The organism is Terrabacter sp. RAF57 (genome assembly GCF_052113925.1).
Lineage (GTDB): Bacteria > Actinomycetota > Actinomycetes > Actinomycetales > Dermatophilaceae > Terrabacter.
The window spans coordinates 337463-379885 of record NZ_JBFRDT010000001.1; the positions used below are offsets into that span (position 1 = coordinate 337463).

46 protein-coding genes are annotated in these 42423 nt (G+C 72.0%); 27 read left to right on the forward strand and 19 right to left on the reverse strand.

All coding sequences use genetic code 11. The features are described from left to right. Nucleotides 1-17 precede the first annotated feature (17 nt). Complete coding sequence (locus AB4Y83_RS01610; protein ID WP_442295840.1) at nt 18-452, reverse strand: NINE protein; 435 nt, start codon at nt 450-452, stop codon at nt 18-20. Nucleotides 453-626: 174 nt separating this feature from the next. On the opposite strand from AB4Y83_RS01610, the gene AB4Y83_RS01615 reads away from it, so the two are divergent. The 3 genes from AB4Y83_RS01615 to AB4Y83_RS01625 are packed head-to-tail and all read left to right on the forward strand — an operon-like array spanning nt 627 to nt 3434. Then, entirely contained in the window at nt 627-1874 is a 1248-nt protein-coding gene (locus AB4Y83_RS01615) for a sensor histidine kinase (protein WP_442295841.1), read from the forward strand. After that, a complete protein-coding gene (locus AB4Y83_RS01620) occupies nt 1862-2503 on the forward strand; it encodes a response regulator transcription factor (protein ID WP_442295842.1) in 642 nt (213 codons plus the stop codon). Before AB4Y83_RS01615 ends, AB4Y83_RS01620 begins: the two co-directional genes overlap by 13 nt. 10 nt (nt 2504-2513) lie before the next feature. Next, on the forward strand, nt 2514-3434 hold the full coding sequence (locus AB4Y83_RS01625; RefSeq protein ID WP_442295843.1) for a DUF4097 family beta strand repeat-containing protein: 921 nt from the start codon (nt 2514-2516) through the stop codon (nt 3432-3434). A gap of 82 nt (nt 3435-3516) precedes the next feature. On the opposite strand, the gene AB4Y83_RS01630 is transcribed toward AB4Y83_RS01625, so the two are convergent. Beyond that, on the reverse strand, nt 3517-3882 hold the full coding sequence (locus tag AB4Y83_RS01630) for an Rv0909 family putative TA system antitoxin (protein ID WP_442276688.1): 366 nt from the start codon (nt 3880-3882) through the stop codon (nt 3517-3519). A 217-nt stretch (nt 3883-4099) separates the two neighbouring features. Beyond that, a complete protein-coding gene (locus AB4Y83_RS01635) occupies nt 4100-4324 on the reverse strand; it encodes a hypothetical protein (protein WP_442295844.1) in 225 nt (74 codons plus the stop codon). Between the two features lie 168 nt (nt 4325-4492). Here AB4Y83_RS01635 and AB4Y83_RS01640 point away from each other — a divergent pair, with 168 nt between their 5' ends. Next, entirely contained in the window at nt 4493-4948 is a 456-nt protein-coding gene (locus tag AB4Y83_RS01640) for a lamin tail domain-containing protein (protein WP_442295845.1), read from the forward strand. A gap of 211 nt (nt 4949-5159) precedes the next feature. Continuing rightward, nucleotides 5160-5912, forward strand: coding sequence for an SDR family NAD(P)-dependent oxidoreductase (locus AB4Y83_RS01645; protein WP_442295846.1), 753 nt, complete (start codon nt 5160-5162; stop codon nt 5910-5912). Here the strand turns inward: AB4Y83_RS01645 and AB4Y83_RS01650 are convergent. The 3 genes from AB4Y83_RS01650 to AB4Y83_RS01660 form a co-directional block, all read right to left on the reverse strand. Beyond that, nucleotides 5909-6940, reverse strand: a complete 1032-nt coding sequence (locus AB4Y83_RS01650) for an NAD-dependent epimerase/dehydratase family protein (protein WP_442295847.1) — start codon at nt 6938-6940, stop codon at nt 5909-5911. The genes AB4Y83_RS01645 and AB4Y83_RS01650 overlap by 4 nt on opposite strands. Further along, on the reverse strand, nt 6937-7491 hold the full coding sequence (locus tag AB4Y83_RS01655; RefSeq protein WP_442276691.1) for an SRPBCC domain-containing protein: 555 nt from the start codon (nt 7489-7491) through the stop codon (nt 6937-6939). Before AB4Y83_RS01655 ends, AB4Y83_RS01650 begins: the two co-directional genes overlap by 4 nt. Nucleotides 7492-7620: 129 nt before the next feature. Beyond that, complete coding sequence (locus tag AB4Y83_RS01660) at nt 7621-8841, reverse strand: GNAT family N-acetyltransferase (RefSeq protein WP_442295848.1); 1221 nt, start codon at nt 8839-8841, stop codon at nt 7621-7623. A 453-nt stretch (nt 8842-9294) separates the two neighbouring features. Here AB4Y83_RS01660 and AB4Y83_RS01665 point away from each other — a divergent pair, with 453 nt between their 5' ends. From AB4Y83_RS01665 to AB4Y83_RS01675, 3 genes are read left to right on the forward strand one after another with little or no spacing between them, the layout of a single operon-like run. After that, complete coding sequence (locus AB4Y83_RS01665) at nt 9295-10869, forward strand: hypothetical protein (protein WP_442295849.1); 1575 nt, start codon at nt 9295-9297, stop codon at nt 10867-10869. 29 nt (nt 10870-10898) lie between these two features. Next, a complete protein-coding gene (locus AB4Y83_RS01670; RefSeq protein WP_442295850.1) occupies nt 10899-11699 on the forward strand; it encodes an inositol monophosphatase family protein in 801 nt (266 codons plus the stop codon). Nucleotides 11700-11706: 7 nt separating this feature from the next. Then, a complete protein-coding gene (locus AB4Y83_RS01675) occupies nt 11707-12963 on the forward strand; it encodes a benzoate/H(+) symporter BenE family transporter (RefSeq protein WP_442295851.1) in 1257 nt (418 codons plus the stop codon). A 149-nt stretch (nt 12964-13112) separates the two neighbouring features. Here AB4Y83_RS01675 and AB4Y83_RS01680 read toward each other — a convergent pair whose 3' ends face one another. Next, on the reverse strand, nt 13113-13745 hold the full coding sequence (locus AB4Y83_RS01680; RefSeq protein WP_442276696.1) for a hemerythrin domain-containing protein: 633 nt from the start codon (nt 13743-13745) through the stop codon (nt 13113-13115). A gap of 197 nt (nt 13746-13942) precedes the next feature. Between AB4Y83_RS01680 and AB4Y83_RS01685 the strand changes: the two genes are divergently transcribed. The 3 genes from AB4Y83_RS01685 (at nt 13943) to AB4Y83_RS01695 (ending at nt 17802) form a co-directional block, all read left to right on the forward strand. Next, on the forward strand, nt 13943-15364 hold the full coding sequence (locus AB4Y83_RS01685; RefSeq protein WP_442295852.1) for an esterase/lipase family protein: 1422 nt from the start codon (nt 13943-13945) through the stop codon (nt 15362-15364). 132 nt (nt 15365-15496) lie between these two features. Further along, nucleotides 15497-16954 (forward strand): DUF222 domain-containing protein, encoded by a 1458-nt coding sequence (locus AB4Y83_RS01690; protein WP_442295853.1) that lies wholly within the window; start codon nt 15497-15499, stop codon nt 16952-16954. A gap of 434 nt (nt 16955-17388) precedes the next feature. Beyond that, entirely contained in the window at nt 17389-17802 is a 414-nt protein-coding gene (locus AB4Y83_RS01695; RefSeq protein WP_442295854.1) for a VOC family protein, read from the forward strand. A 16-nt stretch (nt 17803-17818) separates the two neighbouring features. Here the strand turns inward: AB4Y83_RS01695 and AB4Y83_RS01700 are convergent, their stop codons facing one another. From AB4Y83_RS01700 to AB4Y83_RS01720, 5 genes are all read right to left on the reverse strand, one after another. Next, nucleotides 17819-19360, reverse strand: coding sequence for an MFS transporter (locus tag AB4Y83_RS01700; protein WP_442295855.1), 1542 nt, complete (start codon nt 19358-19360; stop codon nt 17819-17821). A gap of 88 nt (nt 19361-19448) precedes the next feature. Then, a complete protein-coding gene (locus AB4Y83_RS01705; RefSeq protein WP_442295856.1) occupies nt 19449-20273 on the reverse strand; it encodes an arylamine N-acetyltransferase family protein in 825 nt (274 codons plus the stop codon). A gap of 33 nt (nt 20274-20306) precedes the next feature. Then, complete coding sequence (locus AB4Y83_RS01710; protein ID WP_442295857.1) at nt 20307-21329, reverse strand: Y-family DNA polymerase; 1023 nt, start codon at nt 21327-21329, stop codon at nt 20307-20309. A 39-nt stretch (nt 21330-21368) separates the two neighbouring features. Then, nucleotides 21369-22370, reverse strand: coding sequence for a patatin-like phospholipase family protein (locus AB4Y83_RS01715; RefSeq protein WP_442295876.1), 1002 nt, complete (start codon nt 22368-22370; stop codon nt 21369-21371). A 54-nt stretch (nt 22371-22424) separates the two neighbouring features. After that, nucleotides 22425-23345 carry a sigma-70 family RNA polymerase sigma factor gene (locus AB4Y83_RS01720; RefSeq protein WP_442276991.1) on the reverse strand — a complete coding sequence of 307 codons (921 nt, stop codon included), beginning with the start codon at nt 23343-23345 and terminating at the stop codon, nt 22425-22427. 108 nt (nt 23346-23453) lie between these two features. Here AB4Y83_RS01720 and AB4Y83_RS01725 point away from each other — a divergent pair, with 108 nt between their 5' ends. From AB4Y83_RS01725 to AB4Y83_RS01760, 8 genes are all read left to right on the forward strand, one after another. Next, a complete protein-coding gene (locus AB4Y83_RS01725) occupies nt 23454-23792 on the forward strand; it encodes a VOC family protein (RefSeq protein ID WP_442295858.1) in 339 nt (112 codons plus the stop codon). Nucleotides 23793-23826: 34 nt separating this feature from the next. Next, nucleotides 23827-24156, forward strand: coding sequence for a hypothetical protein (locus AB4Y83_RS01730; protein ID WP_442276993.1), 330 nt, complete (start codon nt 23827-23829; stop codon nt 24154-24156). Between the two features lie 314 nt (nt 24157-24470). Beyond that, nucleotides 24471-25502, forward strand: coding sequence for a LacI family DNA-binding transcriptional regulator (locus AB4Y83_RS01735; RefSeq protein WP_442276994.1), 1032 nt, complete (start codon nt 24471-24473; stop codon nt 25500-25502). 102 nt (nt 25503-25604) lie between these two features. Beyond that, on the forward strand, nt 25605-26891 hold the full coding sequence (locus tag AB4Y83_RS01740; RefSeq protein ID WP_442295859.1) for a sugar ABC transporter substrate-binding protein: 1287 nt from the start codon (nt 25605-25607) through the stop codon (nt 26889-26891). Nucleotides 26892-26895: 4 nt separating this feature from the next. Continuing rightward, entirely contained in the window at nt 26896-27906 is a 1011-nt protein-coding gene (locus tag AB4Y83_RS01745; protein ID WP_442295860.1) for a carbohydrate ABC transporter permease, read from the forward strand. A 1-nt stretch (nt 27907) separates the two neighbouring features. Further along, the gene (locus AB4Y83_RS01750; protein ID WP_442295861.1) at nt 27908-28840 is read left to right on the forward strand and encodes a carbohydrate ABC transporter permease; all 933 of its coding nucleotides are present in this window, start codon (nt 27908-27910) and stop codon (nt 28838-28840) included. 32 nt (nt 28841-28872) lie between these two features. Next, the gene (locus AB4Y83_RS01755; RefSeq protein ID WP_442295862.1) at nt 28873-30498 is read left to right on the forward strand and encodes a glucoamylase family protein; all 1626 of its coding nucleotides are present in this window, start codon (nt 28873-28875) and stop codon (nt 30496-30498) included. Between the two features lie 39 nt (nt 30499-30537). Beyond that, nucleotides 30538-32364, forward strand: a complete 1827-nt coding sequence (locus AB4Y83_RS01760; RefSeq protein WP_442295863.1) for a glycoside hydrolase family 3 protein — start codon at nt 30538-30540, stop codon at nt 32362-32364. Nucleotides 32365-32380: 16 nt separating this feature from the next. On the opposite strand, the gene AB4Y83_RS01765 is transcribed toward AB4Y83_RS01760, so the two are convergent. Beyond that, a complete protein-coding gene (locus AB4Y83_RS01765; protein WP_020141871.1) occupies nt 32381-32629 on the reverse strand; it encodes a DUF2630 family protein in 249 nt (82 codons plus the stop codon). Between the two features lie 44 nt (nt 32630-32673). Between AB4Y83_RS01765 and AB4Y83_RS01770 the strand changes: the two genes are divergently transcribed. The 4 genes from AB4Y83_RS01770 (at nt 32674) to AB4Y83_RS01785 (ending at nt 35012) form a co-directional block, all read left to right on the forward strand. After that, nucleotides 32674-33366, forward strand: a complete 693-nt coding sequence (locus AB4Y83_RS01770) for an alpha/beta fold hydrolase (protein ID WP_442295864.1) — start codon at nt 32674-32676, stop codon at nt 33364-33366. A gap of 10 nt (nt 33367-33376) precedes the next feature. Further along, complete coding sequence (locus AB4Y83_RS01775; RefSeq protein ID WP_200958960.1) at nt 33377-33544, forward strand: hypothetical protein; 168 nt, start codon at nt 33377-33379, stop codon at nt 33542-33544. A 49-nt stretch (nt 33545-33593) separates the two neighbouring features. Next, the gene (locus AB4Y83_RS01780) at nt 33594-34175 is read left to right on the forward strand and encodes a DinB family protein (protein ID WP_442295865.1); all 582 of its coding nucleotides are present in this window, start codon (nt 33594-33596) and stop codon (nt 34173-34175) included. 156 nt (nt 34176-34331) lie between these two features. Beyond that, nucleotides 34332-35012, forward strand: coding sequence for a hypothetical protein (locus tag AB4Y83_RS01785; RefSeq protein WP_442295866.1), 681 nt, complete (start codon nt 34332-34334; stop codon nt 35010-35012). A gap of 10 nt (nt 35013-35022) precedes the next feature. On the opposite strand, the gene AB4Y83_RS01790 is transcribed toward AB4Y83_RS01785, so the two are convergent. The 3 genes from AB4Y83_RS01790 to AB4Y83_RS01800 form a co-directional block, all read right to left on the reverse strand. Then, nucleotides 35023-36039, reverse strand: a complete 1017-nt coding sequence (locus AB4Y83_RS01790) for a LacI family DNA-binding transcriptional regulator (protein ID WP_442295867.1) — start codon at nt 36037-36039, stop codon at nt 35023-35025. A gap of 565 nt (nt 36040-36604) precedes the next feature. Then, entirely contained in the window at nt 36605-37297 is a 693-nt protein-coding gene (locus AB4Y83_RS01795) for a zf-HC2 domain-containing protein (protein ID WP_442277004.1), read from the reverse strand. After that, nucleotides 37294-37782: a sigma-70 family RNA polymerase sigma factor gene (locus AB4Y83_RS01800; RefSeq protein WP_442277005.1), complete on the reverse strand. Its 489-nt coding sequence runs from the start codon at nt 37780-37782 to the stop codon at nt 37294-37296. The genes AB4Y83_RS01795 and AB4Y83_RS01800 overlap by 4 nt, the downstream gene beginning before the upstream one ends. A gap of 147 nt (nt 37783-37929) precedes the next feature. Between AB4Y83_RS01800 and AB4Y83_RS01805 the strand changes: the two genes are divergently transcribed. Together AB4Y83_RS01805 and AB4Y83_RS01810 are read left to right on the forward strand one after the other, a co-directional pair. Beyond that, a complete protein-coding gene (locus AB4Y83_RS01805; protein WP_442277006.1) occupies nt 37930-38451 on the forward strand; it encodes a COG4315 family predicted lipoprotein in 522 nt (173 codons plus the stop codon). Between the two features lie 38 nt (nt 38452-38489). Continuing rightward, on the forward strand, nt 38490-39332 hold the full coding sequence (locus AB4Y83_RS01810) for a uracil-DNA glycosylase (RefSeq protein ID WP_442277007.1): 843 nt from the start codon (nt 38490-38492) through the stop codon (nt 39330-39332). A 363-nt stretch (nt 39333-39695) separates the two neighbouring features. Here AB4Y83_RS01810 and AB4Y83_RS01815 read toward each other — a convergent pair whose 3' ends face one another. Continuing rightward, nucleotides 39696-39830 (reverse strand): hypothetical protein, encoded by a 135-nt coding sequence (locus tag AB4Y83_RS01815; RefSeq protein ID WP_442295868.1) that lies wholly within the window; start codon nt 39828-39830, stop codon nt 39696-39698. A 16-nt stretch (nt 39831-39846) separates the two neighbouring features. Here AB4Y83_RS01815 and AB4Y83_RS01820 point away from each other — a divergent pair, with 16 nt between their 5' ends. Next, complete coding sequence (locus tag AB4Y83_RS01820; protein WP_442295869.1) at nt 39847-40170, forward strand: hypothetical protein; 324 nt, start codon at nt 39847-39849, stop codon at nt 40168-40170. A gap of 19 nt (nt 40171-40189) precedes the next feature. On the opposite strand, the gene AB4Y83_RS01825 is transcribed toward AB4Y83_RS01820, so the two are convergent. Continuing rightward, nucleotides 40190-40582, reverse strand: coding sequence for a hypothetical protein (locus AB4Y83_RS01825; RefSeq protein WP_442295870.1), 393 nt, complete (start codon nt 40580-40582; stop codon nt 40190-40192). Nucleotides 40583-40876: 294 nt separating this feature from the next. On the opposite strand from AB4Y83_RS01825, the gene AB4Y83_RS01830 reads away from it, so the two are divergent. Further along, the gene (locus AB4Y83_RS01830) at nt 40877-41752 is read left to right on the forward strand and encodes a CPBP family intramembrane glutamic endopeptidase (protein ID WP_442295871.1); all 876 of its coding nucleotides are present in this window, start codon (nt 40877-40879) and stop codon (nt 41750-41752) included. A 45-nt stretch (nt 41753-41797) separates the two neighbouring features. Here the strand turns inward: AB4Y83_RS01830 and AB4Y83_RS01835 are convergent. Continuing rightward, nucleotides 41798-42423: HNH endonuclease (locus AB4Y83_RS01835; RefSeq protein ID WP_442295872.1), on the reverse strand; the 626-nt coding region annotated here is incomplete at its 5' end.

The following is a 42423-nucleotide window of genomic DNA, read 5'->3' on the forward strand; positions in this document are numbered from 1 at the left end:
GGTGAGATGCCGCGCGGTCACCAGTTGACGAGCAGCCGCTCCTGCTTGTCGCGGAAGGTCCCCACGAGGATGAGGATGAGGTCGATGAGCGCCCAGATGCCGAGCCCACCGAAGGTGACGAGCTGGAGGATGCCGGTGCCGACCTTGCCGACGTAGAAGCGGTGCACGCCGAGGACGCCGACGAAGAAGCAGAGCAGCGCCGCCGCGAGCCGCGACCGGTCGCTGACGGGCAGGCCCTCAGCGTCGAGCGCCACGGGCGCGAAGGCCGCCGCGAGGGACGGTGCGGCCTGGACGGGCTGAGCCGGGGCGGGCGGCAGCAGCGGGCCGAGCTGGTCGGTCCACGAGTCGCCGTCCCAGTAGCGCGACTGGGGCTTGCCCTCCGGGTCGGGATACCAGCCGGCCGGGATCTCGCGCGGTGGCGGGGGGATCGGCTGGTCGGGTTGCTGCGTCATGGTGGCCTCCGAGGGTGGGTGGACGTCGGGCGGACCCGGCCTCACTCCCAGCATGGTGGACACCGCTTCCCCGTGGCAGCCCCGACGACACCGGACCGCCCTGCACTTTTCTCCACCCCAGGTCGGTCACCAACGTCATGGTCCGTCGCGCCCGCCGACCCCTACCGTGGTCGCGTGACCACGATCCGTGCCCGCGTCGAGCGGCGCCTCGCACCCCGCCACACGGCATACGTCGTGCTCGGCGGGGTCGTCGGTGCCCTGGCGGCTCCGGTGGTGTGGACGCTCGCGGGCCTCGCGACGGGACTGCTCGTCGTCGTCGTCGGCGTCGCGTTCGTCGCGCTCCTCCTGCTCGTGTCGGAGGGGCTGAGCCGCTGGCACCGCGCGCGGGCCGCGGCGCTGCTCGGTGTCGTCGTCCACGCGCCGGCCGACCCCGTCGAACCGGGATGGCGCGGCTGGCTGGCCCGGCTGGGGCGTGCGTCGACGTGGCGGCAGCTGGCGTACCACGCGTTCGTCGGTCCCACGCTGCTCGCGGCCTCGGCCGCGGTCGTCGCGTCCTGCTGGGGCGGCGGCCTCGTCCTCGTGACGTCGCCGCTCTGGGCCCGGATCAGCCCGGAGGTGCTCGCTCTCTCCGGTGGCCTCCTCCAGGGGGTCGGCCGCATCTGGGTCTCGACCGCCGTCGGCTTCGGTCTCCTCGTCCTCGCCCCGCACGCGGCCCGCCGGCTCGGCGCGCTCGACCTCGCGATCCTCCGGCCGATGCTCGGCGAGACGCGGGGCGAGCAGCTCTCGCCGCGGGTCACCGCGCTCGAGCAGACGCGTGCCGGGGTCATCGACGCCGCCGACGCCGAGCGCCGCCGGATCGAGCGCGACCTCCACGACGGCGCCCAGCAGCGCCTCACCTCGCTCGCCCTCAACCTCGGGATGGCCCGTTCGGCGCTGGCGCCCGACGCGCCGCCCGAGACACGACGGGCCATCGAGGAGGCGCACGACGAGGCGAAGCAGGCGCTGGCCGAGCTGCGCGGCTTCGTCCGCGGCCTGCACCCCGCGGTGCTCGACGAGCGAGGGCTCGACGCGGCCCTGTCGGGGATCGTCGCCCGCGCGCCGGTGCCGACGAGCCTGCACGTGCTCCTGGCCCAGCGTCCGCCGCGCACCCTCGAGGCCGTCGCCTACTTCGTCGTGTCGGAGGCCCTGACCAACGTGGCGAAGCACTCCGGTGCCACGCGGGCCACGGTCCGGGTCACGTCGGACGCCCACCGTCTCGTCGTCGAGGTCGGCGACGACGGCCAGGGTGGCGCCGCCACCGGCGCGGGCTCCGGGCTCACGGGGCTGTCCCACCGGGTCGCGTCAGTCGACGGCATCCTCACCGTCACAAGTCCGGTCGGCGGTCCCACCGTGCTCAGGGCGGAGATGCCATGCGGGTCGTGATCGCCGAGGACTCGATCCTGCTGCGGGATGGGCTGATCCGGCTGCTCGCCGCCAACGGCATCGAGGTCGTCGAGGCCGTCGGTGACGCCGAGGCGGCCCTCGCCGCCGTCGAGCGGCACCGACCCGACCTCGCCCTGCTCGACGTGCGGATGCCGCCGAGCCACACCGACGAGGGGCTGCGCGCAGCGCTCGTCATCCGAGCGGAGTGGCCGGAGGTCGCGCTGCTCATCCTCAGTCAGTACGTCGAGGAGCGGTATGCCGCCGACCTCCTCGCCAGCACCACCTCCGCCGTCGGCTACCTCCTCAAGGACCGCGTCGCCGACGTCGACGAGTTCGTCGACTCGCTGCGCCGCGTCGCGGACGGCGGCACCGCGCTCGACCCCGAGGTCGTCGCCCAGCTGCTGCTACGACGCGACAAGAGTCCCCTGCAGCGACTCACCGACCGGGAGCGCGAGACGCTCTCGCTCATGGCCGAGGGCCGCTCCAACACCGGCATCGCCCGCGCCCTGCAGGTGAGCGAGAGCGCGATCGCCAAGCACGTCAACGCCATCTTCACCAAGCTCGACATGCCGACGACGGCGGGCGACCACCGCCGCGTCCTGGCCGTGCTCCAGTACCTCTCGGAATAGGGGATCCACCATGTCCATGCACGAACCGACGAACCCGCCGCCGAACCGGCCGACGAGCCAGCCGACGTCCGTCCCCGACGACCGTGTGCACGGCGACTCGCTGCGCGGCGCCGAGCCCTACGGCGACTCCTGGCTGCGCCCGACCCTGACGACCGAACCGTCCGTCGGTCCGCCCGCCGGGTCGCACGGCAGCGGTGACGCACCCGCCACCCCGACGGCACGCCCCTGGTGGCTCCTCGCCGGGCTCGGGGCGACCCTCGTCCTCGCGAGCGCCGCCGGTGCCACGACGTGGGGCGCGGCCACCGGCGGTCTCTGGCGCAGCGCAGACCAGCACCAGACCTACGAGCGGCCCGCCGGCGCCCTGACGATCAAGGGTGGGGCGGGCGACGTCGAGGTCCAGGGCGGCGGCAGGGTGGGCACGGTGCAGGTCAGCCGGCACGTGTCGTGGGGTCCGGGATCGAGCGAGCCGACGCCGCGAGAGGAGTGGACCGGGTCGACGCTCACGGTCGACGCGGAGTGCCACGGCTTCGTCGCCTGGTGCTCGGTGGACTACGTCGTCATCGTCCCTGACGCTGCCGACGTCACGGTCGACACCGGGTCCGGCGACATCACGCTGACCGGTTCCCTCGGCGACGTCACGCTCAAGGCGGGCTCCGGGGACATCGCGACGGCAAACCTGAGTGCCGACCAGGTCACGGCCGAGGCGGGCAGCGGCGACATCGACGTCGAGCTCGCGACCGCGGTCTCGCCGGTGTCGGTCAGGACAGGCTCGGGCGAGGTCTCGGTGCGCCTGCCGCAGCACACCGTCTATGCGGTGGACACCGAGACGGGGTCCGGCGACGCGGAGGTGAGCGTCCCGACCAACCCGGACAGCACGTCCACCCTGCGGATCCGGACCGGGTCCGGCGACATCGCCGTCGACTACCGCTGACCCCCCGGAGGGCACCCGCACACGACGAAGCCGTATGCCGCCGAGGGGGTTCGGCGGCATACGGCTCCTGGGAGGTGCCGGCTCAGGTGGGGTTGCCGGCGGGGGTGTCCTCGTCGAAGGCGCTGTGCTTGTCGTCGGGCACGGCAGAGGCGGCGGGGGTGGGAGGGGCCGCCTTGTCGTGGTGCTCGACGAGCTTGTCGATGCCCTTGTCGACCGAGGCGCGGACCTTGGTCACGGTGTCGGCGTGCTTGCCGCTGGTCTTCTCGTCGATCTTGGCCTCGGCCTTGTCGAGGGCCCCGTCGACCTTTCCCCGGTTGTCGTGCGCGTAGCTCGCGGCAACCGACATCGCGGCCTTGGCCATCTCGACGACTGCGTCGCCGAAGTCCTTGGCCTTCTCCTGCAGGTGGACCTCGTCCGCCTTGTTCTTCAGCTGCTCACCGAATGACACGGTGTCTCCTCATCTCGCACTGGTCCGACCCTCGTCGGCTCACTGCATCCACAGTCATACCCGGCGCCCGTTTCCCGCAACCGGGGTCGACCCCGAAATCGACCCCGATCGACCCTGACTGCCGGCGCGGCGAGGGCCATGTCCGAAGAGTCCGAAAAGTCCGCACGCTCCACGATGGGTGCGCGTCGAAGACCGCGTCCGCCTAGCCTTCCTGCGGCTACTCGTCGTCGTCGCCCTGCTGCGCAGACTTTCTCCGTTCGAGCAGCCAATGGATCTCGTGAGTCTCAGGGTTCCGCCATTCGCGAAGGCGGTACTCGAAACCCGGCAGCAGCACGACGGGGATAGGCCCGGGCGAGGCCGGGGCCACCGCCCCGACGACGATCTTCGCGTCGGTGGGGATGAATGGTGACTGCGCGGGAATGGGTGCGGTCACGATCTCCACCGGGTCTCCGTACGGGCGCGCCATGCAGCAAACAGTAGCACCAGGGCCACAAAGGCAGTCTTTAGGAGCCGGTTAGTGGCCGTATAGGTTGCTGATAGACTCTGCTTATCGGGTAGGGCATCGAAGCCGCCGGCTTGGGCACCCCGATACGGAACCTACGGAGAACACGTGCGCAAGAAGATGGGCATCGTCCTAGCGGTGGCGGGCGCCACCCTCGCGGTCGCCACCACGACAGCGGCACCGGTACAGGCGGCCACGCCCGCCATCCAGATCTCCCGGGTGTACTACAACTCGCCCGGTAGTGACACTCGCTCGAACACGAGCCTCAATGCCGAGAACGTCCGGCTCACCAACACGCGCAGCGTCAGCATCAACCTGAAGTACTGGACGCTCCGGGACAACACGGGCTACACCTACAAGTTCGCCAGCGACTTCAAGCTGGCGCCTGGCGCCAGCGTGTACATCCACACTGGCAAGGGCACCAACACGAGCGCCCACCGATACTGGGGCCGCGCGTCTTATGTCTGGAACAACACCGGTGACAAGGCCACCGTGCGGAACTCGGCCGGCACAGCGATCGACACGTGCTCCTGGGGCGGCACCGGCAGCGTCACCTACTGCTGAAACCCGGGTTCGGCAGGTGCTCCCTCCCCCACTGAGGCGAACGGGGTCAGCGCCTGTTCTCGAGGGCGAGCCCAGTGCCGGTATCTGTGTGGGTGTCTCGTCGGTCACGTCGGCGCATCTGTGACGTGGGGAACTGCGTCCCCCGCGCCACCGGCAGAGACTGGAGGGGCAGGCGGAGAGCCTGCCCCACCACTGAACTGGAGTGATCACCATGAAGCGACTCGACGGACGCGTGGCACTGGTGACGGGCGCGGCGAGCGGCATCGGCAAGGCCACGGCGCGGCGGCTCGCCGACGAGGGCGCAGCGGTCCTGCTGACCGACGTCAACGAGGCGCTCGGGGCCACGACGACCGAGGAGCTCACGGCGTCCGGTGCCCGGGTCGAGTTCCTCCGGCACGACGTCACGAGCGAGGCCGACTGGGAGGCCGCCGTCGCCCGGGCGGTCGAGGCGTTCGGGTCGCTCGACATCCTCGTCAACAACGCCGGGCTGGGTGACCTCGCCCCCATCGAGGAGACGAGCCTCGCCGACTGGGAGCGCACCATCGCCATCGACCAGACCGGGGTCTTCCTCGGCATGAAGACCGCCGCCGCGCACCTCAAGGCCTCGGGCCACGGAGCGGTCGTCAACATCAGCTCGATCTTCGGCACGAGCGGCGGCTTCGGCACCTCTCCCGCCTACCACGCGGCCAAGGGCGCTGTCCGGACGCTGACGAAGAACGTCGCCCTGCACTGGGCCACGGAGGGCGTGCGGGTCAACTCGATCCACCCCGGCTTCATCGACACCCCGATCCTCGACGGCGCGCGGGGCACCCCGTTCGAGCAGGCGATGATCGACCTGACCCCGATGGGTCGACTCGGTCGGCCCGACGAGATCGCGGCCGGCGTGGCCTACCTCGTCAGCGACGACGCGGCCTTCGTCACCGGCCTCGAGCTCTACATCGACGGGGGCTACATCGCCCGTTAGCGCCCGCGGGCGGTCGACCACGCCCAGTCGAGGACCGACCGGTGGCGGGACCACGTCGGGTCACCGGCCGACGGCGCCTGGGGGTCGCCGTCGACCGCGGCCCCGTCGGGGGCCCCGTCTCCGGCCCGCGTCGTCGCGAGCGACCGGGTCACCGCGTCGGAGACGCCGAGCCGTCCACCGGGCGGCTCGCCGAACACGTCGGCGGCGTCGCGCTCACCGACCATGTCGTGCCCGAGGCTCGGGATGAGCGACTCCACCGTCCCGTTCGGCACGTCGACGAGGGCGCCGGCCACGCGGGCGACCGCCTCGACGGGCGCGAGCCACACGGGGACCTGCACGCGCAGCAGTCGGGCGCGGGCGGCATACGTCCGCAGGAGCGAGACGTAGCTGAGCCGGTCTGGGCCGACGACGTCGAGGTGTCCCGTCACGTCGGGCCGCTCGAGCGCCTCGGCGAGGAACCACACGGCGTCCGCGACCGCCACGGGCTGGATGACCGAGCTGCCCATCCATGCCGGCACGGTCTGCACGACCCCGAGCCGGGTCGACATCTGGCGCATCACCTCGAAGCTCGTCGACCCGGCCCCGACGACCATCGACGCGCGCAGGGTCAGCACGGGACAGTCGGCCGTCGCGAGGATCTCCTCGACCTCGAGCCGCGAGAGCAGGTGGTCCGAGAGCTCGTCGTCKGGCAGGTCGGGCACGATGCCGGAGAAGTAGACGAGGCGGCTCGCGCCGACGACGCCAGCGGCATACGCGACGTTGTCGGCTGCCTGGCGGTCGCGCTGCATGAAGTCGTCCGCGTCGAGGCCGTGCACGAGGTAGCACACGGCGTCGACGCCCTCGAGCGCCTCGAGGACGCGGTCCTCGTCGTGCACGTCGACCCGCCGCCACTCGACGTCGCCAGACCAGGGGTATGCCGTCGCCGGACTCCGGTGGTGGGTGGCCACGACGTCGTGGCCGCGGCGGAGCAGCTCGGGGACGAGCCGGGACCCGACGTAGCCGCTCGCGCCGACGACGGCGACCCTCATCGCCGCTTGCGCTCGCGGCGGTCGCGCCGGAAGGAGCCGAACAGGTCGGTCGCCGAGCGGACGAGGTCGAGCGGGCTGTCGTCGTCCGCGTCGGCGTCGGGGACCGGCCCCGACACCGACATGCACGTGAGAAAGCGCTCGATGAGCGGGTCGGAGGCGCGCTGGACGAGGCCGGTGCCGAAGTCCATCGGGAAGCCGAGGAAGACGAGGTCGGTCACGAGGTGCGCGCGGGTGCGGGTGTCGTCGCCCAACACCTGGTGCAGCGTCAGTGTGATGTCGATGGTCGCCTTGCCGAGGCCGTGACGCTCCTGGCCGGTGGCCGTGAGGCGGGCTCGTCCGGCCTTCTCGTCGCGCTCGACCATCGAGCCGGTGCCGTCGAAGTACATCGAGAGCGGCCCGAGCTTGGCCGTGATCTCGCCGACGAAGTCGTCGCCGTCGACCTCGGTGACCTCGGCACCCGGGAAGCAGCGGCCGATCCGGCGCAGGTCCATGAAGTTCGTCCAGACCACGGTCCGCGGTGCGTCGAGCTCCTGCTCGTGCCCGAGTCTCATCGCGTGTCCTTCCGTCAGGCGCGCCGCCCGGTGGCTGGCCGGCGGCGCTTCGTCAACGGTGGCATACCCGAACGGCCGCCGACAGGGGCGCCCGTGTCCAGGGTGAGCACCTCGGTCCAGCGCGTGGCCTCAGTCGGTCGAGCCGGGCGGCAGCAGCTCCCAGTGCAGGCCGTCGCCCCAGCCGCCGTCCGCCACGCGGTCGACCGCGTGCTCGCGACCGAACTCCACGAAGCCGACGGACCGCAGCACGCCGTTGCTCGCCTCGTTGTCGGCGGCCGTCTCGGCGACGAGGCGCCGCACGCCGAGTCCGCCCTCGCTCGTCGGGGCCAGCGCGTGGTCGACGGCGAGCCGGGCCGCCTCCTTGGCGGCGCCACGGCCGCGGGCGCTCGGGAAGAACTGGTAGCCGAGCTCGGCCGTGTCGGTGATGGCCCCGCCGCGGCTGAAGACGGTGACGCTGCCCAGGGCGCGGTCGGTGCCGAGGTCGGCGACGCACCAGTCGACCGCCGTGCCCTCGGACATCCGCTCCTGCCGGGTGCGCAGCCACGCCGGGAAGGTCTCGGGTCGCAGGATCGACCGCGACGGCATCCAGTGCCCGGGGTCGTCGCGCGGCTCGATCGCGTCGACGTCCTCGGCCCGCCACGACCGCAGCCGGACACGCTCGCCGTCGATCGGCACCGCGGCGAACCACGGCGCCTGCGGCTCGAGCGGAACGCCAGGGGTGATGCTGGCGGTCCACGTGTCGAGCGCCTCCGTGCCCCCCTCGGGGTCGGGGTGGCTGCCCGGAATCGTGCCGTGGAAGGTGAAGCCCGTGGACCACGCGGTCCGCCGCGAGCCCCAGTTGCCGACGACGGCGCGCCAGTGGACACGGGTCACCGGTGCGCCCCAGACGGGCGTCGCGAAGGCGTGCGCGACGACGAGCCGGACGGCGCGTGACATGAGGCCGTGGCCGCGGGCGTCCGGGTGCAGCCCGAAGCCGAGCTCGCCGGCCGACGGCGCCGCGCCGGGGCGCAGGTCGATGGTCCCGGCGTAGCGGGGGGTGCCCGTCGCGTCCGTCCACTCGATGGCCCAGGACCGCGTGCCCCGGGGCTCGCCCCAGGCACTGAGGTTGTGCTCGACCCAGCCGAGTGCGTCCTCGCGCGCGTAGGGCCTCGGGACGGTCGTCCACCGCAGGCTCTCGGGGTCGCTGCTCTGCTCGACGATCGCGTCGGCGTCGTCGACCGAGTGGGCGCGCAGGGTCACGACGCCGTCGGTCAGCAGGGTCACGGGCGGGGTCACGGGCGAGGTCACGGGGGAGGTCACGGACGAGGTCTCGGGCGAGGTCGCGGCGGGCGGCTGGGAGGCGTCGGTCACGGCGTCAGCCTGCCAGCCGGCATACGCCCTCGTCACCCGCGATTCGAGCGCGCAAGAAAGAAGGACCGGGAGCCAGCGTGCTGGCTCCCGGTCCTTTGGCCCGCTTCCCCTCCACAGGCTGCGTACCGAGACTTACCGTACCCAATGGGCCGCCCGGACGAACACGCGTTGCGAGGAGCCCGTGACAACGCACCTCGGGGGAGGATGCGGGGGAGCCGACCGGCTCGCGACGCGAGAAAGGGTTGCCGTGGAGACAGGGGCCGAGCGGGGCGGGCGACGCCCGGCGCTCATGCGACGACAGGCCGGTGGTGGGGCGGGAGTCTCCCCCTGGCCTCGACTCCCGCCCCGGCCCACCGGTGCCAGACGTCACGATACGAAGGTCGAGGGCCGTGACGGGTCCTCGTTGCGCACGTGGGCGCCACGCGCAACAGGGCGCCACGTCTGGGCGTCGCCGTGTTGAACGAACAGGTGCAGTGGGTGCTGCGCAACGCCCGACTGCAGGCCGCCGACCCCGCCCTGCGCAGCGCTGCGGGTTTCGCCCAGGGGGCGGGTCGGGCCGAGCCGGTGCACCGGGCCCAGGTCGGGCGCTGGGAGAACGGCCGCGTCGAGGTGACCCGGTCGCTCGTGCGCCGCTACGAGACGGTGCTCGGCCTGCGCGACGGCCAGCTCCTCGCCGCCGTCGACCTCTTCTCGCGCTCGCACCAGCCCGTACGCCCGGCCGCCACGCTCCCTCCGCCGACCCCGCCCGACGTCGACGCCACCCTGGTCCTGCTCGAGCGGGCGCTCGCCGACGAGCGGATGAGCGGCGGCGACTGGGACCGGCTCTCGGACCACCTGGGTCGGATGCCGCACGCGATGGTGCGAGCCGGCGACTGGGAGGGGCTGATCCGGCGCCTCCTCCAGGAGGTCAGCCTCGGGCTCGACCTCGACTACGTGCAGCGGGCCGAGGCCATCGCGCGCCTGGCCGGGCACCCCCGCAGCGCCGGCGTCGTCGCCTCGCTGGCGGCGGAGGTCGTGGGCCGTCCCGACGCGCAGTTCTACGTCGACACCCTGAGCCTGCTGCGCTTCATGGAAGCCCCGCGGGGCTACGCCGTCCTCGTCGGCCAGCTGCGCGAGCCCACCAACTCCAGCTCGCTGCGCGCCTGTCTCAGCGTGCTGACGACGCTCGTGCGCGGCACCGGTCTCGACCCCGAGACCCGGCTCGAGGCGGTCCGGCTCGCGGTCGACCACCTGCGCGACCCCTCGCACCCCTATCTCGTGCACCGCGGCGCCGCCAACCTCGTGCGCACGCTGGGTCCCGACGGCCACCGCGTCGCGACGGGGCTCACGGCCGAGGACCGTCGGGCCGCCGCCTCGATCATCCGCAACGGTCGAGCCATCACCGCCCAGGCGATCCGTGAGGCGCACCTGCGCATCCGGGGCGAGCTCGAGGCAGCCGAGGGGCATGCGACCGCCCACGAGCCGATCCTCGGCGACCTGCTGCAGACGGCGCTCGGCGAGACGAACGAGGAGGACCGCTCCTACGCCCTCGGCATCCTCATGCTGTCGCCGCAGAGCCGGATCATCGGCCGGGTCCACGCCGCGGCCTTCGCCGACGCCCTCGGGCGCCACGACACCGTGGCGGCGCACGAGAGCATGACCGTGCTGACGTGGATGGCCCAGGCCGAGGACCTCGACCTCTTCGAGCGCGTCGCGCTGTCGCCGTCCTCGGCGCCCGACGTCGCCAAGGAGGCGGGCTACGTCGTCGGCAACACGATGGAGCCGCGGGGTCGGCGTCGCGACGAGCGCGAGGAGACCGTCGCCCGTCGGATCGCCGAGATCGTCGCCACCGGCCGGGACGAGCCCGAGGTCCAGCTGCTCCGCGGCCTCGTCTACGCCCTCGGCATGCGAGGGCGGCAGGACCTCGTCTCGGCCCTCGTGCACGCCCTGCCCGAGCCGGGGCCCGACCCGCTGGCGATGGCCGAGCAGGCTCGCGCCACCCTCGTCTGGTGGCTCGACGTTCCTGAGCACCTGAGACCGCTCCGCTGAGGCCGACCGTCGCTCGCTAGGTTGGGGGCGTGGAGACCGACGAGGTGCTGAGCCTGCTCAAGGACGTGGCCGAGGAGGTCATCAACCCGCGGTTCCGGGCGCTCGCCGCCGGCGAGATCCACGAGAAGCGACCCGGCGACCTCGTCACCGACGCCGACCGCGAGGCCGAGGTGCTCATCACGGCAGCCCTCGTCGGCGCCTACCCCGACGCCGTCGTGCTCGGGGAGGAGACGTTCGCGGGCGACCCCGCGCTCATGGAGCGGTATGCCGCCGCGGACCACGCGTTCACCGTCGACCCCGTCGACGGCACGAAGAACTTCGTCCACGGCTCCAAGGACCATGCCGTCATGGTCGCCGAGACGGTCGCCGGCGAGGCCGTCCGGGCGTGGATCTGGCAGCCGCAGCACGAGCTCGGCTTCGTCGCCGAGCGCGGGGCCGGCACGTGGCGCCACGACGACGAGGGGTCGCGTCGCCTGACGGTCCCCGAGCGGCCGGAGGGCGCCCTGCGCGGCCGCACCTCCCGCCGAGCGTGGATCGGCCAGTCGCTCGGCGGCCTCGAGCCGATGACCCTGACGTGGGTGTCGTGCGGCATCGACTACCCCAAGCTCGTCGAGGGCGCGGCCGACTACATCGTCTACGCCAAGGCCGCGCCGTGGGACCACGTGCCCGGCTCGCTCCTGCTCTCCGAGGCCGGCGGCCTGCTCGGCACGACCGCGGGCGTCGCGTACTCACCCCGCGACATCGCGCCCCCGGGGCTCGTTGCCGCCGGCAGCCCCACCGCATACGACCGCGTATGCCGTGCGCTCGCCGCGAGCGCCCACCTGTCCTGATCCGCCGGTGACGTCGCACACCCGCCCGTCCGGTCCGTCCGGTCCGTCCGGCCCGTCCGGGCCGTCCGGCTCGCCCGGCTCGACGGCGCACGCGGTGCTGGCCGGTGTCGTCTGCGGGCTCGTCGGCTTCACGAGCTCGTTCGCCGTCGTGCTGACGGGGCTGCGGGCCGTCGGCGCCGACCCGGAGCAGGCGGCCTCGGGCCTGCTCGTGCTCTGCGTGACGATGGGGCTCGGCTGCGTGCTCTTCTCGTGGCGCCTGCGGATGCCGGTCACCATGGCCTGGTCGACGCCGGGTGCGGCGCTGCTCGCCGCGGCGACGGTGCCGGCCGGTGGATTCGCCTCTGCCGTGGGCGCTTTCGTCGTCTGTGGACTGTTGCTCGCACTGTGCGGTCTCGTGCGACCGCTCGAGCGGCTCGTCGAGGCGATCCCCAAACCGCTCGCGAGCGCCATGCTCGCGGGGGTGCTGCTGACGCTCTGCGTCGCCCCGTTCCGGGCGGTCGTCGCGTCGCCGGCCGCGATCGCGCCGGTCATGGTGACGTGGCTCGTCCTCGTCGCGGTCGCGCGGCGGTGGGCGGTCATCGGCGCGCTCGGGGCGGCCCTCGTCGTCATGGCGGCGCAGGGGGTCTTCGGGCGGCTCGATCTCGGGGCGGCGGCGCCGTCCGTCGTCCTCGTCCTACCTACCTGGGACGCGACGACCCTTCTCGCCGTGGCGATCCCGCTCTTCATCGTCACGATGACGAGCCAGAACATCCCCGGCATGGCCGTGCTCGCGTCCTTCGGCTACCGGCCCGGCATCCGCGGTCCGCTGCTCTACACCGGTGGTGCGAGCGCGCTCGGCGCCGTCGGCGGCGCGCACGCGATCAACCTCGCCGCGATCTCCGCGGCGCTCGCCGCCGGTCCCGAGGCCCACCCGGACCGCAGCCGGCGCTGGGTCGCGGGTGTCGCGTGCGGCGTCACCTACCTCGCCTTCGGCCCGCTCGCCGGGATCGTCACGGCGGCAGCGCGTTCGGCGCCCGCCGGCCTCATCGAGACCATCGCCGGCCTCGCCCTGCTCGGCACCTTCGCGAGTGCTGCGGCGGCCGCGCTGACCGACGCCTCGACCCGCGAGGCCGGCGCTGTCACCCTCGTCGTGGCCGCGTCGGGCATCACGATCGCCGGAGTGGGCGCCGCCTTCTGGGGGCTGGTCGCCGGCGTGCTCGTCCTCGTCGCCCTCCGCCTCGCGCGGACCGGTCCCCGTCAGCGCCGGCACCCCACCACCCCGTGACGGACCACATTTCGCGCGCTCGTCCTCCGAGCGCGCGATGTGACCTTCGGGCGCGCGAGAGTTCACGCGCCCGAAGCCCGTTTCGCGCGCTCAACGCATGAGCGCGCGAAACCGGGAGCCTTGGTGGGGCAGATGCTCGGTTGCGGGGGTCAGCCCTCGACGGCCTCGGGCGAGGCCTTCGTGGACCGTGCCGTCCTCGCGGGGTCGGTCGTGGCCGCCTTCTTTGCGTCGCGGGCGGCCTTCTTCGCCGTGGCAGACGCCTTGGTGGTCTTCTTGGCCGCGACGTAGCGCTCGGGATCCTTGTCCTTCGGGGTGATCCCCTCGGCCCAGCGGACCGCCTCGTAGCGCAGGAACTGGACCGCGATCTCGTGGCGCAGCTCGAGGCTCGCGCGCTGGCGGAAGTCGGCGAGGTCCTGGCGCTCCTCCTCGCCCATGTGGTCGCTGTTGTGGACGTTGGCGTCGACGACCGCCGTCCACCACGCGTCGGACCCGGTGCGGCAGCGCCCGACCTTGCGCACGGACTTGCGGATGTCGTTGTGGTCCTTGACGGCGTCCTCGACCTCCTCGTCGACGGACTCGGCGTCGGCGCCGCCCGTGCCGATGCGCAGCAGCTCCGGGTAGAAGTAGAGCTCCTCGGCCTCGGCGTGCGTCTCGAGGAGGATCTCGAGCCGCTTCCAGACGGCGGCGAGGCCCTCGTGGTCGTCGCGCGGCCACTCCTCGAGCATGGCGAACATCCGTCGCTGCTCGTCGTGCTGGCGGAGGATGACGTCGGTGATGTCCACGGAAGGCCTCTCTGTCGTCCGGCGGGTTCCGGAACCACTGTGCCGCATCCATACCCGATGCCGTCGTGGGCTTGGCCGTTTCGCGTATCAGCGGGGCCCGCTGGTGCCACCGTTGGTTGGTCGGGAGTGTCCGACGCAGTTCATCGACGCAGTTCACCGGCGCAGTTCATCGACGCAGGGATGGGTGGTGGGTCCGCATGACGAGCAACGACCTGGTCGTGGTGCTTCCGGGGATCACCGGCAGCACGCTCGGGGTCCGGGGTGACGACGGCTCACCGGCGAGTGAGAACCTCATCTGGGCTCCGAGCGCCGGCGCCGTCTGGAAGCTGCTGACCGGCGGCCGGTCGATCCTCAAGAAGGTCCTGCCGGAGGGGATCGGTGACGACCACCCGGGCGACGGCGTCGAGCCCGTCGCGCTCATGCCCGACGTCCACGTCCTGCCGGGCATCTGGACGCCGATCCGCGGCTACGACGTGCTCGTCACCGCCCTCGAGAAGCAGGGCTACCAGCGGGGCACCGGCGGCAAGCCGGCGACGCTCATCACGTACGCGTACGACTGGCGCCTCTCCAACCGCTACAACGGCGCTCGCCTGAAGACCGTCGTCGAGCCGGCGCTCGAGCAGCTGCGGTCGCAGGGTGGGGCGTATGCCGACGCGAAGGTCGTCTTCGTCTGCCACTCCATGGGTGGCCTCGTCGCCCGCTGGTACATCGAGAAGTGCGGCGGCGCCGAGGTGACCCGCAAGCTCATCACCCTCGGCACCCCGTGGCGCGGTGCGACCGACGCGCTCACGCAGCTCGTCAACGGTGTCAAGAAGGGCATCGGTCCGTTGTCGATCGACCTCACGGACTTCTCGCGCAGCATGCCCTCGCTCTTCCAGCTGCTGCCGGAGTTCGCCTGCATCGGCAACGCGGGGGGTTACGCGAAGACGACCGAGGTGCCGGTGCCCAACGTCAGCACCGCGATGGTCGCCGACGCGATGGCCTTCCACACCGATCTCCAGGCCGCCGAGTCCGGCCGCCCGGGGAGCCGGACCTCCTCGCACATGATCGTCGGCATCCGGCAGCCGACCGCGACCACGGTCCAGCTGTCGGGTGGCACGGCCACGGCCTACCAGGACTTCGGCACCGACAACGACTTCGGTGACGGAACGGTGCCCCTGACCGGGGCCGTCGGTCTCGGCGAGGCGCTCGACACGAACCTGGCCGTGCGGGTGCCCGACCAGCACACCAACCTCCAGTGCAACCAGCTCGTCCTCGACCAGGTGCAGGAGATCCTCACCGCCAAGCCGGTCCGTCGTCGCGAGATCACCGACACGAACGTGCGTGCCGTCGTGCCCGACCTCGTGACGCAGGGCCAGGCCCTCAAGGTGGCCTTCGACCTCGAGGCGGACGACCCCGGGGCCGACCCGCCGCGCAAGGCCGTGACCGTCACCATCACGAGCGAGGAGGGCACGGTGCTCGCGAGCGTCGAGCCGACCCTGCGGAAGGGCCATGGCGTCGCGACCTTCGACGACCTTCCCCCTGGCACGCACACTGTGACCGTGGGCGGCTCCGGACCCGGCACGACGGTGCGACCCATCACCTCGACGACGCTCGTCTGGCCGAAGCCGACCCGCTGAGGGATCGAGCCCGGCGCCGACCGATTCGCGTGGACGGCTCGCGACGGCTCGTCGACGGCCTGCGGGTCTGGGCGTGTGTGGGCCTGTGGACAGCCGAGGGGCGCTGTCGGTGTTCGAACGTATGATCGAATCATGATCGCAGCGACCAAGGAGCGTCCCGGGGGTGGCGCGCGCCATGAGGGTGTCGCCCACCCCGATCGGCAGCCGGGTCCCGTGGGCGAGCGGAATTCAGCTGTCGCGGAGGTCATGGGGCTGACCGACCTCCCGGGGCTCGCGGCACGACTGGCGTCCATGGCTGCGGAGCTCCGGCTCGTCGCACGCACCACGCCGCTCTGGGCGATGGCCGAGACGGGGCTCGGTGACGCGATCGAGCAGGCTCAGGCGGTTCGCGAGATGGCGCACAACCTGTCGGCCGTGTTGGCCGCCGAGGTGAGCGCGCGAGGACTTCCCGACCGTTCCGGGCTCTCCCGCAACGACTGGGTCGCGGGTCACGCTCCGGGCCTGGCTGCAGGTGCGTCAGCCGCCCTGACCGCCGTGGGCGCGGCCATGAACGAGCCCCGGTGGGGTGCGCTGTCAGGAGGCGTCCGCGACGGCTCGCTCTCGGTCGACAAGGCTGCGGTCATCGTGCGCTTCCGTGACGACGTCATCCGGTTCGCCGATGCAGCCCAGGTCGACAGCGTCGTCGACGCGATGGTCGAGGGTGCGCCGGCGCTCGGCCTCAAGGAGCTGCGGCGACTGGCAGCGCACGGCCGGGCGAGCCTGCGCGCCCCGTCGGTCGTCGAGGACGACGACCAGCGCCTCCGCGCGGCACGCTCGCTGACGAAGATCGGCCGGTGCGCCGGGATGACGGAGTACCTCTGGAGGCTCGACCCCGAGGGGTCGGCGATCGTCGACGCCGCGATCGACGGCTTGGCGCGGCCGCGCCCTGATCTGGACTGGAGTCGTTGGCTCGAACAGCCTGGCAGCGGCGCGTCTGCCGCCGGCGACAGCGACGGCGACGGCGACGGCGACGGCGACGGCGACGGCGACGGCGCGAGAGTCCAGCGCGGGTCCGTCGATCCCCGGTCGGCGGCGACGCGCCGTGCCGACGCCCTGCTCGAGCTGATCGGACGCGCGGTCGCGGCGCCCCAAGGCGTCACCCGAACGCCGAGGACGAAGCTCGTGGTCACGATGTCGCTGGAGGCGTTGCTCGACCGGCTGCGGGGTGCCGGGCTGGCCGACAACGACGAGGTTCTGTCCGCAAGCACGGTGCGCCGAGTGGCCTGCGAGGCGGAGGTCATCCCGGTGGTGCTCGGTGGTCGGTCCGAGGCGCTCGACATCGGCCGCGAGGACCGCTACTTCACGCCCTCCCAGCGGTTGGCGCTGGCCCAGAGGGACCACGGCTGCAGCTACCCGGGCTGCACCGTCCCGCCGCAGTGGTGCGAGGCGCACCACGTCGTGCACTGGCTGCACGGTGGTGCGACCGACCTCTCCAACGGCGCCCTCCTCTGCGGGCGGCACCACACGATCGTCCACCAGCTCGGACTGAGCGCGGTCGTCACGCCGGACGAGGCCATCTGGCACCCACCTCGCCAGCATCGACGACCCTGACGCGTCGCGGGCCGGGGCGCGTGCACGGGATGGTCCCGGGTCCATTCCGGTAGCGATGATCCCTGCTCGGCGGGACCAGGTGGCGAGCGAAAGGCGGGGGCGATGTCCAGGTGCGGCCGGCCTCCGGCGCACGGCCGCTCTCAGACCCCGCGATGTCGTGCGCCGCCACGCGCGGGGTGCCGCCGGTCGGGCCCTGGACCATCCCGCTCCGTTGATCCCCGCTCCGTTGATCCCCGCTCCGTTGATCCCCGCTCCGTTGATCCCCGCTCCGTTGATCCCCGCTCCGTTGATCCCCGCTCCGTTGATCCCCGCTCCGTTGATCCCCGCTCCGTTGATCCCCGCTCCGTAGATCCCCGCTCCGTAGATCCCCGCTCCGTAGATCCCCGCTCCGTCGGTCTGACGCACTCTCGTCAGGCGGTGGTTGGGTGGTGGGCATGACCTCAGAGAAGAAGAGCACTGGATCGACGATCGGCTGGGACTGCGTCGCGCTCGACTGCGCCGACGCGGCAGGGGTGGCGCAGTTCTACGCCGAGCTGCTGGGCGGCCGCGTGGAGGCCGACGCCGAGGGCGACTGGTTCAACGTGCTGTGGGACGGCCCCCGCATCGCGACCCAGCTCGCACCCGGGCACCAGTCCCCTGACTGGCCCCGTGGCCAGCAGCAGGCGCACCTCGACTTCGTCGTCGCCGACATCGCTGTCGCCCACGAGCGGGTGCTCGCCCTCGGTGGCACGGCACTCGATCCTGTCGAGCCGCCGCAGCCGGCGCCGGATCGCGGGTTCCGCGTCTACGCCGACCCGGCCGGCCACCCGTTCTGCCTCTGCCGTCCGGCCCCGGACGCCTGGGGCTGAGGCGGGCCCGCGACCGTCAGCCGAAGTCGAGTCCGTCGAGGGATGCCGACGGCTTCTGGTCGGGGAGGCGCAGCATGCGGAACGAGTTGAGCAATCCCAGCAGACCGGCGAGGAGAGGGACCAGCAGGGCGATCTGGAGCGAGCGGTTGCGGGCTGCGTCGTTGATGGCCAGCACCTCGGCCTCGACCTCGGCCGGCTGGCCAGAGATCTGCTGCTCCAGCTGGGTGTTGCTCATGATCTCGGCGTCGTGCTCGAGGGCCTGGGCGATCTGCTGCTGCTGCGCGGCCGGGATGACGGCGCTGTTCTGCGCCATCTGGGTGAAGCCGACCGACAGCGCAGCGAGCATGAGGCCGCCCGCCATGGCGAGACCGAAGGAGAGCCCGAAGGACCCGGCCGCGGAGTTGACGCCGGCGGCCTCGCTGACGCGCTCCTCTTCCACGGGGGCGAGGGTGTAGTTGTTCAGCTGCGAGACCAGGAGGCCGAGGCCGCAACCGGTGATCGCGAGCGGGACCACGAAGTACCACGCGCTGTCGGCGCGGGGCACGAGCGGGAGGATGATCGCGACACCCAGACTCGTGAGGACGAAGCCGGTGCGGATGATCGAGGCGGGTCGCCGGTTGCCGGCCCGCCGTCCGGCCACGAGGGCTGCCCCGAACATCGTCAGCGACAGCGGAGCCAGCGACAGGCCGGACTGGAGGGCGTTGTACTCGAGGGTCATCTGGAAGTAGAGCGGCAGGGCGATCATGGCGCCGCCCAGAGTGACCTGCTGCAGCAGCTGGCCCGAGACGCCGGCCGTGAAGTTCGGGTGCCGGAACAGGTCCGGATCGAGCAGGGTGACCTGCCCAGCGCGCTTGCGGCGGCGGAGCCACCGGGCCAGGAGCACGAGCGCCGTCGCCCCGACGACGAGGAGCAGGCCGACGTACTGACCCCCCTCCTGCCAGACGAGGATGCCCAGCACCACCCCGCCCATGCCGAGGGCGGACAGGATCGCGCCGACCACGTCGATCTGGCGCGAGCCGGTGTACTCGACGTCCCGGACCAGGCGGATCTGGCTCAGCACGACGACGATGATGAGGACCTCGAGGGCGAAACCGACCCGCCACGACAGGTACGTCGTGACGAACCCGCCGAGCAGCGGGCCGATCGCGGCTGCGATGGCGGCCGAGGCGCCGACGAGCGCGTAGGCCTGCTTCTGGGCCGCGCCGGCGAAGTTGCCGTGGATCAGTGACTGCATCGCCGGCAGGAGCAACGAGGCTCCCAGGCCTCCGATGATCGCCCAGAAGATGATGATCGCCGTGAGGCTCTGCGCGAGCGTCATCGCGAGCGCGCCGACGGCGTACCCAAGCAGGCCCAGGACGTAGGCCCGCTTGCGGCCGATGAGGTCGCCGACCTTGCTGTTGATGAGGATGAAGGCGGCCGAGACGAGCGCCTCGAGCGCGATGGCCGACTGCACCCCGCTGGCCGTCGTGTCGAGGTCGGTGATGACGGCCGAGATCGACACGTTCATCAAGGAGGTGTCGACCACGAGGACGAACATCGCCATGGCCAGCAGGAGCATCAGGCGCCGGCTCCCTGAGGCGTCAGGATCGGAATCGGGTGTGGGGTCCTGGCTCATGTCGCCCTCTCGGTGGCCGAATGGCGTGAGTCTATAGAGGTGGACCCGCCGACGTCCGTTGATCGAGGACGATGCCGAAGCGGTCGGCGAGGGCGGCGCGCACGGCGTCCTCGTCGGCGAGCGCGGTCTCCTCGCGTCGGCCCTGCGTCGTCGTGATGAGCCGGTCGCCGCTCAGGGTGACCCGTCCTGTCGGGGTCAGCACCGATGCGAGGCGCGACCGGGTGAAGTGGCTGTCGGGCGAGGTCTGCTGCCACTCGTTGCGCGCCGCGAAGTCGGTCAGCGGGTGGGGCACCGTCGAGAAGACGAAGCAGTCGCGCCAGTCCTCGCCGTCGTGGCGCTCGCGAGAGACCCACGTGTCGTCGCGCCGCACGAGTCCCACGAGGTGGCCGCGTTCGCGTCGCTCGAAGCCGTTGCGCAACGGGAGCGGCTCGACGAACCCCTCGCCGAACCCGACGTCCGCGAGCACGGGCTCCTCGAGACGGCCACCCGACACGACGAGTGCCAGGTGGTCGAACTCGTCGGTGAGCCCGCCGTCCGCCGTGGCCACGCGCGCGGAGACGAGGTCGACGGCATACCCGAGGCTGCGCAGCAGCAGGGCGAAGAGGCCGTTGAGCTCGTAGCAGTAACCGCCGCGCCGGGCGCCGACGACCTTGGCCAGCAGCGACGCGCGGTCGAGGCGGATCGGCCGGCCGAGCGAGATGTCGAGGCTCTCGAACGGCACGGCCAGCAGGTGCGCGCGGTGCAGCGACGCGAGCGCCGCCAGGGTGGGGGACTCGGGAGCGGCCGCGCCGATGCGCCGGAGGTATGCCGTCGCCTCGGTCGTCGTCAGCGCGTCGGTCGTCGTCGGTGAGGTCACCCGGTCATCCTGCGACCTCGAGCCACCTTGAGGTCAAGCGGGCGCGGGAAGTGGCAGCGTCACGCCGACCATCGTCACGCCGCGCCCGTCCCACTCGTAGGCCGTGCGCTCGAGCAGGTCTCCCGCCGCGGACCGCAGGACGGTCGGGTCGAGCGACGGGGCGTCGAGCGGGCCGCGCTCGAGCACCTGGGTGCCGTCGTCGTAGCGGACGAGGACCTCGAGGCGACGGGGGAGACGCCCCGGCCCGTCGAGCGAGAGCACCCGCGCGACGGCACGCTCGACGCAGCCGTCGAGCACCGCCACGACCTTGGACCTGGTCCGCGTCGCGGGCAGTGACCGGCTCGCGCTGATTGACCTGCGCGGCCCGGGCAGGCGGATCGTCGCGTCGTCGGTGCCGCGCGCGATGGAGACGAGACGCCGGGCCATCGCCGTGGTGACGAGGCGCTTGAGGTCGTCCTCGTCGAGGCCGTGGAGGTCGGCGACGACGAACAGCCCTGCGGCGTGGAGCTTCTCGTAGGTCGTCGGACCGACCCCCCAGAGCTCGTCGAGGCGCAGACGAGGCCGGACCCGCGCCTCGAGCTCGGCGTCGACGACGACGAGGCCATCGGGCTTGGCGCGCCGGCTCGCGAGCTTGGCCATGAGCTTGGTGCGTCCGACTCCGACCGAGACCGGGAGCCCGACCTCGGCACGGGCGGCCGCGCGCAGGGCCACCGCCATCCCGCGCGGATCGCCGTGGTCACGCCCGGTGACGTCGAGGAAGGCCTCCTCGACCGATCCGGGCTCGACGAGGGGCGTGAAGCGGCGGAACACCTCGAACAGCCGGACGGACGCCTCCTCGTAGGCCTCCGCGCGGTAGCCGGTGACGAGCACCTGCGGCCAACGGCGCTGGACCTGCCGCAGCGGCATACCGGCGTGGATGCCGAGCGCTCGTGCCTCGTAGGACGGGCACGCGACGACCTCGTGGGCCACGACCATCGGCCGCCCGCGCAGTGCCGGGTCGTCGCGCTGCTCGACAGCGGCGAAGAACGCGTCGGCGTCGGCGTGCAGGATCACCACCGGCCCAGTCTCCGCCCGGCCACCGACAACCGTCGGCGCTCAGTAGCCGGCGTGGTCGAGCGCCTCGGTCGTCAGCTGCCGACCGAGCTCGATCATCTCCGCGGCCCGGTGGAAGTCGAGGGTCCGCACGGCGTTGGACGGCACGGTGACGAGCACGTCGGGCGGGTTGCTGGCCATCCGGTAGCGCGAGATGAGGGCGCTCATCGTCTCGAACGACATGTTGAGCAGGTCGACGAGCCCGACGTCGGCCGACCGGACGACGAGCGCATCGGTCGGCGTCTGCGGCAGCCGGGCGACGGCCTCCGGCGGGATCGGCTGGTCGTGCTCGACATCGTGGTCGTGGTCGCGGGCGTGCCCGCCGAAGCGGCTCGTGATCGCGCGGACCCGCTCGGACTCGAGCACCTCGGCGGCACTGCGCCGAAGGCGGGTCGTCCACTCCTCGCGCGACACGGGCTCCGACGACTCCTTGACGGGGGTCGTCGGTCCGCCGGTGGCCCGCATGCCCGACAGGGAGACGGCGATCGTGAGGTCCGCCGAGGTCGCCGCGGTCGGCTCGATGGGGATCGGGTTGATGAGACCCCCGTCGACGAGGACCCGGCCGTTGATGACGGCGGGGGTGATGACGCCGGGGATCGCGATGGAGGCGCGGATCGCGTGCTCGACCGGCCCGCGCTGGAACCACACCTCGCGGCGCGCGTTGATGTCGGTCGCGACAGCCGTGTAGGGGATCGGCAGGCTCTCGATCGTCGCGCCGTCGAGGATCTCCCCGACCTTCGCGATGATCCGCTCGGCCCGGATCGCGCCGTTCGGCGAGGTGATGCTGAGGTCGAGCAGCCGCCACACCTCGCGCTGGGTCAGGCTCCGGGCCCACTCGGTGTACGCGTCGAGCCTCCCTGCGGCCGCCACCCCGCCGACGAGCGCTCCCATCGACGTGCCCGCGATCGTCACGATCTCGAAGCCGCGCTCGGCGAGCACCTCGAGCGCGCCGATGTGGGCGTAGCCGCGCGCCCCGCCTGACCCGAGCACGACCGCTACACGCATCCCCTCAGCCACGTCCTCGACGATAGTCCGCGTCCCGGACGGTTCGCGCGCCGGTCAGGACGTCAGGAACCAGATCTCCATCGCGTCGAGCCGCGCCCGGTCGGCGACCATCTCGATGCCGGTGACGAGGTCGCGGTCGTCCACCGTGAAGCGGAAGGCCACCATGGCCTCGCCCCGCAGCGTCCACACGGCGCCGATGCCGCCGTCGAAGGCGGCGAGCCGTGCCGACCTGGCGCCGCCGTTGAACCGCTGGGCCACGGCCTCGGGCCCGCGGAGCACGTCGGGCGAGCCCATCGCGACCGCTGCCTCGTCGGCGCTCAGCACGACGTCGGGGTCGAGCATCTCGAGCAGGGCCGAGAAGTCGCCGCCCCGTGCGGCGGCGAGGAAGGCGGTGACGACCTCGCGCTGCCGGGTGCGGGCCGGCCCGGACTCGGCAGCGTCGGCGGCGCGCACCCGGCGACGGGCGCGGCTCGCGAGCTGGCGGGTCGCTGCGGGGGAGCGGTCGAGGATCTCGGCGATCTGCTCGAACGGCATCCCGAAGAGGTCGTGGAGCACGAAGGCGAGCCGCTCGGCCGGGGCGAGGGTGTCGAGGACGACGAGCAGGGCCAGGCCGATGCTGTCGGCGAGCTCGACCTCGCTCGCCGGATCGGGGGCGGGGCGCGTCGGCTGGGTCGGCGCGGTGCGCACGTCACCACTCGCGACGAGCTCGGCGAGACCGGTGTCCCAGCTGTCCTCACGGCGCGAGCTGCGTGACCGCAGCATGTCGAGGCTGATCCGCCCGACGACGGTCGTCAGCCAGCCCGCGAGGTTGGTGACCTCGGTCGTGTCGCTGCGGCTGAGGCGCAGCCACGCCTCCTGCACGGCGTCGTCGGCGTCCGCGGCCGACCCGAGCACGCGGTATGCCACGGCCCGCAGCCGAGGCCGCTGCTGCTCGAAGTCGCGGGCGAGCCACTGCTCGCGGGTCTCGTCGTCCATCTCGTCACATCCTCCGGTCGTGATCCGTCATAGCACTGACGAGCCGGCGCCACCGGATGTGACACCACCGCTCGACACCCCACCGCGATCACCCACCAGGAGGCCAAGATGTCCGCCGTGAACACCCTCATCTACCCCGTCGCCGACCTCGCCGCCGCGAAGCAGGTCTTCACGACCTTGCTCGGCACGGAGCCGCACACCGACGAGTCGTACTACGTCGGCTACTCCGTCGACGGCCAGGAGATCGCCCTCGACCCGAGCGGCCACCGCAAGGGCATCACCGGTGCGACGCCCTTCTGGTCGGTCGACGACCTCGAGGCGACGGTCGCGGCCCTCACCGCGGCCGGCGCGACCGTCAGCCAGCAGCCGACCGCGGTCGGTGGCGGTCGCACCGTGGCCGTGCTGTCCGACGCCGATGGCAACATGATCGGCGTGATGCAGGGATGACGGCAGACGACGTCGCCGACAGCACCGAGGGCGTATGCCGTCCGCCCGCCGAGGTGCCCGCGTTGCCTCCCGCAACGTCGCGGGACGTGTCCTGGCGTCCGGCGCAGGGGTGCGGATCGGGATCGGCACGACGCGTGACGTCGTCATGGTCGACGGGTCCGTCGACGTGGCCCCGACCACCGCGCTCGAGCCCGCGGAGGCCGACCGTTTCGCCCAGCGGACCGGTTTCGACCCTCGGGAGACCTCGGGTTCGTACCTCTTCTTCCGGGTCGTCCCGAGCCGGATCCAGGCCTGGCGCGAGGAGAACGAGCTGCGCGGCCGCGTCGTGATGCTCGACGGGCGGTGGATCACGTCCGACGAGTGACCGAGGACATCGAGTTCGACTGTGCCACAGTCGAACCCGACTCGGCCACAGGGTGACGGGGCGACTGCTCCGACGGGACGTGACGGCATACGCGATCGGCGTCGGCGACGTCCCGTGACGAGGGGCCGGGAGGGGGTGTCACCGACGCCCCCCGGCCCCTCACGGCTGCCCGCAGCGAGGGGCGGGTCTTGCGCCCCCGCGCTGACCTGTGCAGTATGGAGGTGCAGATGTAAGCGCTTACAGAGCCGGGGAGACCCGGTCAGGGGCCTGGTCGCGACACATCACTCAACGACGAGACGCGAGAGGTGGGACCCATGGCGACAGCACGCAAGCACCCGGACGGCGCGGCCTCGGCGGGCGCCACCATCTACTCCGTCGCCGAGCGCGCCGGCGTCTCGATCGCCACCGTCTCCCGCGTCCTCCAGGGCGCCGGCACCGTGTCGTCGACGACGGCCCAGAAGGTCCTCGACGCCGTCGAGCAGCTCAACTACGTGCCTCTCGGCGCCGCCCGCAGCCTCGCCGTGCGCCACCACGAGGCACACGGTCTCGTGCTGCCGGAGCTCACCGGTCCCTACTACTCCGAGCTGCTCATGGGCTTCGAGTCGCGGGCCGCCGAGCTCGGCCAGAGCGTCACCCTGATGCTCACCGACGGCAAGGCCGACCTCGCTCGCGCCGTGCGCCAGCTCGCCACCCGCGTCGACGCCATCGCCGTGCTCGGCTCGGCCGCCATGCCGCCCGCCGTCGCCCGGGCCCTGCACGGCCAGAAGCCCGTCGTCATCATCGCGGGCACGCCCCAGGAGGGCATCGAGAGCGTCCGCGCCGAGAACGCCCACAGCGCCGAGCAGCTCACCGAGCACGTGCTCGCCCACGGCCGCACGCGCCTCGTCTTCGTCGGTGACCCCGAGGGCGCACCCGACATCGCCGAGCGCCACGCCGGCTTCGTCGCCGCCCACCGGGCGCGCGGCCTCCAGCCCGCAGCCCCCGTCCGCGTCCCGTTCCGCGAGGGGGAGGGCGAGGCCGTCGCCGAGCGCATCCTCGCCGGCGAGCTCGAGGCCGACGCCCTCGTCTGCGCCAACGACGAGCTCGCCCTCGCGATCATGAGCCACCTCCAGGACGCCGGCCGCGACGTCCCCGGCGAGATCGCCGTCGTCGGCTGGGACGACGTCATGACGTCCCGCTACGTGCGCCCCGGGCTCACCACCGTGCGCCAGCCCGTCCACGAGCTCGGCGTCATCGCCGCCGAGCGCCTGCACCAGCGGGTCTCCGGCGCACTGCCGCGGCTCGAGCCGCAGGTCCTGCCGACGGAAGTGGTCATCCGCGGGTCCTGCGGCTGCCCCACCCGCTGAGCGCGACCCGCCAGGCATCTCCACCGCCATCCCCCTGCCCCCGTCCGTTCCTCCCCAAACCCCGACACCGATGTCGGAGACACCCGAGAAAGTGAGACACCGATGAGACGCACCACAGCCATCACGGTCGCGTGCATGACTGCCGCGGCCCTCACCGTGACCGCCTGCGGTCGCAGCGCCGAGAACGGTGGCACCACCGCCGGTCAGACAGGCGCCGCGGTCAGCACCGGCAAGGCCACCGGCACGATCACCGTCTGGGCGATGGGTGCCGAGGGGGACAACCTGCCCAAGCTGACGAAGGACTTCGAGGCCGCCAACCCCGGCGTCAAGGTCCAGGTCACGGCCATCCCGTGGGATGCCGCGCACGACAAGTTCACGGCCTCGATCGCCTCCGGCAACACGCCGGACGTCGCCATGGTCGGCACCACGTGGATGGGCGAGTTCGCGAGCAGCGACGCCATCGACCCGACGCCGGCGCAGATCGACACGTCCGCCTTCTTCGAGGGTGCGCAGAAGACCACCGAGGTCAACGGCACGTCCTACGGCATCCCCTGGTACGTCGAGACCCGCGTCCTCTTCTACCGCACCGACCTCGCCAAGAAGGCCGGCTACGACAGCGTGCCCACCGACGCGCAGGGCCTCAAGGACATGGCCAAGGCCATGCAGACCAAGGCCGGCGCGCAGTACGGCATCGGCCTCCAGGCCGGTGGCGAGGGCTCGTGGCAGACCCTCATGCCGTTCGCCTGGAGCGACGGCGCCGACCTCACGAAGGACGGCGGCAAGGCGTACAACTTCGACAGCCCCGAAATGGTCAAGGCCGCGAAGTACTACCAGTCGTACTTCACCGACGGCATCTCCAACAAGAGCGCCCCGGCGACCCCGACGACCGAGCCCGACTTCGCGAGCGGCAAGGTCCCGATGTTCATCTCCGGCCCGTGGATGATGTCCGCGGTCGAGAAGGTCGGCGGCGCCGGCTTCAAGGACAAGTACAACGTCGCCCCGATCCCCGCCGGCTCGGCCGGGTCGTCGTCGTTCGTCGGTGGCTCGAACTTCGTCGTCTTCAAGAACACGAAGAACCGCGACACCGCCTGGAAGTTCGTCCAGTGGCTCGCCGACCCCAAGGTCCAGTCGAAGTGGTACACCATCTCGACCGACCTCCCGTCGGTCAAGAGCGCCTGGCAGGACCCCGCGCTCGCCTCGGACAAGAAGCTCGCCGTCTTCGGCAAGCAGCTCGAGACCGCCAAGGCGCCGCCGTCGTTCCCGACGTGGGAGCAGGCCGTCAAGGGACTCGACACCGAGATGGAGAAGATCACCAAGACCGGCGAGGACCCGGCCACCGGACTCAAGACGGCCCAGCAGCAGGCCGAGTCCATCGGCACGGGAATGTGATCCGATGACCGCCCAGACCGGCACGACCGGGTCCCCCGCCGGACCCGTGACGCCACCTCCGGTCACCGCTCCGGGACGACCCACGAACGGGTCGTCCCGGGGGGCGGGCGACGGAGGCTCCCCCGGCCGGGTCGGATCGGCCCGCCGTCGGGAGGGGCGGGCGGCCTGGATCCTCGCGATCCCCTTCTGCCTGCTCTTCCTCGCCTTCACCGCCTGGCCGGTGGTCCAGTCGCTCTTCATGAGCATCACGGACACCAAGGCCCGCGACCTGCGACACCCCTTCAGCGTCAACATCGTCGGCCTCGACAACTTCACCAAGGCCTTGTCGGACCCGACCTTCCGCAAGGCCGCCGGCAACACGGCGTACTTCGTCCTCGTCGGTATGCCGCTGACGCTCGTCGTGGCGCTCGCGGCTGCGGTCGCGCTCGACAAGGGGATCACCCGCTTCCGCGCGGTGTTCCGCCTCGGCTTCTACATGCCGGTCATCACCTCGATCGTCGCGGTGGCCGTCGTGTGGCGCTTCCTCCTGCAGGACCCGGGCGGTCTCATCAACACCGCCCTCGGGTGGTTCGGCATCACCGGTCCCAACTGGCTCGGTGACCCGAACTGGTCGATGCCGGCGCTCATCATGATGGCCTCGTGGCGCAACTTCGGTACGGCGATGATCATCTTCCTCGCGGGGCTGCAGGCCGTGCCGGCCGAGCTGCACGAGGCGGCCGCCATCGACGGCGCCAACGCCTGGAAGCGGTTCCGCCACGTCACGATGCCGCTGCTGCGACCGACCCTGCTCTTCGTCATGGTCACGACGGCCATCGGCTACCTCCAGTTCTTCGAGGAGCCGTTCGTCATGACCAAGGGCGGCCCACTGGACAGCACGATCTCGCTGTCGATGTACACCTACCAGCAGTTCGGCTTCGGCAACTACGGTCTCGCGTCGGCGATGAGCTACATCATCTTCGTCGTCATCGCGATCGTCACGGCCCTGCAGTTCCGCCTGCTCCGAGAGAGGACCTGACATGTCCGTCGACACCGCACCGCGGCCGACCGGGCCGACCGGGCCGACCGGGCCGACCGCTCCGGCCCCGGCACCGAAGGCGAAGGCGAGCAGGACCGGGTCCGGCATGGTCGGCTCGAGCCAGGGCAGCCGCTGGTGGCTCTACGTGCTGCTGACCGTCGCGCTCGTCGCCGTCATCGCACCGTTCGTCTGGATGGTGCTCGGCAGCTTCAAGGGTGAGGGCGAGCTGCGCCAGATCCCGCCGACGTGGCTGCCCGAGAGCGCCTCGCTCGACAACTACACGCAGCTGTTCAGCAAGCTGAACTTCGGGCAGTTCTTCACGAACTCGATCGTCGTCGCCGTCGTCGTGACGGCCGGCAACCTCGTCTTCTGCTCGATGCTCGGCTACGCCTTGGCGATGCTCGACTTCAGGGGCAAGAAGGCGATCTTCATCGCGGTCATGGGCACGCTCATGATCCCGGGCGTCGTGACCTTCGTGCCGCTCTTCGTGCTCGTCGCGAACGCCGGACTCGTCAACACCCTGCCCGGCCTCTTCCTGCCGTTCCTCGTCAGCCCGTTCGGCGTCTTCCTCATGCGCCAGTTCATCCTCGGGCTGCCGAGGGACCTGCTCGACGCGGGCCGCGTCGACGGCGCGGGCGAGCTGCGGATCTTCTGGAAGATCATCCTGCCGCTCTGTGGCCCCGCCCTCGCGACGCTGGGCATCCTCACCTTCCTCGGCAGCTGGAACAACTTCCTGTGGCCGCTCGTCGTGGCGCAGTCCGAGGACATGTACACCCTCCCGGTGGCCCTGGCCCTCTACTCGACGGGGCAGAACAGCACGAACTACGGACTGCTGCTCGCCGGCGCCACCGTCGTCATCATCCCGATCCTCGTCGTCTTCCTCATCTTCCAGAAGCGCTTCATCGAGGGCATCGCCACCACCGGCCTCAAGTAGGCCTCCCACCCCGGAAACAGGAGCACTGCACCATGTCCGAGAAGAAGCTCTACACCCCCAGCCGTCGCTCGATGCTCGTCGGGGGCGCGGCCTCCGTCGCCGCCTTCGCGCTCGCTCCGACGGCGTCCGCGTCGACGACCGGCGCGCGCCAGGCGCCCGCCTTCCTGCGGTCGACGGGCTCGAATGCCGTCCGCTCCCTCGAGAGCGCCACGGTGCGCACGTGGGCCGCCGACACGTGGCGCAGCCTCGTCGCGATGACCGACCCGAGGACCGGCCTGCCGGCCGACAACATCCCCGCGTCGCTCGCCGACGGCGACCGTTCGGGCTACACGTCGCCGACGAACATCGGTGGCTACCTCTGGTCGACCGTCGTCGCCCGCGAGCTCGGCATCATCACCCGTGGCGAGGCGTCGGCCCGCCTCATCCGCACGCTCAAGACGGTGGAGCGGATGGAGCACCACACGCCGAGCGGCATGTACTACAACTGGTACGACGAGGCGACCGCCAGGGCGCTGCACACATGGCCGGACTCGGGCGACAAGGTCGTCCCCTTCTGCTCCAGCGTCGACAACGGCTGGCTCGGCGCAGCGCTGCTCGTCGTGGCCGGCTCCGACCGGGCCGCCGCCCCGTGGGCGAGGCGGATCTTCGACCGGATGCGCTGGGACTCCTTCTACAACGACAACAGCGACCCCGCGCACCAGGTGCGACCGGGAGGCCTCATCCACGGCGGCTTCTACCCCTACGAGGACGGTCGCCCCGGCGGCACCTACCAGGGCACCCACATCGGCGGCGACCCCGTGTGGCTCACGACGCACCACTACGACACGACGGTGTCGGAGACCCGCATCACGAGCTACCTCGGCATCATCACCGGCCAGGTCCCGGCGAAGCAGTACTTCGCGATGTGGCGCACCTTCCCCGCGACGTGCGACTGGTCGTGGCACGAGATGCAGCCCGTCGGCGAGAACCGCACGTACTACGGCCTCGACGTCTACGAGGGTGCGTACACCCACCGCGGCATGCACATCGTGCCCGGCTGGGGCGGCTCGATGTTCGAGGAGCTCATGCCCGACGTCTTCGTCGACGAGGCCGCCTGGGCGCCCCGTTCGTGGGGTCGCAACCACCCGCTCCACGTCCGGGCGCAGCGGGAGCACGGGCTCATCGACGCCGGCTACGGCTACTGGGGCTTCAGCCCGTCGAGCAACCCCAAGGGCGGCTACCGGGAGTACGGCGTCGATGCGCTCGGGCTCAACCCGACGGGCTACATGTCCGACCAGGAGAGCACGAACTACGACCCCGGCTTCGGTGACTGCCGTGCGGCGACGAACCCGAGCCCGACCTACGGCGACGGCGTCGTCACGCCGCACGCGGCGTTCCTCGCGATGATGCACGAGCCGGACGAGGCGTTCACCAACCTCGCCAACCTCAAGGCCGACTTCCACTCCTACGACCGCGGTGGCTTCTTCGACGCCGTGGCCGTCCGGTCGGGGACCGTCGCCCGCCGCTATCTCTCGCTCGACCAGGCCATGGTCATGGGCGCCGCGGGCAACGTGCTGGGCAACGACGTCCTCCGTCGCGCGTTCAGCACCACGGCGGTCGAGCGCGCCCTGCGCCCGGTCATCGGCGTCGAGGAGTTCGGCGCGAGCCCGATCGCCTGACCCGCGTAGGAACTTCCCTCACCGACGAAAGGCACACCCGTGCGCCCCGAGCTCTCCACCTCCGAGGACGGCGTCGCCTACCGCGACCTCAACGGCAACGGCCGGATGGATCCCTACGAGGACCCACGCCTGACCGTCGACGAGCGGGTCGAGGACCTGCTCGGCCGGCTCTCCCTCGAGGAGAAGGTCGGTCTGATGTTCCAGACCGTCATCGAGGCCGGTTCGGACGGCACGGTGCTCGAGCACCCGGGCACCATCAGCAAGTCCCCGACGAGCACCGTCGTGCTCGACAAGCACCTCAACCACTTCAACATCCACGCGCTCGACGACCCGCGGATGGCCGCCCGGTGGAGCAACGCGCTGCAGTCGCTCGCCGAGCGCACGCCACACGGCATACCCGTGACGGTGTCGACCGACCCGCGGCACGCGTTCATCGAGAACGTCGGGGTCTCCTTCTCCGCGGGCGCGTTCTCGCAGTGGCCCGAGCCGCTGGGGCTCGCGGCGCTGCGCGACGCGGACGCGGTGCGGCGCTTCGCCGACATCGCCCGCCAGGAGTACGCCGCCGTCGGCATCCGGGCCGCCCTGCACCCGACGCTCGACCTCGCGACCGAGCCGCGCTGGGCGCGCCAGGCCGGCACCTTCGGCCAGGACCCCGACCTCGTGACCGAGCTAGGAGTGGCGTATCTCAAGGGTTTCCAGGGAGATTCGCTCGGCGCGGCCAGTGTCGCGTGCACGAGCAAGCACTTCCCCGGCGGCGGTCCGCAGAAGGACGGCGAGGACGCGCACTTCCCCTACGGCCGCGAGCAGGTCTATCCCGGTGGGCGTTTCGCCGACCACCTCAAGCCGTTCCCGCCGATCATCGCGGCCGGCACCGCGGGGATCATGCCGTACTACGGGATGCCGGTCGACCTCGTCGTCGACGGCGTCGAGATCGAGCCGATCGGCTTCGGCTACAACAAGCAGGTCGTCACCGGCCTGCTCCGCGACAAGCTCGGCTACGACGGCGTCGTCGTCACGGACTGGGAGCTCGTCAACGACAACCACGTCGGCGACCAGGTGCTCCCGGCGCGCGCGTGGGGCGTCGAGCACCTCGACCCGCACGGCCGCATGGAGCTGATCCTCGAGGCCGGTGCCGACCAGTTCGGCGGCGAGGAGTGCGTCGACATCCTCCTCGACCTCGTTGCCCAGGGTCGGGTCACCGAGGCCCGCGTCGACGAGTCGGCGCGCCGCATCCTCGCGGTGAAGTTCCGGCTCGGGCTGTTCGACGACCCCTACGTCGACGAGGACGCCGCCGCCACGACCGTGGGCCGGGGTGACTTCCGCGAGGAGGGGTATGCCGCCCAGGCCCGTTCGGTGACCGTGCTGCACAACGAGGACGATCGGCTCCCGCTCGAGCAGGGCCTGCGCATCTACGCCGAGCGCGTCTCGCCCGAGGCGGTCGTGCGGCACGGCAAGCTCGTCGACCGGCCCGAGGATGCGGACGTCGCCGTCGTGCGGCTCACCGCGCCCTTCGACCCGCGGTCGGACCTCTTCCTCGAGTCGTGGTTCCACCAGGGCTCGCTCGACTTCCCGCCCGGCCTCGTCGCCCGGCTCGAGCGGATCGCCGCCGTCTGCCCGCTCGTCGTCGACGTCGTGCTCGACCGGCCGGCCGTCGTCACCCCGCTGCTGCGCTTCGCGTCGGCCGTCGTCGGCAGCTACGGCAGCAGCGACGACGCCCTCCTCGACGCCGTCACCGGCACCATCGCCCCCGAGGGGCGGCTGCCCTTCGACCTCCCGCGGTCGATGGACCAGGTGCGGGCGCACGGCGAGGACGTGCCGGGCTACGACGACCCGCTCTTCGCCTTCGGCCACGGCCTCACGATCTGAGGCGTGTTCGGGGCGGTCAGCCGGTGTAGCCCTCGACGGTGCGCTCGGAGCGCACCTCGGCGCCGTCGGGGTCCTGGCCGAACTCGCGCCGCGCCCGTCGCTGGCGCAGCAGGTCCCAGCACTGGTCGAGCTCGACCTCGACGCTGCGTAGTCGGGCGTGCTCCTCGTCGACGGTGATGTCGCCGGCCTGCAGGGCGGAGCGCAGCCGGTGCTCCTCGTCGATGAGCGAGCCGATGCGGTCCTGGATCGAGGGGTCGTCAGCCATGGGGCCACGATCGCACGGCCCCACGGGCGCCGTCGAGGGCTAGCATGTGGACAGTGACCACATTCGCGCTCGTCCCCGGTGCCGGTGGCGCCGCCTGGTACTGGCACCGGGTCGTGCCGCTCCTCGAGGACGCCGGCCACGAAGCCGTCGCCGTCGAGCTGCCCGCCGACGACCCGGAGGCTGGGCTGCCGGAGTATGCCGCCCTCGTGACCTCTGCGGTCGACGGCCGTGACGACGTCGTGGTCGTCGGGCAGTCGATGGGCGGCTTCACCGTGCCGATGGTCGCCGCGCGGCGGCCCGTGGCCGGCATCGTCCTGCTCAACGCCATGGTCCCGCTGCCGGGCGAGACCGCCGGGGCGTGGTGGGACGCCGTGCGGTGCGAGGAGGCCCGGGTCGCGGCGGCCCGCGCCGGTGGGTGGAGCGAGGAGTTCGACCTCGACACGTACTTCCTCCACGACGTCGACCCGGCGGTCGCGGCGAGTGGCGAGGAGCACCAGCGTCCCGAGGCCGAGCGTGCCTTCGAGACCCCCTGCGCCATCGAGGCCTGGCCCGACGTCCCGACCCGCGTCGTCGCCGGCGCCGACGACCGCTTCTTCCCGGTCGACCTCCAGCGTCGCGTGGCGCGCGACCGGCTGGGACTCGACCTCGACGTCGTGCCCGGCGGGCACCTGGCCGCGCTCTCGCACCCGGCCGAGCTCGCGGCATACCTCATGGCTTCCGGCGGAGATCGGGAGTAGGACTGGGGGTATGGGACGACCCGTGCTCGGCGTGCTCTACGCGCTCGTGATGGTGGCCGTCGTCGTGGCCGTCGACGTCCTCTTCTTCCGGGACCACGTGTGGGCGCGGCTCATGGTCAACGTGGGCATCGTCCTCGTGTTCGGGGCCTTCTACTTGCGGTTCTTCCGGTCCGTGTGACCGCGCCGCACGACGGGTGAGCGAGGTGCCCGCGTGCGAGGCTGGGCCCGTGATCGACGACTTCGCCAAGGCGTACCTCCACGACAACCTGCGATGGGTCCGGGCGTCCCTGCTGCAGAAGCTGGACGGGGTCTCGGAGTACGACGCACGCCGACCCCTGACGACGACCGGCACCAACCTGCTCGGCCTCGTCAAGCACCTCACGCTGTCCGAGGCGCGCTACCTCGGCGGCATCGTGGGCCGGCCCTTCCCCGAGCCGCTGCCGCAGTTCGACGACCCGGGTTTCGTGAGCCGCGACCAGCTGTGGGTCAGGGTGGACGAGTCGCGGGCCGAGGTCGTCGAGCGCTACCGCCGCGCCTGCGCCCACGCCGACGCGACGATCGAGGCGCTGCCGATCGACGCGCCCGGCCACGTGCCGTGGTGGCCGCGACCGGACGTCATGCTCTTCAACCTCATGGTGCACGTCCTCACCGAGACCAACCGTCACGTCGGCCACGCCGACATCCTCCGGGAGCAGGTCGACGGCGTCGTCGGCGACGACCCGGTGTCGACGAGCGACGACGCGGCCGACTGGGCGGCCCACCGCGAGCGCGTCGAGCAGGCCGCGCGCGCAGCGGGATCCGGCGCCTGAGCCCTAGGGGCTGACGCCGGTCCCGGCTGCTCTTGCGCCGACCTTGCGGCATTCCTGCTGCATATCGCGGCTGCCCTTGCGGCGACCTCGACACACTGGGGCAGCGGCGCCAGTACCGGCGCCGTCACGTGACCGACCGTCCCCGGAGGACCGCCCATGTCAGCCCCCGCCCAGGCGCGCCGCACGCTGCTCGGTCGTGCCGTCCTGGTCGCGGTGGGAGCCGGCGCCGTCGTCCTCGGGGCCCAGTCGATGGAACCGGCGCCCACCCCGGCGCCACGCGCAACGGCGGCCGTGAGCAGCGCACCGGCCGCGCCGGTCACGCCTCGAGCGGCGGAGAGCGACCTCGTGGACGCCAGCGTCTCCACGGGCCTGCGGCCCGTCACCCGGGCGCTCGGCGCCGTCGTGGCCGGACAGCAGTCGTGGGTGCGGATCCCGTGGACGACGGACGCCCCCGTCTGCTCGGTGGCCGTGACGGTGACGGCAGACGGTGCCGACGTCGGCTACCCGGTCAACACCGGCGGCTACTCCTCCTTCTACCGGCAGGACCGTCTCGCGGCATCCGTCCACGACTACACCGCCGTGCGCTTCCTCGTGCCGGCCTTCTCTGCCGCGAAGGTGGTCACGGCCGACGTCACGGCGAGCTACACGACGACGAGCGGCGCGGGCGCCGCGGGCGCCACGGGCAAGGCGGGCACGGCCGCCAGGGCCTCCACGCCCTGCGTCGGCACGAGCGTCACCCGGACCTACCGCGTCACGCTCCCGGTCCAGCCTCCGTCGGCCGCCCCCGCGGCCGCCCTGGCCGACCCGGCTGCGGCGACGTCGAGCTCGGCCGACTGAGCGCTCCGGCTCAGCCGGGGGTCGCCGCCGGGCGGTGCCGACGGGCCGGGACCCCGAGCGTCGTCTCGCGCGCCTCGAGCGTCCACGCCACCTCGACCTCCTCGGCGTCACCGCGCTCGCCGTCGATGCGGCGTGACAGCAGCTCGAGCGCGGCTCGCGCCAGGCCGGTGAGGTCGGGCGAGATCGTCGTGACCGTCGGGTTGGAGTAGCGGGTCTCGGCGATGTCGTCGAACCCGACGATGGCGACCTCGCCCGGCACGTCCACGCCGGCCTCGACGCAGGCGCGCAGAGCGCCGATGGCCATGAGGTCGTTGAAGCAGAAGACGGCGTCGGGGGGCTCGGGCAGCGCGAGCAGCCGTTGCATCGCGGCGTGGCCGTCGGCGCGCTCGAAGTGGGGAACGCCGATGACCAGGTCGGGGTCGTAGGGGAGGCCGGCGCCCTTGAGCGCCTGGCGGTAGCCGCGCAGGCGAGCGGAGGCGGTGCCCCTCATCGTCTCGCGCCCAACGGCTGCGATGCGCCGGCGTCCTTGCGCCACAAGGTGTTCCGTGGCAGCTCTCGCGGCAGCGACGGAGTCGACCGCGATGTGGTCGAAGCCCGGGGGGACGGTCCGTTCGCCGAGCAGCACCATGGGCAAGATGTCAGCGCGCCGGCTGATCTCATCGGGGGAGAGGGCGAGCGGCGAGAAGATGACGCCGTCGATGACGTGCGAGCGCATGCCTTCGAGGACGACGCGCTCGGCGTCGGCGTCGCCTCCTGTCACGTCGAGCAGGACGATGAAGCCGAGGGCGGCCGCCTCCTCGGTGATGCGCGCCGCGAGCTCGGCGAAGTAGGGCGAGTCCATCGCCGGCACGGCGAGGGCGAGGAACCCGGCGCGGCCGTGCTTGAGGCTGCGCGCCGACAGGTTGGGGCGGTAGTGCAGCTCGGCCATGGCGGCCTCGACGCGCTCGCGCGTGCTGGCCTTCACGTGGGGGTGGTGGTTGAGCACGTTGGAGGCGGTCTTGACCGACACTCCCGCACGCTCCGCCACGTCCCGCAGCCGCGCCGCCAACCGTGCCTCCGTCCGTGCGGAGCCCTGTCCGGCCCCTGAGTGAGTGCCCCTGAGTGACTGCCCCTGAGTGCACCCGTGTGCCCCGTCGAGGAACAGGCTAGCGCTCGACGAAGCCGTTCGTGGTGACCTCAGGCCGCCTCTGTGCCCTATTCGGTAACCGTTGGAATCCAGAGCCCGGACGCGCAGAGGTAGCCGTTTCATCCACCGTGGGACCCCGATGCCGACAGGCCGGTGCGACGTCACCGGGCGTCGACGACTCGGACCGCTCCGATGTCGGCGATCGGTCACGCCACCCGGCGACGCGGCTGCCGTCCGGCTTGTGACGTCTGCGGTGTATCAACCACCTCAGGCGAGGCTCTGAGTGTCAGGGGAAACGGTGCGGGGCAGGGGGGCTGCCCCGCACCACACCCCGAATCGCTTGGGCGGCTGGCCCGTTGAGGTACGTTAACCGCCATCAGGGCCCGGGATCGCAGACCTGATCAGTCGCGAGCCGGGCCCTCAGGCGTGCTCTTCAGGCGTGCCCTGGCCCGTCAGGCCGGCCGGCTCAGGTGCGGGCCTCGGCGAGCACCTTGCCGGTGCCGGTGCGCACCTCGAGCGCTTGGATCTCATTGGGTCGCAAGGCCGTCGCGCCGGTGACGCGGGAGTAACCGGCGGGGGTCGCCCGCCACGACGCGGCGCTCGTCGCCTTGCCGCTCCGGTCGATGACCCAGAGGGCCAGCTCACCGTTGGTCGGCATGTCCTCGCAGTTGACGTCGAGCTGGGTGCCCCAGCCGCGCGTCACGAGGGCGATGTCGATGCGGACCTGGCTGCCCGCGACGGCGGCCGCAGCGACGTGCGTCGTCGGCAGTGTCGGTGTGGTCGGTGTCAGCAGCTGCGGACCGAGCCAGGCGCCGGCGGCGAAGAGCACGACCGCGGCCGCGGCGGCCACGACGGACATCCACGTGCGACGCCGGCGGCGGCGTCGGCCGACCTCGCCGAGCAGGGTGACGAGGTGCTCGTCGTCGTGGTCGGTCATGAGGGGAGCGGGCACGGCGACGGGGGTGTCGCTGAGGTGCGGACCACCCTCGGGGCCGGCGAGGTCGAGCAGACGCGGCATCCCGGAGACCTGGCCGAGCTCGGTCTGGCACTGCCGGCACGCGCGCAGGTGCTCGCTGAAGGCGCGGTGGTCGTCGTCGGACAGGCCACCGAGCACGTACGCGCCGAGCAGCACGTGCAGGTCGTCCGATCCGGTGGTCATCTCGTCACTCCCATCTCGTCGAGGATGACGCGCAGGTTGCGCACGGCGTAGTAGGCCCGCGACTTCACGGTGCCCTCGGGCACCCCGACGCGGATGGAGGTCTCGGCGACGGTCAGGCGTTCGAAGTAGAGGTAGCGCACGATCTCTCGGTGGTTGGTCTGGAGGCGGCCGAGGGCTTCCTCGACGAGCACCTGGTCGAGGGCGCGGTCGAGGGCGGAGTCCGCCTCGGCCACGTCGACGAGCTGCGCCTGCTGGGGGCGCCGGCCGGCGGCACGGTGCTGGTCGACGATGAGGTGGCGGGCGGTCGTGATGAGGTAGGCGCGCAGGTTGTCGGCCTCGGGTGCCTGCTTCCACACGCGCAGGATGACCTCCTGGACGATGTCCTCGACCCGGTTGGCGTCGCTCGTCGCGCGCCAGACGACACGCCGCAGCATCGGCCCGTGCTCGCGGTAGATCTCAGCCACCGCCTCGTCGTCCAGCGGCATCCCGCAGCCACCTCCTCACTGGTGCTCCACCGTCCAGAGACGCCTGCGCGGCGCGTCAGGTTCACTCTGTCGACCCCTGAACCGTCTCACGCCGGGAGACGTATCCGACATGGACGCCACCCGGGCGTCGAGATCGAGGAGGTCATCATGATGCGAACCCGATCCATCAGCACGACGGCGCTCGCCGCCGCGGTCCTGGTGCTCACGACGGCCTGTGGGTCGTCGACTCCCGACCCTGCCAGCCCGGCAGCCCCGTCACCGTCGGCCTCCACGTCCGCCGGAACTGCGGCCGGAGGTGGCGGCGCCGAGGTCGCCGAGCTCAAGACGGCGAGCTCGTCCCTCGGGACGATCGTGACGGACGGCAAGGGCATGACGCTCTACATGTTCGACAAGGACACGAAGGGTGGCGCGACGAGCGCCTGCACGGGTCAGTGCCTGGCGGCCTGGCCACCGGCCCTCATGGGTGCGGCCGCGCCCACGGCGTCCGGGGTCACCGGCACGGTCGCGGCGATCGACACGCCGGACGGCAAGAAGCAGCTCACCCTGGGTGGATGGCCGCTGTACTACTGGGCCAAGGACACGAAGCCCGGTGACGTGACGGGGCAGGCGGTCAAGGACGTGTGGTGGGTGCTCGACGCCGCCGGGACACCGATCAAGACCAAGTCCTAGAACCTTCGGGCGGGGCCGGGTCGGCCTAGCGTGGGGCCATGTGCCCCGCCGACCTGCCGAACCCGGCCCAGCACCCCGTCACCGGCGGCCTCTTCCTGTCGCCGGTGCCCGCGGGCTCGGGCTGGCCGGGTGACCCGGCCACGTCCGAGACACCGGTCGCGGCCACCCCTGCGCAGGTGCGCCGACTCGCCACGGGTGCGGACGGCATACGCGAGCTCGATGCGCGCATCAGCGTGTGCCGCGCGTGCCCGCGGCTCGTCGCGTGGCGCGAGTCGGTGGCGACGGAGGGACGTCGCGCGGCGTTCGCCGACCAGCCGTACTGGGGGCGCCCCGGGCCCTCCTTCGGGGACCCGGACGCGGAGGTGCTCGTCGTCGGCCTGGCCCCGGCGGCCAACGGCACCAACCGGACCGGTCGGATGTTCACCGGCGACCGCTCCGGCGACTGGTTGTATGCCGCCCTCCACCGAGGTGGGTACGCGAGCCAGCCCACGTCGGTGGCCTCGGGCGACGGGCTCGTGCTGACGGGCCTGCGCATCGTCGCCGCCGTCCGGTGCGCCCCGCCCGCCAACAAGCCCACGACCGAGGAGAAGTCGACGTGCGCGGCGTGGCTCGACCGGGACCTCGAGCTCTCCGAGCCGCGGCTGCGCTCGATGCTCGCTCTCGGGTCGATCGCCTGGGACGCGGCGCTCGGGGCGGCCCGCCGCCGGGGGTGGGACGTGCCGAGACCCAAGCCGAGGTTCGGCCACGGTGCCGAGGCGGTGCTGGCGACCGACACCGGGCGGCGGGTGCGACTCGTCGGCAGCTACCACGTGAGCCAGCAGAACACCTTCACGGGCAAGCTCACCGAGGCGATGCTCGACGAGGTCATCGCGCGTCTCTGACTGGCGCGCCGTCGTGCTCGACGTGCCGGTCGGGGACATCAGGGCCCGGCTCGACGCCGTGAGGGCGTTGAGGACGGATTTGCCCGCCGGGCACCGCGGACCGCGGCTGGACCTGGGGTGTCGCGGCCGGCATCGGCGTGACCTGGGTGCGTGAGGACGTGCGCGGGACCGGGCTGGGGGAGCGGCTGCTCGCCGACTTCGAGTCCGAGGCGCGGCGCGGGGCTGCAGCCACGTCTTCGTCACGTCGTTCACGTTCCAGGCTCCCGGCTTCTACGAGAAGCAGGGCTATCGCGAGATCTTCCGCTGGGAGGGCGTGCCCACGGCGGACGCGGCCGACGTGCATTTCGCAAGGAGCTGTGACCATCAGGCCACGCAGCCGAAGGCCCAGTGAGTGGCCATGACGTCACCGTAGGAGCGGATGCGGACGTGCGGCGTCCTCGACGCCAGGCGGGAGTCGGCGGCGCTGAGGAGGGGCGACGATGTGCGGCCGGCGGTCATGGGCGAGGGTGGGGGTGTGGAGCCACGCAGCGTTCGCCCGTACATCGTCGCCCTCGGCCTGCTCTGGATCGTCCCAGCCGTCCTCGTGCTCGTGCTGCACCTGACGCTCCCGGACTACAACGCCTCGGGGCAGTGCACGGGTCTCGGCTTCGGCTGCACCCCGACCCCCGCGGACACGGTGCTGTTCCTCGGCTATGTGGCCGCGCTGCCGCTCTTCCTCCTCGGCATGGTGGCCTGCCTCGTCATCGCCGTCGTCCGCGGCCGTCGTGACCGGCGCGCCGCCGGCCGCGACGAGGGCAGGACTGCTGACCGCCCCGAGGACGTCGACCCCCAGGGCTGACGCCGTCGGCGCGTCGATGTCAGAGGCCGTCGACGAGCAGCAGGGGGTCGATCCCCAGGACTGCGAGCATCCCGGCCGTGGCCAGCGCACCGGTGACCACGGCGATCAGCAGAGCCGTCAGCACCCGGGGCCACGCGGCGGCCCGCGTCCGGCGGGCCAGTCGCGACAGGCCCAGCGCGCCGAAGACGTTGGTGCCGATGCCGACCGCCAGCGCCAGCTCGTAGCGGTCGACGTCCGGCCCGTCGACCGAACCGAGCCCCGCGACGGAGGTGAAGCCGAAGGTCAGGGCGTGCTTGACGAGCAGCGCGAGGGCCAGACCGACCAGGAACGCCGTCGTCAGGACGCCGATGGCCAGTGACCACCACGGCAGGCTGAGTCCCCACCGACCCTCCGCCGACTCTGCCGCGGCCATGGGCGCCATCCTCGCGGCTCGCTGTCGTGGACCGCGTCCGTAGGCGTACTCGACCTATGCGGTCGGGTGCCCTCAGTGGTGACGCGCATAGCCGAGGAGCTCGGGGCAGGGCGCGCACGACCGCCTGCCGTGGGAAGGGGTGCTCGTCCTGCGAGAAGACGTCGGCCAGCCCGAGGACCGCTCCCGGCTCCCGAACCTGTGTGGCATCGAGCAGAGCGATGGGTGATGATCGTGGTGACTCGCTGATCCGCCGACGTGTCAGCCTCATCGCACGACAGGGGAGTTGAGGTCCACATGTCCGACGTCTCAGCCAGAGCACTCAGGGGCCGTTTGCGCTCGTTCTTCGACCGGGGCGGCTTCTGGCGGCTCGTGCCCCTCGTCGTCGTCTACCTTGCCATCTACCTCGGCGCGGGCCTGCTCGCGTCGAGGGTCTTCGCCCGACAGAGTGAGGAGGAGCTGCTGACGACCGTCGGCAGCGTCTTCGTCGACGTCACCTTCGCGCTCATCGTCGGCGCTGTCGTCCTCGGCGTCTTCCTGTGGGCGATGGGCTGGACGCGCGAGATCTTCGGCCCGCAGCCGATCGGTGGGTCGCGGTGGATGTGGCTGGGCCCGATCCTCGTCACGATCCCCATCGTGCTGCGCGTGATCGGCCCGGACTACGGGAAGTACGGCATCGCCGTCATCGTGCTCACGATCGTGACGGGGTTGCTCGTCGGACTCGTCGAGGAGGTGCTGACGCGCGGCATCGCCGTCAAGATGCTGCGCGATGCGGGTCACTCGGAGCGCGTCGTGGCGCTCGTCTCCTCGTTGGTCTTCGCGGCGCTCCACTCGGTCAACCTGCTGAGCGGTCAAGCGGTCTCGACCGTGGGCGTCACGATGGCCTACACGTTCGGGTTCGGTGTCTGCATGTACCTCACGATGCGCGTGACGCGATCGATCATCCCGGCGATCGTGCTCCACGGGCTGACCGACCCCTTCGTCCTGCTGTCGACGGGTGGCATCGACGAGGTGGGCACGAACGGGACCCAGAACACCCTGCTGACCGTCGCGGGGTCGTTCAGCTTCATCATCATCGTCGCGGGCCTGATCCTCGTGTGGTTCGTCCGAGGACGCGTCGTGGAGCGGACCGACGTGAAGGCCGCTGAGGGGATCGGCGCGACACAGGCCTGATGCCGATGCGGGCCTGAGCCCCCTTCGCGTCGGGCGACGACGCCCTCAGGTCGGGGTGAAGTCGACGAGGTGCAGGTGCAGGGTGCCACCGGAGGGTGCGGGGTAGCGGCGACTGAGTCGGGCGGGTGGTCTGCGACGGTCCGGCGCGTGTGCCCCGTCTGACTTGTCCGGCCCGTCTGACTCGTCCGGCCCGTCTGACCGGTCCGGTTGGGTGGGGTCGGGGGCCAGGGTGAGCCGCGGCGGCGGGGGCGGTGTGGGTGGTGGGGGTGGTTTCTGGGGTGGGCCGATGAGCAGGCCGGTGTCGGTGTGGAAGGTGAGCCCGTCGGGGTGGGTGGGGTCGCCGGTGAGGGTGAACTCGCCGCGGTGGTGTCCGTCGTGGTGGAAGGTGCACAGGGCCAGGAGGTTGCTGGTGTCGGTGGGGCCGCCGTCGCGCCAGTGGATCAGGTGGTGGATCTCGAGGTGGTGGGTGGAGGCGCAGCCGGGGAAGCGGCAGCCGCGGTCGCGGTCCAGGACCAGGACGCKGGTGCGGTGGGGGACGACGCGGTGGGCGCGGCCGACGTTGACGGGGTGTCCGTCGGTCTCCCAGACCGGGGTGAGCTGTCCGTCGCAGGTCAGCTGGTTGGTGATGTGTTGGGGCAGGCGGGGGCGGCCGGTGAGCCAGCCACCGTCGG

Coding starts and splice junctions, on each gene's coding strand:
- AB4Y83_RS01725 (WP_442295858.1), top strand. CDS start 23,454: ATGTCCGCCGTGAACACCCTCATCTACCCCGTCGCCGACCTCGCCGCC.
- AB4Y83_RS01720 (WP_442276991.1), bottom strand. CDS start 23,345: ATGGACGACGAGACCCGCGAGCAGTGGCTCGCCCGCGACTTCGAGCAG.
- AB4Y83_RS01795 (WP_442277004.1), bottom strand. CDS start 37,297: ATGACCACCGGATCGGACGACCTGCACGTGCTGCTCGGCGCGTACGTG.
- AB4Y83_RS01645 (WP_442295846.1), top strand. CDS start 5,160: ATGAAGCGACTCGACGGACGCGTGGCACTGGTGACGGGCGCGGCGAGC.
- AB4Y83_RS01695 (WP_442295854.1), top strand. CDS start 17,389: ATGACCTCAGAGAAGAAGAGCACTGGATCGACGATCGGCTGGGACTGC.
- AB4Y83_RS01750 (WP_442295861.1), top strand. CDS start 27,908: ATGTCCGTCGACACCGCACCGCGGCCGACCGGGCCGACCGGGCCGACC.
- AB4Y83_RS01700 (WP_442295855.1), bottom strand. CDS start 19,360: ATGCTCCTGCTGGCCATGGCGATGTTCGTCCTCGTGGTCGACACCTCC.
- AB4Y83_RS01735 (WP_442276994.1), top strand. CDS start 24,471: ATGGCGACAGCACGCAAGCACCCGGACGGCGCGGCCTCGGCGGGCGCC.
- AB4Y83_RS01610 (WP_442295840.1), bottom strand. CDS start 452: ATGACGCAGCAACCCGACCAGCCGATCCCCCCGCCACCGCGCGAGATC.
- AB4Y83_RS01805 (WP_442277006.1), top strand. CDS start 37,930: ATGATGCGAACCCGATCCATCAGCACGACGGCGCTCGCCGCCGCGGTC.
- AB4Y83_RS01785 (WP_442295866.1), top strand. CDS start 34,332: ATGTCAGCCCCCGCCCAGGCGCGCCGCACGCTGCTCGGTCGTGCCGTC.
- AB4Y83_RS01810 (WP_442277007.1), top strand. CDS start 38,490: ATGTGCCCCGCCGACCTGCCGAACCCGGCCCAGCACCCCGTCACCGGC.
- AB4Y83_RS01690 (WP_442295853.1), top strand. CDS start 15,497: ATGATCGCAGCGACCAAGGAGCGTCCCGGGGGTGGCGCGCGCCATGAG.
- AB4Y83_RS01625 (WP_442295843.1), top strand. CDS start 2,514: ATGTCCATGCACGAACCGACGAACCCGCCGCCGAACCGGCCGACGAGC.
- AB4Y83_RS01815 (WP_442295868.1), bottom strand. CDS start 39,830: ATGACCGCCGGCCGCACATCGTCGCCCCTCCTCAGCGCCGCCGACTCC.
- AB4Y83_RS01800 (WP_442277005.1), bottom strand. CDS start 37,782: ATGCCGCTGGACGACGAGGCGGTGGCTGAGATCTACCGCGAGCACGGG.
- AB4Y83_RS01755 (WP_442295862.1), top strand. CDS start 28,873: ATGTCCGAGAAGAAGCTCTACACCCCCAGCCGTCGCTCGATGCTCGTC.
- AB4Y83_RS01745 (WP_442295860.1), top strand. CDS start 26,896: ATGACCGCCCAGACCGGCACGACCGGGTCCCCCGCCGGACCCGTGACG.
- AB4Y83_RS01770 (WP_442295864.1), top strand. CDS start 32,674: ATGTGGACAGTGACCACATTCGCGCTCGTCCCCGGTGCCGGTGGCGCC.
- AB4Y83_RS01685 (WP_442295852.1), top strand. CDS start 13,943: ATGACGAGCAACGACCTGGTCGTGGTGCTTCCGGGGATCACCGGCAGC.
- AB4Y83_RS01730 (WP_442276993.1), top strand. CDS start 23,827: ATGCCGTCCGCCCGCCGAGGTGCCCGCGTTGCCTCCCGCAACGTCGCG.
- AB4Y83_RS01620 (WP_442295842.1), top strand. CDS start 1,862: ATGCGGGTCGTGATCGCCGAGGACTCGATCCTGCTGCGGGATGGGCTG.
- AB4Y83_RS01740 (WP_442295859.1), top strand. CDS start 25,605: ATGAGACGCACCACAGCCATCACGGTCGCGTGCATGACTGCCGCGGCC.
- AB4Y83_RS01830 (WP_442295871.1), top strand. CDS start 40,877: ATGTCCGACGTCTCAGCCAGAGCACTCAGGGGCCGTTTGCGCTCGTTC.
- AB4Y83_RS01715 (WP_442295876.1), bottom strand. CDS start 22,370: ATGCGTGTAGCGGTCGTGCTCGGGTCAGGCGGGGCGCGCGGCTACGCC.
- AB4Y83_RS01655 (WP_442276691.1), bottom strand. CDS start 7,491: ATGAGACTCGGGCACGAGCAGGAGCTCGACGCACCGCGGACCGTGGTC.
- AB4Y83_RS01765 (WP_020141871.1), bottom strand. CDS start 32,629: ATGGCTGACGACCCCTCGATCCAGGACCGCATCGGCTCGCTCATCGAC.
- AB4Y83_RS01775 (WP_200958960.1), top strand. CDS start 33,377: ATGGGACGACCCGTGCTCGGCGTGCTCTACGCGCTCGTGATGGTGGCC.
- AB4Y83_RS01825 (WP_442295870.1), bottom strand. CDS start 40,582: ATGGCCGCGGCAGAGTCGGCGGAGGGTCGGTGGGGACTCAGCCTGCCG.